We start from the raw sequence: 41,981 nt of genomic DNA on the forward strand, positions 1-41,981 counted from the left end.
CCCTCCAGAAGCGGGAATTCTAGGGATTGGTGCTGCCTTTGATACTCCTGTATATATTGATGAAGAATTGAAAATAAGACGCATTCTGCCGCTCAGTTTAACTTTTGATCACCGTGTTCTTGATGGAGCCCCTGCTTCAACCTTTTTAAGAACAGTTAAACAGTATTTAGAAGAGCCGTTGACCATGCTTTTATAGAAAGGAGGAAATCCTTTGCCATCGATAGCGATTATTGGAGGCGGCCCTGCTGGGTATGTAGCGGCGATTACAGCTGCCCGGCAGGGAAACAAAGTGACTGTTATTGATCAGGGGCCATTAGGGGGAACGTGCTTAAATGAGGCTGTATGCCAACTAAGTCTTTATTGCAAAGTGCTGACACCTATGAGCTCGTGAAAAACGCAACACAGTTTGGTGTCAGCCTGCCATCTGGAACCATCGGAATAGATTGGAACGTCATACAACAGCGTAAAAATGGAATTGTCGCCACACTCGTTCAAGGCATTCAGTATTTAATGAGGAAAAACAAGATTCAAGTGATAAGAGGGGATGCGTCCTTTTTAACGAGTCATCGATTAAGTGTAAAGACCGACCACTCGCAAGAAGAGCTTGAAGCCAATGAAATCATCATTGCTTCAGGATCAGAACCCATTTCCCTGCCATGTGCACCTTTTGATGGTAAGTGGATTATCCATAGCGGCCAGGCGATGTCGCTTCCGTCCATTCCTTCTTCTCTTCTGATTGTAGGCGGTGGAGTGATTGGCTGCGAGTTTGCAAGCGTCTATAACCGAATGGGAACGAAAGTAACCATCGTCGAGATGGCGGAACAACTGCTGCCGGGTGAGGATGAAGACATCGCTTCTGTGCTACATAAGGAATTGGAAAGTCACGGTGTTATCATCCATACGTCGACTTCTGTTAGAGATTTGGATGCGGAAAAGAAGAAGGCAGTATTGGAAAACAACGAGGGCACTTATGAAATGGAAGCAGATTATGCACTCGTGTCGATTGGCAGAAAACCAAGAATAGCTGATCTGGGTCTGGAGAATATCGGAGTCGATTTTTCCAGACAAGGAATTAACGTAAATGAACGAATGCAGACGAACATTTCTTCTATCTATGCCTGTGGCGATGTCATTGGAGGAATCCAGCTTGCCCACGTTGCTTTTCATGAGGGAAACGTCGCAGCGTTGAATGCGTCTGGCTATGACGTAAAAGTAAATTACCGGGCTGTTCCCCGCTGTATTTATACCTCTCCCGAGATCGCCAGCGTAGGCATGACGGAAACACAGGCAAGACAGCGATACGGTGATATTAAAATAGGTGAGTTCCCGTTTTCAGCAAACGGAAAAGCTTTAATTTCTAACGAACGGATGGGAAAAGTAAAAGTAATCGTAGAGCCTCAATATAATGAAATCCTCGGCTTTTCGATCGTAGGGCCCCATGCTACGGAATTAATCGGCCAGGGGACCGTCATGATGCACGCGGAGATGACAACAGATTTTATCGAAGGGATGATCGCAGCACATCCAACATTATCCGAGTCCATTCATGAAGCATTACTAAGTGCCGTGGGGCAAGCCGTACATGTTTAAAAATTGTGCACCGTGAAAATGGATAGGTTTTGATTTCTAAGGAGGGCGTATTGGATGAATACAAAAGAAAAAATAGCGCTTGTCACTGGAGCAGGACGCGGAATTGGGCGTGCCATTGCATTGCGTCTTGCCCGGGACGATTTCAATGTAGTGCCTTACACAGGCGGCCGCACAGGAATTGGCGCAGTATGGGATTACAGTTAATGCGTACTGCCCAGGAATCGTGGGAACTCAAATGTGGGAATTGATTGACGAAAAAATGGGAGAATATATGAACTTGGAAAAGGGGCAAGCTTTTAAAAAGTTTTCTGAAAGCATTACACTAGGACGCCCTGAAACACCAGAAGATGTTGCGAAATTTGTATCTTACCTTGCTTCAGAGGACGCTGATTATATGACAGGGCAATCCGTAATGATTGATGGTGGAGTTATTTTTTCGTAAATGTTAAAACAATGAAGGATAGACAACTAATTACTATAAGGAGGGGAGAAAAGATGAAAGCTGCATTGTGGCACAACCTAAGGGATGTCCGGGTAGAGGATATAGCTGAACCTTCAGTTGGAAAGAATGACGTTAAAATCAAAGTTTCCTATTGTGGAATTTGCGGTTCTGATCTCCATGAATATTTGGCCGGGCCTATCTTTGTTCCCGTTGAGGAACCGCACCCAATCTCCAAAGATAAAGCTCCCATCATCATGGGGCATGAGTTTGCCGGTGAAGTAGTAGGAGTAGGGGAATCTGTCACAAGCGTCAAAGTAGGGGAAAGAGTATGTGTAGAGCCTATTTTAAGCTGCGGTAAATGTGCATCCTGCCAGAAAGGGCATTACAATGTGTGTGAACAGTTAGGATTTGTCGGGCTATCTGGTGGTTATGGCGGATTTGCAGAATACAGTGTAGTGCCAGCGAGCATGGTCCATAAAATTCCGGACCATATGACCTGGGAACAAGCGGCTTTGGTGGAACCTACTGCTGTCGCGGTACATGCCGTTCGTCAGAGTGGTTTGAAAATTGGAGATTCAGTCGCTGTGTTTGGTACCGGTCCAATTGGGTTGTTGGTGATTCAAGCAGCTAAGGCGGCGGGAGCCAGCCAAATTATTGCGGTTGAAGTATCCCCGGAACGCAGGGAAATCGCCAAACAAGTTGGCGCTCATGTGATTGCCAACCCACTGGAAGTGGATGTTGTTCAAACTATTAAAGAGCATACAAATGGTCTGGGTGTGGATGTAGCTTTTGAGGTGGCAGGAATTGAATCTACCATAAATGCTGCAATCGAATCAACAAGATCAGAAGGTAATGTAGTTAATATTAGTATATGGGAAAGACCAGCGGAGATCCCGGTAAACAATTTCATTTTAACGGAACGAAGGATGACCAGTATCATTGCTTATCGAAATATTTTTCCCCAGGTTATTCAACTTATTGCCAATGGTCAAATTCAGGCGTCAGAATTAGTAACCAGAAAAATCGATATAGAACACATCGTTTCTGAGGGCTTCGAAGCATTAACTCAAAGCAAAAACCAAATTAAGATTCTGGTAAATCCATCCTCTTGAAAATTTCTATTCATCTGAAAACCAAGGGAATTTAGTAGAGCTTCGCGTAAAACTTACGCGAAGCCATTTTTTTGAATTTTATTAAAAGTATAAAAACTACAGGTTGAAAGCGGATACAGAAGTCTACTATAATAGTGAAATAAACCCCGAATTAAAAACCCATTTTAAGAAGCGTCCATCATCACTCCCACTGCCATATAACCAACAAGTAGTATTTCTCAAATCAATGTGGAAAGTGTTTCAGCCAAATGATTAGAGGGGGATCCTATGTCCGCAACTATTTGTTATTTAAATACCTGGAAGCGATTTGTAGACGAAGGAGTTCTTGATCCAGCCCGTTTGAACAAACGCATTATGGAATCATGGTATCGCTGCAAAAAAGAACAGGTGAATCCCTATTTAAACAAAGGCCAGCTTGTATTATCAGGCGACTTATTGAACATTCAAAGAGAAAAGAACGCACAGCTTATGGATGCAGCAACGTCCCATTTAGCCAGAATGAGCCCGGCAATTAGAGAAGCAGGAATGATGGCCCTCCTGGTCGATGCAGATGGATATGTATTGTCCTTGTCAGGAAATGACAAAATACTCGATGAAGCAGGCAAAATAAATTTTGTTGAGGGTGTACGTTGGACCGAGACTGAGGTCGGTACAAACGCGATTGGAACAGCTTTGCAGACGAGAGAAGCTGTTATGATTAACGGTACCGAGCATTATTCCATCGCTTCTCATAATTGGAGCTGTGCAGCTACGCCCATTTTTAATGAAGATGGACAAACACTTGGCGTCATTGATGTTTCGTGTCCGGTTGACCATTCACATCCTTTTATGCTTGGAATGGTTGCCTCTATTGCCTATGCGATCGAGCGGGAAATAGCCATCCGCTCCTCTAAAAGGGAATTGGCATTCACTCAGCAATCCATTGAATTAGCAGAAACCTACGGCAATCAGCTCTTTGTCGTTTGTAACCAAAAAGGCGTCGTTATTTCCGCAAGCAAATGGGTTCGTAATAAAGTTCCTCAATCGGTTGGTATGAGTCTCAATGAACTTTTACTAAACGGGTATCGAATTGAAACGGAAACCCTCCTGCACTTGAGAGAACATAATGCCACCATGGGAAAATGCTTGTTTTTAGCAGAAGAAGCTCTTTATAACCGAAATAGGATTTTTCCGGCTTTCTCTCCTAAACCGTTTTATTTCAGGGGAGAAATGGGGGTAAGTGAATCTTTTCAGGACACTTTAAAAAAAATAAAGCTGGTTGCACCTACAGATTCAAACGTATATATAACCGGTGAAACAGGAACAGGGAAAGAGTTGGTTGCCCAAGCCATTCATGAGAATAGCCCCCGTAAAAACGGACCGTTTATCGCTCTTAATTGTGGAGCATTACCGAAGGATTTAATGGAAAGCGAGCTGTTCGGTTATACCGAAGGGGCTTTTACAGGGGCAAAAAGGCAGGGATATAAAGGAAAGTTTGAACAAGCTAACCATGGAACAATTTTTCTTGATGAAATCGGTGAAATTCCGCCTTCTATGCAGGTGGCGCTTTTACGTGTGTTACAGGAACGAGTGGTTGTTCCAGTAGGGGGGACAAAAGAAATTCCTTTAGATGTACGTATCATTACCGCGACACACCGTAATCTTGCCGAGCTTGTAAATAAAGGAACCTTTCGCCAGGACTTATTTTATCGCCTCAATGTGTATCCAATATCTGTACCTTCTTTGCGTGAGAGAACGGAAGATTTTCCACACCTCGTCCGTCATTTTTGCCAAAAAAATAACTGGAACATTCCATTTACTGACGAATTATTTGAACGATTGAGAGATTACGCCTGGCCTGGCAACATAAGAGAGCTATTGAATATGTTGGAACGAATGCATATTTTGCTCTCAGACGAACTAGCAAACATGGGCCAGATATTAAATTCATTGTTTCCATTTGAGACCATTCAAGAATCAGGCCGCCAATCTTCAGGTCAACTTAAAGGGATAGAAGATACAGCATCTGAACTTAGAATACGGGAGAAAATTCAAAGGGCACTAATGCTGGAGGCCTTACAAAAAACAAAGGGAAACGTTACTGCAGCAGCCAAATTTCTAGATATTCCGAGGAGTACTTTTTACAAGCGGCTTCAAAAATTCGGGTTATAGTATTGATGGAGAAGCGACTTTTTACCAATATAGATGGACTGAAATGGAAAAGACGAGATAATTTAGTCAAAAAAAAATAATCCACCCTTGAGTTAGCAGCTCAGTGGATTATTCCTCGATATTGCTGATCCCCCTTGCAGGGAACCCTCTATTGCATGACCGTTGGTGTTAGCAGCATCACCGGTCTATTTTAATATATGCTGTTTCTTAATTTTATTATACCCGGTAATGCTGGAAAAGAAAGCGGTAAACGAAATGTACACAGATTCTAATCGAACGTAATAGGGGAAATCTGTTATGAAGTCCCAAGTACAAATGGAGTAGCGTCGCTAACAATAATTTATTGCTGGCTCTCAGTGTAAATTTGTTGTTATTTGGAAATGAATGTGCTATACTACATGTAAAACTTAATTATGTATTGATATTTATCATTCACACATTTTTCTGCCATTACAGGAGAAGGATTCAAATCCCTTGAAGAAGGCCAGCGAGTAAGCTTTGACATTACCCAAGGCAATCGTGGCGCTCAAGCTGCCAACGTTGTTAAGTTATAAACCAATAACAAAAAGCTTATACGATAGATGTATGAGTTCAAGGCCGCTGACAACATCATGTTTGTTAGCAGCCTTTTTTTATTACTAAAATGAATCAAATAAAGGGGGGATAATCATTTTGGAGTTCGATACAATGGTAGATCAGTTAGCAACAATAAAAGTTATCGGTGTCGGTGGTGGCGGAAATAGTGCTGTTAACCGAATGATTGAGCATGGGGTGCAAGGTGTTGAATTTATTGTTGTCAATACAGACGTCCAAGCCCTTCATCTATCAAAAACTGAAATTAAAATACAAATTGGTGAAAAGCTTACTAGAGGACTTGGAGCAGGAGCAAATCCGCAGGTAGGTAAAAAAGCAGCGGAAGAAAGTAAAGAACAAATTCAAGAAGTGTTAGAAGGGGCGGATATGGTATTTGTCACTGCTGGCATGGGCGGTGGAACAGGTACGGGGGCAGCTCCAGTTATCGCTCAAATTGCTCGTGAATTAGGGGCACTAACTGTTGGGGTAGTTACACGTCCGTTTACATTTGAAGGTAGAAGGCGTGCGACTCAGGCAGCTAACGGTATAGCATCATTGAAAGAAGCCGTTGACACTTTAATTGTAATTCCAAATGACCATCTATTAGAAATGGTTGATAAAAAGACACCAATACTTGAAGCATTCCGTGAAGCAGATAACATCTTACGTCAAGGTGTACAAAGTATTTCAGATTTAATTAATGTACCGGGTTTAATTAACTTAGACTTTGCTGATGTAAAGACAATCATGTCTGATAAAGGTTCTGCCCTAATGGGAATTGGTATTTCAGTTGGTGAAAATCGCGCAGCAAAAGCAGCGAAAATGGCTATTTCCAGTCCATTACTGGAAACATCAATTGATGGGGCTCAAAATATATTAATGAATATTACTGTTGGTAGTAATTTAAGTCTTTATGAAGTTCAAGAGGCAGTTGATATTGTTGCCGCCGCTTCTCATCAAGAATTGAATATGATTTTCGGTTCCGTTATTAATGAGAATCTTAAAGATGAAATTATTGTAACAGTTATTGCAACAGGCTTAAACGACCAAGATTTTATGCAACCAAAACAGATTAACCCATTATCATTATCTGTTACTAACCCGGAGAGTCAGCAACCTTACTCTCAACCCAAACATAAGCGTAAGGAACCACAAGCGGACTATACAAATATAAATCCCCAAACAGAAGATGCGTTGGACATTCCAACGTTCTTGCGTGACCGTAATCGACGTCGTTAAAAAGGGGAACTTAGCCTAGTATCATAAAATGAATCTTAAGTCTGTCCTTATATTTTACATTAAACAGTCCATATTTTAATGAAAATAAGGAGGCGTTTAGAATGGATACTCACATTGATTTTCATACATTTAAAAACAAAATTTTTATGTTTCAAAAGCCAGTGAAAGAAATTTTAATGACAAAAGAATATCTCGAAAGTGGATCATCGGAAGGTGTGAAGGTTATAGAGGGAAACAATTATATACTCACTGAGTTTTACAAAGGAAAAATATATTTTTCTGCTCCAATTATAATCGATGATACTGTTAAATATTATGAAGTGGTTTATCTATAATCATTTAAATTGCATAGTAAGGATAATCGATAAACAGACTCTGATTTTAGGGTCTGCTTTTACTTTAGCTGGATTAAATAAGAAAACCTACTCAGAAAAAGAGTAGGGCAGAAATATGTCAGAAGTTAATTGGTTTGTTCTTTGCCATTATCCATCTCTCCCTTATTAAACCATAGTGGATCTTTGTCATCGACATCACCATTATAGTTGATGAGGATCTCTTCTCCTGCTTTTATGTCTGTGTAAGCATAGAAGTCAAACGTGTGGTTCTTAAAGTTAATATCATAAGTGGCATTCGGCTTATATGAATGGTTAAACAGCATCCCATATCCTAAGACCACTGCGGTGTGGTTAGCACCATACTCAAACACGTAATCAGCAAGTACCGTTTGCTCTATAAAAATATGCTCCTCATTAGGATAAGGAATAACTGGTGCTTCATGTATAAGCTCACCTTTTGCTATATCAAGTGTCGCGAATACCCCTCTATTGAACTCTCCATTGCTCAGTGTAGAAATTTTTATCTCAATCATGTTAGTCACCTACGCGTTCTTTTTGATGAAGTCTCTTATCTTCTTAAGCTTGCCAGTTGAAAAGGATGAAAGCAAGTGTTTTAACTCATCAATGTCAATTTCTTCTTCAAATCGTCTTAAATCATCATTGTGGCCAATGAGAATTTTAACGTGTCATAGTATAAAAGAATCTCACCTTATCATTAGTAATCTTAATAGCTATAATAATTTATTTGTATTTTACTAATGCGGTGACTTCCGGTAAAGTTGAATTATAAACTTTTTTAAGGAAGTGTCTACTTTATAAAAATGGCACCATTGCGAAAAAAAATTTCTGCTCTTAATTAAGAACCAATCTATAAGATCTTTGAATAGTTTATATAATTAAAACTGACTTAATTTATGTGAATAATAGAAATGCGATAAAATCAATCATTTTTTCACTGAAAAGTGAATGGCAAGAATTGTTGAAACCAGTCATTACAAGTAAAATGACGTACAATAAGTTTATATTCCTTTGTGAGGTGGATATCGTTGCAATTTCAGGTAATGAACAGTCCGTTTAATCAGGAGCAGGCAGATCTCCTTAACCGCCTTCTGCCAACCTTGACAGAATCACAAAAAGTCTGGCTGAGCGGTTATCTGGCCGCGTCCCAGACTGCTTTCGTTCCGGCAACACCAGAAGCGCCGGCGGCAGAACTTCCTGCCGGGAGCACCGGGCAGACAATCTCAAAAGAAGTGACCATTCTTTACGGATCACAGACGGGCAACGCGCAGGGGCTTGCGGAGAAGGCGGGCAAGACGCTTGAGGGGCGCGGCTTTCAAGTAACCGTCTCGTCCATGAGCGATTTTAAGCCAAACAATTTGAAGAAAGTCCAAAACCTGCTTATTGTCGTGAGCACACATGGAGAAGGCGACCCGCCGGATAACGCGCTGTCGTTCCATGAGTTTCTTCATGGCAGACGGGCGCCGAAGCTCGACGATCTCCACTTTTCTGTTTTGTCGCTTGGAGACAGCTCCTATGAATTCTTTTGCCAGACGGGAAAAGAATTCGATCAGCGGCTGGAAGAGCTCGGCGGCACACGGCTTTGTCCGCGCGTTGACTGCGACCTTGACTATGATGAGCCGGCGTCCGAATGGCTTGAAGGAGTTTTTAGCGGCTTAAGTGGAGTGCAGGGCGGAGGTACCGCACCTGCTCCAGCAGCACCCCAAGTAGGTGAATCGGCGTATTCCAGAACATATCCGTTTAAAGCGGAAGTGCTTGAAAATTTAAATTTGAACGGCCGCGGCTCGAATAAAGAAACACGCCACCTTGAGCTATCACTTGCAGGGTCTGGCCTCACATTTGAACCAGGTGACAGCCTGGGTGTTTATCCGGAAAACGATCCGGCTCTTGTAGATATGCTTCTTGAGGAAATGAAATGGAATCCGGAAGAAATGGTAACGGTCAATAAACAGGGAGACATTCGTTCGCTTAAAGAAGCGCTCACCTCTCACTTTGAAATTACCGTTTTAACAAAACCGCTTCTTGAGCAGGCAGCGCAGCTTTCAGCGAATGAGAGCTTACGGGAGCTTTTATCACCGGGCAATGAAGAGAAATTAAAAGCGTATCTTGAAGGGCGCGATTTGCTTGATTTGGTCCGTGATTTTGTCCTGTGGGGTGTATCGGCGCAAGAGTTTATCTCCATTCTCCGGAAAATACCGGCCCGTCTTTATTCGATTGCGAGCAGCTTATCCGCGAATCCGGATGAGGTGCATTTGACAATCGGCGCCGTCCGATACGATGCCCATGGACGCGAACGAAGAGGCGTCTGCTCCATTTTAGCAGCGGAACGTCTGCAGCCAGGGGACACACTTCCGGTTTACATTCAGCATAACCAAAACTTTAAGCTGCCAAAGAACCCGGATACGCCGCTCATCATGGTTGGACCGGGAACAGGCATTGCGCCGTTCCGCTCCTTTATGCAGGAACGCGAAGAAACTGGAGCGCAAGGAAAATCATGGCTGTTCTTCGGCGACCAGCATTTCGTGACGGATTTCCTTTACCAGACCGAATGGCAGAAGTGGGTAAAAGACGGTGTGCTGACGAAAATGGATGTCGCGTTTTCGCGTGACACGGACGAAAAAGTGTATGTGCAGCACCGCATGTTTGAACACGGCAAAGAATTGTTCGAGTGGCTTCAAGAAGGAGCCGTCGTTTACATTTGCGGCGATGAGAAAAACATGGCACATGACGTCCATAACACGTTTATTGAAATTATTGCAAAAGAAGGCAGCATGAGCCGTGAGAAAGCGGAAGCTTACCTTGCCGACATGCAGCAGCAAAAACGTTACCAGCGTGATGTATACTGATTTTGGATTGAAAGGAGTTTTTCAACATGGTAAACCCAATTTTAAAAGCGCCGGACGGCCCGCCAAGCGATGTTGAGCGCATTAAAGAAGAGAGCAACTATTTGCGCGGCACACTGAAGGAAGTGATGCAGGATCGGATCAGCGCCGGAATTCCCGAAGATGACAATCGCCTCATGAAACATCACGGCAGCTACTTGCAGGATGACCGGGATCTCCGTAATGAGCGCCAAAAGCAAAAACTAGAACCTGCCTATCAGTTCATGCTGCGCGTCCGTTTGCCGGGGGGTGTGGCAACACCGGATCAGTGGCTTGTCATGGACGAGCTTGCGCAAAAGAACGGCAACGGCACTTTAAAACTGACAACACGCGAGACGTTTCAAATGCATGGTATTTTAAAATGGAATATGAAAGAAACAATTCAGGAAATCCATTCGTCCCTTTTAGATACCATTGCGGCGTGCGGCGATGTAAACCGAAACGTCATGTGCAACTCAAATCCCTACCAATCTGAGATCCATTCTGAAGTATATGAGTGGTCGAAACGATTAAGTGATGATTTATTGCCACGCACAAGAGCGTATCATGAAATTTGGCTGGATGAAGAAAAAGTGGCCGGCACGCCGGAAATCGAAGAAGTTGAACCAATGTATGGACCGCTTTATTTGCCGCGGAAGTTTAAGATTGGTATCGCCGTTCCGCCATCGAATGACATTGATGTCTTTTCACAGGACCTTGGATTCATTGCAATTGTTGAAGATGGCAAGCTGGTCGGTTTTAACGTGGCAATCGGCGGCGGTATGGGCATGACGCACGGCGACAAAGCGACGTATCCGCAGCTCGCCAAAGTAATCGGCTTCTGTACGCCGGACCAAATGTATGATGTGGCGGAAAAAACCATTACGATTCAGCGCGACTACGGAAACCGTTCCTCCCGCAAAAATGCCCGGTTCAAATACACAGTTGACCGACTCGGGCTGGAAACGGTTAAGGCTGAACTGGAAAACCGCCTCGGCTGGAGCCTGGATGAAGCGAAGCCATATCATTTCGACCATAACGGCGACCGCTACGGCTGGGTGAAAGGCGTTCAAGGAACATGGCATTTTACACTGTTTGTCCAGGGTGGCCGCATTGCGGATTTTGATGATTACAAGCTGATGACCGGCTTGCGCGAGATCGCCAAAATCCATACCGGTGATTTCCGTCTGACGGGAAATCAAAACGTGATCATTGCTAATGTATCTAGCCAGAAAAAGAAAAAGATTAGCGAACTGATTGAACAATACGGTTTGACGGATGGCAAGGATTATTCAGCACTCCGCCGCAGCTCGCTGGTGTGCGTCGCACTTCCGACTTGCGGATTGGCGATGGCGGAAGCAGAACGCTATTTACCGGTTCTCCTTGAGAAAATCGAGGCCATTGTTGATGAAAGCGGCCTGCAGAATGAAGAAATTACCATCCGCATGACCGGCTGCCCGAACGGCTGTGCCCGTCCGGCGCTTGGCGAGATTGCCTTTATCGGCAAAGCGGTTGGCAAATACAACATGTATCTTGGCGCAGCCTTTGACGGCAGCCGCCTAAGCAAAATGTACCGCGAAAACATCGGTGAAGAAGAAATTTTGCGCGAACTGCGTGTGCTTCTTTCCCGCTACGCGAAAGAAAGACAGGAAGGCGAGCACTTCGGTGACTTTGTCATCCGCGCCGGCGTCGTCAAAGCAGTGACAGACGGCACGAATTTTCATGATTGATCAAGATGGATTAGAGACAGGAACGCATTCCTGTCTCTTTTTTATTGTGTCCAGTTTAAACCTAACAACTTATCACATACAAATTATGATATACTTAAAAGGGAATATCTTACAAGTGCCCCGATACATATCAAACCTATCCAAAAACTAAATTAACAAAATTCCCTGGAGGCATTATGGAACAAAACAAGCCCAGAAATCACACGAGATAATACTTTGTTTGAAATGGGTCTTTTTTGGGGAAAGTTAAGGAGAGGACGGGTTTTTTATTTGATTCCAAATACAGTACCCAAAGTGTTAAACGACACGGAAATTGAAGGTTATCACCTGCCTTCGGATTTAATTGGAATTTCTGCTTTGAAATACGAAGTGCGTGACAAACAAAATTTTCCTGCTGCAGTAAATGTAGCCTGCAATCATATAATACAACAAGTCCAAGAACTGGGAAGTTATGAAGACCCGGCTGTACTTTTAGAAGAAGCCAAATTAAGGCAAAAAGAGAGGGATGGAGTTGCTCTTTTTACCCTTAAATTGACCAAAGAGCTTATTCATTCTGATAACGCAAACTATGATTTGATGAAAACAATAAATTATCTTTTTGGAGGTGCTTCTGAATGACTAGATTTATTAATCCAACAGTTATAAAGAAAGGTTCCTGACAAGGATTTATATAAACTTGGTGAACCTGTTGTTGGCGTAAAGGCAGTAGCATCCGTAAAAGGTAAAGAACAAGTCGGAGCCGTTGTGTATAAACGCAAAGCTAAATACGGCGATTTTTTTGAAAATCGGGCATAAGAGAATTATTAAGCATATTAAAAAACACTTCAATCTAGAGATTGAGGTGTTTTTTTATGAAGAAAGATACTCACTCCTGATTTAAAATTTGCCTGACCATTTTATTACGACTTAATTTACAAGCTGTTGTTGGATGATTGAGATCATCAGGATTTTCAACTTTATAGGTTTTAATTAACCCATAATCTAAGCAGTCTGTAAGAGCATCACTAATTTTTGTTTCAGGAAACCTTTCAATTAGTCGTTTTCTGAAGTGATTTTTTTTCTTTCTCTGTCTTTGTTACTTTTCTCATGATTTCTGGATAAAAACAAATTTTTCACTCCTTATGAAATACCGTAAACTTCCTATGTTTTTTTCTCAAAATGTTGATAATCTTTTATGTTTTTCCATTCTCCGCCCCAACTCCAATCCCGTTTTTTGAACGCGCTATAGCAAGCATCGCCTTTTATAATCATACCTTTACGAACGATTTGTCGATTCGCATAGGCTTTAGCGTTACCCGGGCGTACTTTGATTCCTCGTACCTCAGGGTTTTGTACTGGGTTAATGTCGATTGCTACACCATAGCTGTGGTTTGATAGCTGCTTTTTACCAGCGATCATCCTTGTATTAAAAGCGGATGTATTATTGTTTTTCATCGATAAATCATCAGATCCCTTGTACTCATCAATCAGCCTTATTTTTTCAATCGGAAATTTTTTTTGGTACAGTTCTTCAAAAATAGTCAGCACTTCTTTTGCCAGCTCCTTGTGAACGATAAGCTCTCCCATATGCTCTTTATTATCAAAGCCGATATAGCGTACTTTAACATACGATAAATCGCTCATTTTCACAGGCGTTCTTTTACGGAAAGAAACACCCGTTATTTTATGCTGTACGCTGGCAGGAATGCTACTGTAACCAATATCAACTGGTACGTGCATACTTCCTGCAGATATAGTTCCTCTAGATATAGTTTCCGTAGGTGTATTCTTTGTACATATGCATCCTACAAATGTAGCGACTATACAGGTTAAAACCAGACCTATTCGTAAGCATTTCATAGTATATCACCTCCTGTATTTGTAGGTTGAATATGGTAATTATTCGTTAATCAGGAGCGAACAGATTGTTTGGTTGATCTCATGTTTTTCTTAGGCTCCCTATAGTATTCCGTTCATTTTGGCTCTTATTACTCTTTTATCATCTCAAGTGAGAAGAACCCCTTCCTCAAACGCCCCCGGCGTTAGGTGGGGGATGAATCACGTTCAGACTGCAGTGGGCCTTTGCCTACTTGAAAGGCCGGTAAACAAACGAGGTGAATTAAAGAATCATACTCATCCCGTTCTCTTTGTTAACGAAGCGACTCTTATAGAGGAACTTTTGCAAAAGATGCAGCAAGAGAGAAACTCCATTGCCACTCTTATTGATGAGTTTGGGGGAACGGCAGGGCTTGTGACAATGGAAGATATCCTTGAGGAAATTGTAGGGGAGATTCATGATGAATTTGATATAAACGAATGACTGTCGATCGAAGAGTTAGGAAAGAATCATTTCACGGTAGGCAATAAAGTACTGCTTTCTGAACTGGAAGAGCTGACAGGAATTGAGGCTGATCCTGAGTTCGATACCCTAGGATTACAAATTAAGCGTATTGAAGTAAAAAGGATTACACCTGTGAATAATCAAACGTAGTATCTACTGATATGAGGATTAAAAAAGACCGGGCAAATACATGCCGGTCTTTTCGCTTATTTCCTTATTTGAATACTTTAACGCGATCTTCTAATGGTTGGAAGGCCTTCTCTCCAGCAGGAGCCGTTGGCTTGCCAAATGGCATTTGAGCAATAAGCTTCCACTCAGCAGGAACATTCCATTCTTTTTTGACTTCATCGTCAATAAGTGGGTTATAGTGCTGCAAGGACGCTCCGAATCCTTCTATTTCTAATGATGTCCAAACAACATATTGAAGCATGCCAGAAGACTGCTGTGACCATACCGGGAAGTTATCTTTATAGAGGGCAAAATCCCTTTGAAGATTCTCAACAACGCTGCTGTCCTCAAAGAACAAAATGGTTCCATAGCCGCTGCGGAAAGCATTCATTCTCTCCTCAGTTGGGGCAAATTGCTCTTCAGGAACAATTTTTCTTAATGTTTCCTTTGTGATATCCCATAGCTTGTCATGTTGTTCTCCTAATAAAACAACAACACGTGCGCTTTGGGAATTAAATGCTGAAGGTGTGTACTTCACAGCATGATTTACTATTTCCTGAATTCTTTCATCTGAAAGGACAGTTTCTTTATTAAGTCCGTAAATCGTGCGTCTACCTTCTACAGCTGTGCGAAAATCTTTTGCCATGACCATCTTCCTTTCCGCTTCTATGTATTCAGGACTCTTACCGTATTAATCCTTTAACTAAAGAATATTTAATTAAATAATCTTTAATTCGAGATAATTATAAAACGTATGATTTAAATTCGTCAACAGAAATATTTTTATTGACAGGATGATTTCTACACTTTATTATTATCCTTAATTCGAGATAATTTTATTGAAGGAATTGATGAGACATGAGTCCTGAAAACATCACGAATAACACTGATCTCTCTTTAAAATTGCTCATTGTATTGTCACGAGCGAATCGTGCTGTTTTTGAGCGTGTGACAGAAGATATGAAAAGCCATGGATTAAATCCAACGGAGTTGCTGTGCTTGAGTTACTGTATCATAAAGGTGATCAGCCCATTCAGCATATTGGTAAAAAAGTACTGCTGGCAAGTGGAAGCATTACGTATGTTGTTGATAAATTAGAAGGTAAGCAACTTTTGGAACGAAAAGCATGTCCGAATGATAGGCGAGTAACACACGCGGCAATTACACAAAAAGGAAAAGAACTCATGGCCGAAATTTTTCCGAAGCATGAACAAGCCATTCGAGAGATTTTCAAGGGATTAGATGAAAAAGAGAAGGAAACAATGATTGCTCTTTTAAAGAAATTAGGTTTGCATGCACAAGATATGAGGTAAATTTTTTTAAAATAATATCTCGAAACAAAGATATATGAATTAAAAATAAATGAAAAAGGAATAGGTGATAAAAATGATAAACGTTTACCCTGCTGAATCTCGATACAGTTCTGATCATGGATGGTTAAAAACATCCCATAGTTTTTCGTTTGCGGATTATTATGATCCAAATAACATGAACTTTGGCCCACTCCGGGTATTAAATGATGATTTTGTTGCCCCTGCCAGAGGTTTTGGTGCGCATCCTCACCGGGAAATGGAGATTGTATCGATTGTGTTGAAAGGGTATCTAAAGCATACCGATAGCTCAGGCGGTACAGCAACAACAACGTTTGGCGGGGTACAAAGAATGTCCGCCGGCACAGGAGTGGTTCATTCCGAGGTCAATCCGTCAACGGAGGAGGAGGTAAATTTCCTGCAACTCTGGTTCCTCCCCGAAGAACAAGGATTGACACCGTCGTATGAACAAACTAACTTTGATGCTGGAAAAATGAAAAATGCACTGTTACCTATCGTATCAAAACATTCCTCTTCTAATAAGGTTGCTCATATTCATCAAGATCTGACGATTTATTTATCTGATGTAGAAGAAGGCAAAGAAATCACATTCTCTCAAGAAGAAGGCCGTCGCGTTTTCTTGTTTATCCTTGAAGGAGAACTTCTTGTGAATGGTGATACAGCATTAAATAGACGTGATTCTGCCCGTATTACGGAAACATCTACATTAAAATTAACCGCAAAATCAAATGCCCGATTCATGCTCATTGATTTGCCATAAGCGTTGAGTTTTAAAGGATAAAATAAAGTCTAACAGGTCTGCCTAATATCTCGATTTCATATTATATTAAATCAAGATTTATGATTAAAAACTTTACCGTTGTGGAATGGAAAAAGGATTTGGAAATGTAAAGATATCTACATTTAAGGGGGTGGTTTATTCATCCATTTTTGATAGGTATCTAATGAAAATTGCTGGTGGTGAAAAAATTGGGTTTTCTAGACAGGATTTTTAAAAATTCATCCGAAAAGGAGACACAAATGATGTCAAATGTGAAATTAGCCGTTATTTATTACAGTTCAACAGGTACAAATTACAAGTTAGCTCAATGGGCTGCTGAAGGTGCAAAACAGGCAGGAGCCGAAGCTAAAGTGGTAAAAGTTCCAGAATTTGCGCCTCAAGCAGCGATTGATTCAAATCCTGCTTGGAAAGCTCATGTAGAGGAAACAAAAGCGGTTCCGGAAGTTTCATTAAGTGACTTGGAATGGGCAGATGCCATTATATTTAGCATTCCTACCCGTTTCGGAAATATGCCAGCGCAGATGAAGCAGTTCCTTGATACAACAGGCGGGCTCTGGTTCAACGGTAAACTCGCGAACAAAGTGGTTAGTGCGATGACTTCTGCTCAAAACCCACATGGCGGACAAGAGCAAACGATTCTTTCCCTCTATACAACGATGTACCATTGGGGGGCCATTGTTGCAACGCCTGGCTATACAGACCCTGTGCTCTACGCAGCTGGGGGAAATCCTTACGGAACCAGTGTTACCGTTGGTCAGGATGGAAATATGATCGAGGATGTACGCGAGGCTGTCATCCATCAAGCGAAACGTACGGTAACTGTCGCTGAGTGGGTAAAAAAAGGCAACCAATAAAATGCAAAGAGCTAAGAATAAACCTTAATTAAACAGAAGGAGCTGTTCCTGGAGGTCAATGACCTTGTGGATCAGCTCTTTCTGTTTTTAAAATAAATCTTCATCTTCCTTGTGAACATTTTGTTATTTGTATTTTACCTTATCCTCACCAGTCAATATTACAAGCATAGAATGTAGTAAGGTGGTGATGATAAATGACCTTTACACTTTCAGACTGGATGATCTATACAATGTGGGCCATATTTGGACTCATGATTATTAATCTTCTTATCACCCTTTTCCAATCATTTTGGAAAGGCTCTTTTGACCCAACTTTTGTATTAAATTATTTGAAGGATGTCCTGTACTACGTCCTGCCATTGCAAATTGTTGTATCCGTGATTCCAATTGATCCTACGGGGTGGATTCTTGTAATATTTTATTTCATTGGCGGTATTGCTGTAATTCTCAAGTATTTATTGGACATTAAAAGAAAATTTCAGCAAATAAATTTGTCGCCTTCCTTGATGGAGGGCCTTTTCATTGACTGTGCAATTTTTACCAGGGGCAATGAGGTGGCTAGTCTTTCACGTTGTCTGGTACTCGAGATGGACAAGTTTGTTTTTTTGGTGCCTGACACCATTTCTAGGCACTCTTAGAATCCTGCTCAAGGGCGTCAAGGAGTTCAAGGAGATGGGTGGCGAGGCGATCCGGGGTTTGATGCTTTGTGGGCCCCCTGGCACCGGCAAGTCCTGATCGCGAACGAAGCACAGGTGCCCTTTGCTTACGCCTCAGCCCCCAGCTTTCAAAACATGTTCTTATGAGGTAAAACCGTAATTGTGTATTGAATCTCACTTGAAAAAGTGGGATATTTTTTTAGGAAAAAATCACTTTAAAAGGCCGATTGATGCTTTTCGTTATGAATAGCTAATAAAAATCAACAGTGTCTGTGAGTATTCCTATCGTTATGATAGCTATGATAAAATAAATAAAAGGGGTGAAAAATATGAATTTAAAATATGAAATTATATCTGATGAAAAAATTGAATACTGTAGAGATTTATGCAATGAACTCATGGCCTTCCAAAAGTCGAAATCATACATAAAACCGGAATTGTTTGACAACATGAATTTTGACACTCGGATGATTCCTTCGATAAAAAGTGCAATATGCAATTATACTGTGGTAGTTAAAGATAAAGATAAAATAATAGGTTATGTATATTCAAATATCTCTCCCAAAGAAACATATTCAAATGAATTTGCCACTTTTTTTGACCTTTCTTCTGTTAGTAGAAATAATGTAGGTTGTTTATCCCAATTTTATATTAAAGAAGAGTACAGGCAATATGGGATTGGATCTATACTTTTCAATATGTCAATAGAGTGGTTGAAACAATTTGATGATGTCGAAGATTATTTTATCTTTGTCTCAAATGGCAATAATAACGCCTTGGAATTCTATAGACGTAAAGGATTTTCTGTTAGTCATGATATATTGGATGGTTTTATAACTGTTTTACGATCGAGCGCGAGAACGCCTCTTATTTGAATGGGGGGATGAATCGCGCCTGTTTTTTCTTTCCGGATGGTATATAATAGAAATATACGTTCGTATCGCTATTCTCCGAAAGGAGGTCTTCAAAAACAAACCGTTATTACTACTGGGAGAGCTATTATGGACCAAAAAAAAATAAAAGGAAGTATACAACAGTTAAGTACTTTAATTAATGAAATGCCTGATTTTATTTGTATCAAAGATGGAGAAGGACGATGGTTGGAAACGAATCAATTCTCCCTTCAACTTTTTCAGCTCGAACATGTTTCATACCAAGGGAAAACAGATACTGAATTAATCTCTTATTCACCATTCTTTAGGGAAGCTTTGTTATTTTGTGAAGAATCGGATAAAAAAGTATGGGAATCTGGAATTGTTTCTCGATGTGAAGAACAAATTCCACAGCTTAATGGGAGAATAAAGTTTTTTGATGTCATTAAGGTACCTCTTTTTTACCCTGATGGGCAACGGAAGGAACTTATCGTTATTGGGCGGGATATAACTGAACGTAAAATTGCCGAAAAAAATATTAAGTATTTGGCTTATCACGATGAACTTACAGGACTGCCGAACCGTCGGCATCTTTATGAAGTCTTGACGACTGAACTATTACAATCCGATACGATCGCAGTCTTATTTATCGATTTAGACCGGTTTAAGATTATCAATGACTCCTTAGGACATTTAATGGGGGATAGTTTATTGCAAAAGGTTTCGGAACGGTTAGTGGAATGCAATCAAAAAGGAATGGTTTTTCGTCATTCCGGAGACGAATTTATTCTAGTCATACCAGATACCAAGCGTGAAGAGTCCGAACAAATCGCACAAAAAATTATTGAACATTTAGATAAACCCTTTGATTTAGATGGACATGAAATCTATATTTCACCGAGTATCGGCATTTGTTTATCCACTGAGGTGGAGACGAATACATCCGCACAAGAGTTGATTAAATTTGCAGATTTGGCTATGTACCAGGCAAAGCAAGAAGGAAAAAACACCTTTCGATTTTATACAGAGACGATTCAATCAAAGGCATATACTACGTTAGAGATGGAAATGAATTTGCATAGAGCGTTAGAACGTGATGAATTGCTTCTTCATTATCAACCCCAAATCGACTTGCAATCAGGGGGGGTTTCCGGAATGGAGGCTCTCCTTCGCTGGGCTCATCCCGATTTAGGGTTCATCTCCCCAGCTGATTTTATCCCTTTAGCGGAGGAGACAGGACTGATTGTTTCCATTGGCAAGTGGGTGCTCTATACGGCTTGCAAACAGAATAAGGAGTGGCAAGAAAAGGGTCTCCCACCGTTCGTTGTTTCGGTCAATCTTTCTGCTCGTCAGTTTTATCAAACAGACTTAGTAGAAATGATAAGTGAGGTATTGAAGGAGACTGAGCTTGATCCTCAATATTTAGAATTAGAAATCACGGAAAGTATGACCATGGACGTGGGTCGCTCTATCAAGATTCTAACTGAGTTGAAAAATTTAGGGGTGAAAATCAGCATTGACGACTTTGGAACAGGGTATAGTTCGCTTGCTTACCTTAAAAAGTTTCCGGTCGATAAATTAAAGATTGATCAATCTTTTGTTCGGGATTGTTTAAAAGACTCTAGTGATGCGACAATTGTCCAAACGATTATCGCTATGGCTAAAAATCTAAACCTTCGTGTAGTTGCAGAAGGGGTGGAAACAAAGGAACATTTATCTTTTCTTCAGTACCATCTCTGCCATGAAGCACAGGGGTATTTCATCTCCAAACCTTTACCGCTTAATGAACTAGAAGAGAAGTTTCTCGATATGGAAAAAACACTTGAAAAGCACGGGATCCCCCAAACGATAAATGAACAGATGTGGATAGAAGAGGCTTTACGGATGGCTCGGCAAGATCTTCAGGATACCATACGTCTACAACAGGGCATGACCTTTAAGTTAAAGGAACAGAACGGCAAGCTCATTCATACTCTTGCAGATGGGGAATTACTTCGTCGCATGGGATTTTCTCCTGAACAAATAATCGGTAAAGATTTATTTGGTTTTCTTCCAATTGAAGAGGCGGAAAGAAAATTAGCCTACTATAAAAGAGCATGGGTAGGAGAAAGCGTAAATTATGAAGGAGAAGTAAATGGAATCTATTACCTAGCAGCTTTAAATCCTATCATTCGTGGCGGGCGTGTAGTAGAAATCATTGCCTCTTGTGTAGATATTACGGAACGAAAACAAATGGAGGAAGCGGTACAGGAAAGCGAACGTCAATTACGCGCGTTAATCAATGCTGTGCCTGATTGTGTTTTTTTAAAAGATGGAGAGGGTCGATGGCTAGAAGTAAATGCTCCCGCTCTTCGACTTTTTCAATTAGAGAACATTTCGTATAAAGGTAAACGGGAATCCGAGCTAGTTAATTACAGTAGAAGTGGAAAAGATACATTGCTTCAATGTAAGAAAACGGATGAGCAGGCATGGGAAGCAAGAGAAACCATTCGGGTAGAAGAAGTCTTTCCTCAACCGGATGGAACATCAATAATATTTGATACCATTAAGGTGCCTGTTTTTGATCAAGATGCTAAGCGTAAGGGACTTGTTGTCATTGGTCGAGATATTACCGAACGGAAGCGAGTAGAAAAAGCTCTAATGGAAGCAGAAGCCAAGTACCGAAGTCTGGTTGAAGAAGCATTGGTCGGCGTATATATTCTTCAGGATGGTTGCCTTTTATATGTAAACCCGCGTTGTGCTGAAATATTCGGCTATCTAGAGGAAGAAATGCTTGGGATAAGTGTGTTAGATATCATTGTACCGGGAGATCGACCTCTTCTAGCTAAAAATATAGAAGAGAGAGAAAGTGGGCGGGTTAAAAGTAACCATTACCAGTTCCAAGCCATAAAAAAAGATGGAAGTGTCATTGACTGTGAAGTACATGGAACAAGGACAATCTATAATGGAAAGCCTGCGATTATTGGCTCACTGCTTGATATTACAGAACGGAAAAAGAGCGAAGAACTCTTAAGAAAGACAGATAAACTTGCGGTTATTGGAGAACTTGCAGCTGGTGTTGCCCACGAAATTCGCAACCCATTGACAGCATTAAAGGGATTTACTCAATTATTGAAATCCCAGAACAAGGAGAACAGTAGTTATTATGAGATTATGCTGTCAGAATTGGAACGCATAAATTCCATCGTTAGTGAGTTCTTATTGCTCGCAAAGCCGCAGGTAGTGGATTTCAAAAAGAAAAGTGTAATTTCGATATTACAGGATATTACTGCATTATTACAAAGCGAAGCTAATAAGCACAATGTCCAACTTGTAACCGAGTTTACAACCCAAATTCCTTTGATAAATTGCGAAGAAAATCAATTAAAGCAGGTCTTTATCAATGTTCTTAAAAACGCCATCGAAGCTACACCTGGCGGAGGAAGTGTAGCAGTGAAAGTTAAGTTTAGGGAAGAAGATAACAAGGTTATCATCCATATTATTGATGAGGGCTGCGGAATTCCTGAGAAACGGTTAACAAGGCTGGGGGAGCCGTTCTATACGACAAAGGAAAAAGGTACAGGATTAGGATTAACCATTAGTTATAAAATCATCGAAAATCACGGAGGAACGATAGGTATAAAAAGCCAAGTTGATGAAGGTACAGAAGTGCATATCGTTTTACCAGCCTAATGAAACGAAGCATACTCTTTTGGTTAATTGTTTAGAACGACTGGTACATTTCAAATGAAAATGAGGTCCTAACCAAAAAAGTGAAAGTTCTGCCATATCTAAATGGCAAGGGCTTTTTGTTTGTTTACAATATACCTTAACTTTTTCGTGTCCAAGATATTGACTCAAATCCAGCAAGTTGTTGTCCCTGAAATCGGGACAACAACTTGCATTCCTTCCGAAAACGGGAAAGATAACTTGCTATTCAAGATGGAGTAAGATCAAATATTGGAACAAATGGGTGATTGTTTAGGTTCAGAACAATCATCATGTAATATTTTTATTGGGATAATAATCAAGATTTTAGTTTCAATTGAATAGTTGAATTAATATAAGCAAAGTGCAAAAAAAAACAGCCGGTTTTAATTATAGATTTTTCTCTAACAAAATCCTCACTTGTTCTGCCATGACATGAGGCGGATAAGGCATTCCATTCGACTAGCGTTTCCGACAAGTGTAATGTAGGGGATTCATACGTTTATCGCTCTCAGGCGCTTTATATCTTGTATAGGTGGAAGACCAAACATGCGGGAATATTCACGGCTGAATTGCGATGGACTTTCATATCCTACCTGAAATGCGACATCAGCGGCATCTGTTAACTCAGATAATAACAAGCGCCGGGCTTCTTGGAGTCTCAGTTGTTTTTGGAACTGAATCGGGCTCATTGCGGTTACCTCTTTAAAGTGCCTATGAAGCGAAGAAACACTCATATTCGCTATTTCCGCAAGCTCCTCAATCCGAAAAGACCTACCATAGTTATTCTTGATATATTCGATAACGTCTCTGATTTGATAGGTTGAGCTTCCTTCTATTGCAATTTGTTCCAACACAACCCCGTACTGACCTTGCAGAACCCTATAGAGAATTTCCTTCGTGAAGAGAGGAGTAAGTACAGGGATATCCTTCGGATTGTCTAGTAGACGAGCTAATCTGACTACCGTATCTAAGATAGATAACTCCATTCGGCTGACAAACATCGCTCGCTTAGGATTTTCTTTCGGGCTAACTTGAATTTCAGAATCACGTAAAACCTCTAAAATTTGACTTGGCGTAAATTCAAGTTTTAAAGCCAAATACGGAAAATCGGAAGAAACTTCCGTGACTTGGGCAGTAACCGGCAAGTCAACGGATGCAACAAGGTAATCCGCAGGACTGTACTTGAAGCGCTCCTGTGCGAGCCATACCTCCTTCGCACCTTGAACCATAATGCATAAGGAAGGCTTGTAAACTCCGTGACTTGGTCCGGTCACATGAGATTGACGAATGAAATATAAAGACGGAATGGCAGTCGCGTGAACACCATTCCGACCCGAATAACGTTCAATCAGTTTGGCAAGCTCACCCTGCTGTTTATATATTTCTTCAGACATAAAACCCTCCTTGTTCTTTCATTCTTGATAGTTACATTATAAGTCCATATTCGTCTGTTGAGTAAGTCATTGTAAGAGGATTAGGCAATCATTTGGGAGGAATGGGATAACGGTCGCTTTTTCATTTGTTGCATAATAAGAATGTTAAAGTTTGGTCCATAGATGTAGTATGGCTGCTATCGGTGGCGGATAAATAATGTAACAGTTTAAAGTGACAATAATAAAAAAGAAAGGAAGGCAAATAATGCAAAAGCGTAAATTAGGAAAAAGCGGACTCGAAGTTTCTGCTATCGGGCTTGGTTGCATGGGAATGAGTCATGGTTATTTCAAAAATAGAGGATTTAAAAAGGATAAAATGAGTGACTTGACACTTAATATTTAAAAAACAGGAGGGTTTCATGTGCAAAAAGTCATTTTGAACAATGGTGTTGAGATTCCTATACTTGGCTTTGGTGTTTATCAGATTCAAGATGCAAATGAATGTGAACAATCCGTTTATGACGCCCTTATGGCAGGCTATCGTCTGATTGATACCGCTGCTTCTTATCAAAATGAAGAAGCGGTCGGCAGAGCAATCAAACGGAGTGGCGTGGCAAGAGAGGAAATGTTTATTACGACAAAACTCTGGATTCAGGATGCCGGTTATGAGAGCACAAAGAAAGCATTTGCAAAATCACTGGAAAGATTGCAATTGGATTATTTGGATTTATATTTAATTCATCAGCCATTTGGCGATGTATATGGTTCTTGGCGTGCTATGGAGGAATTGTATCGTGAAGGAAAAATCAAGGCAATCGGAGTTAGTAACTTCCAGATGGATCGTCTGGTAGATTTGATGATTCATAATGAAGTAATTCCTGCCGTAAACCAGGTCGAAACGCATCCTTTCTGCCAGCAAATAGAAAGTGCTAAACTTATGAAAGAGAACAATGTTCAGATAGAGTCCTGGGGACCTTTTGCTGAAGGAAGAAATAACATGTTCCAGAATGAAGTTTTAGTATCAATAGCTGAAAAGTATAATAAATCCGTTGCCCAGGTGATTTTACGTTGGTTAACACAGAGAGAAGTCGTTGTGATTCCAAAGTCTGTTCATAAGGAAAGAATCATCGAAAACTTCAATATCTTTGACTTTGAATTAAGCCAAGAGGATATGGAGACGATGGCTACGTTAGATACGAAAAAGAGCTTGTTCTTTTCACATAACGATCCTGAAATCGTAAAATGGCTCGGTACCCGTAAACTTGATATTTAATACTTCTTCTTATACAACACAATGCAGGGCTTTACTTCTTAGGGGTAAAGCCTTTTCTTATTCAACTAAAGGGAATAATAAGTGAAATACGACCGGGGGATTTCGCCAGCCGTTTTTATTTGCTCAATTAACAGGCAAGATAGCTTCATAAAATGACGATAATCTGCACAAAAACAAGGAGCGCTTTGTCTAAGGTCTCTGCTCCTTGTTTTATTAAGCTACTTTTAAAAATATCGATTATAAATTTCTGTCTAACAATATTCCCGTTTGTTCTGCCATGATATGAGGTGGATAAGGCATTCCATTCTTGAACCACCATTCCGTTGATCCTACGATAGCTGCTCCAAAAAATTGAAGAATAACATCTTCACTTAATCCGTGATTTTTTCCTTCGGTTATCTCCACTTCACCCTTTAACTCTTCGATGACAAATTCAAGGAATCGACTACGAAAGTAAGGGGCACCCTTACTCGCTAACATTGTTGAAAAGAATAAATAATGACTCTCAAAGTATTCGAACCACAACAGATTTCCAGTTTTAAAATCCACGTCTCGTGCCGATTCGCACAATTCCCGTAGCTTGTTAATATGTTCTTCTATGAGCTTATCCAGTAAATCAAATTTATCCACGTAATGAAGATAGATGGTTCTTCTTCCAACATTTGCCCTATCGGAAATATCTTGTATTGTAATTTGATCGAATTTTTTTTCAGACATTAATTCAACAAAAGCTTTTTTTATCGCTTCTTGAGATTTGATTATTCTTCTATCCACCTTAGACATTCTAAAAGTCACCAAACTTCCTTAAAAATAATTACACAATTTTAATCAATTTGTGCACTAATACATGAATCCTCGTCTTTTGATCATTGCGGACATCCTGTTTCTGTTTATAATTATACATAAATGCGCAATAATACATCAATATGCATTTTGTCTGAAGATATCTGATTTAACCGCCTTCGGCATAATAGAAGAGGAAATTAATTTCAAGCAGGAGGTTTATTTATGGATCGTGTTGAGAAGAGCAAGGAAAAGTACAAACAGCTATTTGGCAATGGAATCTCCCCTGCATACGCTACCGATCCTGATTTTCAGGACATCCTGAGTCACTTCATTTTTGGGGAAGTTTTCTATCAAGGCAACCTTGATGATAAGCAGCGTGAGCTTATCACCCTGGTAGTGCTTGCCACCAACCAGACATTGCCCCAGCTCAAGGCACATGTTCACGCCGCACTGAACATTGGGCTGACGCCGGTAGAAATCAAAGAGGCAGTTTACCAGTGTGCTCCGTACATTGGATTCCCTAAAACACTGAATGCCATCGCAGAGGTAAATGAGGTTTTCAAATCCAAGAATATTACGTTACCGATCGAAAGCGAAAAGCAAGTTGAAGAAGATAATCGTTTTGAAAAGGGACTTGCAGTGCAGGTAGAGATTTTTGGGGATGTCATTGCAAAAATGCAGGAGGGTGCTCCGCCAAATCAAAAACATATACAGCAATATCTTTCCTCTTTTTGCTTCGGAGACTTCTACACCCGTGGCGGACTCGACTTAAAAACACGAGAATTGCTGACACTCTGTATCATCAGTGCGTTGGGCGGTGCTGAAGGGCAAGTGAATGCACATGTCCAGGGAAACTTAAATGTGGGCAATGAGAAGGAAACGATGATCACCGCTCTGACACATTCTATTCCTTATATGGGATTTCCAAGAACACTAAACGCATTAAGTTGTGTAAATCAAGTTATTCCTGAAAATTAAGAAAGGGTGTTATTTAGTATGTCTACTATTCAAGACAAAGTTGTTATTATTACAGGTGCTTCTAGCGGGATTGGGAAAGCTACTGCAAAAGAACTTGCATCAAAAGGGACAAAATTGGTTCTAGCTGCTCGTCGTGAAGACCGTTTAAAGAAACTACAAGAAGAAATTCGAAATAATGGCGGACAAGCTATTTATAAAGTGACAGATGTAACTTCCCATGAACAAATGGAAGAGCTTGCTGCGTATGCTCTTAAAGAGTTCGGAAAAATCGATGTGTTAGTCAACAACGCTGGTATCATGCCGCAAGCTTTTCTTTTTAAGAAAAAAATTGATGAATGGGATAAGATGATTGATGTAAATATCAAAGGTGTTTTGTATGCTATCGCTGCCGTCCTTCCTTCGATGAGGGAACGTAAATCCGGTCATATTATTAACCTTTCTTCTGTAGCCGGACATAACATTTATCCTGGTGGAACGGTATATTGCGGTACCAAACATGCAGTAAGAGCAATCTCTGAAGGTTTACGCCAAGAAGAAGCGATGAGTGGTACGAATATCCGTGTAACAAATATTTCTCCTGGGGCTGTTAATAGCGAATTATTAGAAACTACCACGGACCCAGAGTTAAAAGCAGGTTTAAATGAATTTTATAAAGTAGCGATTGATGCCGAAGCAATAGCTCGTACAATTTCATTTGCAATTGAACAACCATCTGATGTAGCCATTAATGAGATGATTGTTCGTCCAACAAGTCAAGTGGGTTAAAAAGAAAAACTCGATATTTCAGATATGAATAGCCCTGATGTGATGCTCCATTAGGGCTTTCTCTTAACTTTTGAAAACAGGAGGTATTTTATTGTGGAATATCGCACAGTAGGAAAAACAGGGGTTCAAGTCTCAAATTTATGTTTTGGTACGATGTCTTTTGGCGGAAATGCTGATGAAGAAACATCTAAAGCCATGTATAAACGTTGTCGGGAAGCGGGTATTAACTTTTTTGATACAGCCGATGTTTATAGTGGGGGACGTTCTGAAGAAATTTTAGGAGAATGTATCGCACATGAACGTGAAAATATCGTCCTAACAACAAAGGTGTTTTGGAACACGAGTGCTGATGTGAATGGAAAAGGATTGTCTCGAAAACATATGATGCAAGGCGTTGAAGCAAGTCTGCGACGTTTAAAAACAGACTATATTGATTTTTATTTCGTTCATGACTTTGATGAACGGACACCAATGGAGGAAACATTACGGGCACTAGACGATTTGCAACGGCAAGGAAAGATTCTCTATCCGGCAGTAAGCAATTGGGCAGCATGGCAAATTACCAAAGCATTAGGGATTTCTGCAAAAGAACAACTTGCCCGTTTTGAATTAATACAACCTATGTATAACCTGGTTAAACGCCAAGCTGAGGTCGAAATTTTACCTCTGGCTGCTTCCGAACAAATGGGGGTGATTTCCTATAGCCCTCTAGGAGCTGGGCTTCTTACAGGAAAATATGGGGTGGATAAGCGACCAGAGCAAGGACGGTTAGTGCAAGACAAAAGATACACGGATCGTTATTTAGATGAAATGAATTTTGTTGTAGCTGACCGATTTAATGCACATGCGGCGGAACGTGGCATAAGCCCTGCAACGCTTGCCGTTGCCTGGGTGATGTCCAATCCTGCCATAACAGCACCGATTATCGGGGCAAGAAATTTAACACAGCTTGAGGATTCCCTTGCAGCTGCTGATGTGGACATGACTCCAGAATGGCGTAATGAAATATCTTCCCTTTCTGTTACACCTCAACCTGCAACAGACCGGGGAGAAACGTTGCTACCGAATTGGACTTAATTTTCAACTGCATTTTTTAAATTTAACAATGGATAGATAGTAACCGCTCTTTTTATGAGCGGTTTTTCTTTTGATTAAAAATCAGCAACAAACGATAAAACGAAGGAGTAAAAAATTTTTGGATGGTAGAGACAAGAAAAGGGGGAGAACAGTGGGGATTTAATAAACCGCTTCTTCATTTGGATTTATACAGAAAGCGAAAAACAGGATATTCGATTTAAATCCAAATTTTCAAGGTAAACATTTACCTTTTTATATTCTGGAATTTCCTGATCACATGGATGGTCAAATAAAATACGTGCAATGGTCAGACACTGAACATTACACCGAATACATTAATAAACTCAATCAACAATGTCCTTTTCAGTAAAAACACGAAAAAGTTCCGTCCCTGAAATTTATGGGTCGTGTCCTTAGTAGTTATGTTCTAACGAGTGATGAACATAACTACTTTTTATTTTGGGCAATTATAGCTAAGGAAATACATATCAGTTTTAAATTCCTGACTCGGTTTGAAGTTATAGTCTGCTTCTTTTGTTTAATAATTACCCTAAATGATTACAAATATAATGGCATCAAAATTGCATTATTATTTGATGAATTAAACAAGAGTACCAAGGGGGGAATGAATTTAAAATATTATAGGGAGAAAATGAACGTTTGGATGATGGACGAATCCAAAAAGGAGTTAGAGTAGGAGCTGCAATACTTATGAAAGAAATATTTTTGATTCTTCTTTTACAACTAATCTATGTTCCTCTTTTGACACTACGAATTATTATGCTGGTGAAAAACAGGAGTGTTATTGCCTCCATAATCGGTTTTATGGAGTGTTTAATCTATGTATTTGGTTTGTCGCTCGTATTCAATGGAAAGCAAAATACTATAGGAATGATTATTTATGCCATTGGTTATTCGCTGGGAATTGCATTAGGCGGATATATTGAAAGAAAACTAGCGCTAGGTTATACGACATTTGTTATTACTTTACACCAGGAAAATGAAAAGTTAATTCTAGATCTAAGAAATCAAGGGTATGGTGTAACGATATTCGAAGGCGAAGGCAGATATGGAAAGCGATATAAATTGGACATTGTGACGGAACGAAAAAGAGAAAGGGAACTAATGGATTTCATTTTATGGTATGAGCCGGAAGCATTTATTGTTTCTTATGAGCTGAAAACATTCAAAGGTGGATATCTTCCAAAGAAGAGAGGGCATTCCCATCCTGATGTAGTATTGAAAAAATAAAGAGGGAAGTCCCATAGAATTTTGTTTGGAAAAGAATATGAACTGCAAAATTTTTATTTTTCGAAGTAGTTATTGATCTAGTTACTCATTGGTGCTTTTTTCTGCGAAATGATTAGCAAAATTGCAATACTAATTTGGAAGGTGAGGTTTAATTTTATAATAAAGTAGATTTATAAGCTGATTAGTAAATCGAAGATTTAGGGGGGCAACAATGAAAAAATTTAACATTGCTGTTATTCCAGGGGACGGAATCGGCAGAGAAGTAGTACCTGCAGCTTTGGACGTCTTGCATACTATTTCAGAAATTCATGGAGGGTTACAATTTGATTTTACAGAATTCCCGTGGAGTTGTGAGTATTATTTAGAACATGGAGTAATGATGCCATCTGATGGCATGGAAACATTAGGGGCGTTCGACGCGGTTTTCTTAGGGTCTGTGGGCAATCCAAAACTCGTTCCAGACCATGTTTCTCTATGGGGATTATTGATAAAAATTAGGCGTGAATTTGAACAAGTTATTAATATTCGTCCAGCAAAAAGATTTCCTGGTATTGCATCACCTTTAGCCAATCCAAAGGAATTCGATTTACTTGTGGTTCGTGAAAATAGTGAAGGTGAATATAGTGAAGTTGGAGGACGAATTTATAGAGGGGATGACGAGTTAGCTATACAAAATTCAATATTTTCTAGAAGAGGTACTGGAACGGCGATGAGGTTTGCGTTTAATCTTGCTGCGAAGAGAAAACAGCATGTTACTAGCGCCACAAAGTCAAATGGGGTATATCATGCTATGCCTTTTTGGGATCAGATATTTAATGAGGTTTCTAAAGAATACCCAGGTATCGAAACAGCATCTTGCCATATTGATGCACTCGCTGCATTTTTAGTGACCCGTCCTCAAACGCTTGACGTAATTGTTGCCAGTAATTTGTTTGGTGATATTTTAACTGATTTGGGAGCAGCAATTATGGGGAGTATAGGAATTGCACCTTCAGCAAACATCAATGTAAATGGGAAGTACCCTTCAATGTTTGAACCTGTTCATGGTTCAGCTCCAGATATAGTAGGAAAAGGGATAGCAAATCCAATTGGACAAATTTGGACAGCCCAAATGATGCTTGATCATTTTGGTGAAAATGAGCTTGGAAACCTATTGCTCCAAACCATTGAGAAAGTAACAGCGGAGGGCATCAAGACTTGTGATATCGGTGGTGGAGCAACTACACAGGAAGTAACCGGGGAAATATGCGCCAGACTTAAATTATTATAAAACAATACTCAATGAATCGTAGGTCTTATAACCCTTCTATAGCCCATAAGAAGCAATGATGCTGCTAAGTGAAACAACTAGATGAGATAATACCAAATAAAGAGCGCAAAAAGATCCTTATATTTAAAGGGTCTTTTTGCGCTTGTAGAAATCTCAGATATCTATATAAAAAAACAAATGTCCAATCTCATCCTTCATTTCCGTTGGTTTAATATTGAATATTATTAATTTTAGCTATAGAATAAATTTTATGAAATATATGAAAATGAGTTTAATTCAACTCGTGAGTTGAATTAAACTCATTTTATGTCTGGAATTAAAATTATAAGCAAGTTATCTACATTGAAAATTGAGATAATTAGAACTGGCACAGGTTTTGCAATAAACATAATTCATCACGACTAATAAACTCCGGTTCATTTTAGTTCACGGGCTGGCAGATTGTTAGGGTGCTCTAAACTATGCAGGACCTAAGAAGGGAGATTTTATTTATGCCAGTAAAAGAAAAAAACAACGAATTAAATCAAACTAAGACAATGCCTTATTATTTGTATTCTGATCCAAAAGTTCTGCCGGAGGAACAAGAAAAAATCTTTGCAAAGAGCTGGCAGTATGTTGGGCATGTTAGTCAGATTCAAAAAATAGGGGATTATTTTACCTGTGAAGTGGCTGGGGAACCACTTATAATCGTTCGAGGAAAAGACGATCAAATTCGGGCCTTTTATAACGTGTGCCCACATCGTGCAACTAAATTAGAAAAAAATAGTGAGGGAAACAAGAAAATTCTACAATGTGGTTATCATGGCTGGACCTTTAATTTAGATGGTTCTTTGAATAAAGCACCTAATTTTAAGGATACAGGTTCTTTCTGTGAAGGAGGTGCCTGCCTTCGTTCAATTCGTCTGGAAATTCAAACTTCGATGATTTTTGTGAATTTAGACGATCATGCTGTATCTTTATCCGCGAGTTATGGAGACTTCTTTGATTCCCTTAAAGATGTTGAATTCTTGGGAGAATTAAAAAAAGTATGGAGCAAAAGCCGTGTGATTAAAGGTAACTGGAAGGCTTTTATGGATAACTACTTGGAGTGTGATCATTGCCCCATTGCTCATCCGTCTTTCGTCGCTACACTGGACATGAGCCAATATAAAGTTATAGCCTGTGATAATTATTCCGTTCAAGGTACGATTGTAAAGCCAGATAAGACATTGGGAAGCATAGAATTGAATAAGGCAGAATTCCAAGGAGGACGTTTTTATTGGTTATGGCCAAACATGGCGATTACAATTTATCCTGGTACTGGAAACCTGACTGTCATCCGAATGATTCCGATCGATCATGAAACCACATTGGGTGTTTATGATGTTTTCTTTCGTGATGAAAATCTCACCAAAGAGGATGAGGAATTACTTCAGTTTATGGAGCAGGTACGAGATGAGGATATTGAACTAATTGAATTGGCGCAAATTGGGTTTAATTCTAAAGCATTCAAAAGGGGAGTATTGTCTCCAACGGAAAACGGAGTGTTTCAGTTCCACAAAATGGTATCTAAAGCTTTGGGAATTACGGAGTAAAAGGGAAACTGTTATAAAACCAAGATGGACATATTCTAGCAAAGTAGGAGGGAAGGGCTCCATGATTGTTTTTAGACAAGTAAGTAAGGTATATAACGGTACTGAAATCATTAAAAGTTTAGACTTAACCATTAGAGATGGGGAATTATTCGTTCTAATCGGCCCAAGCGGGTGTGGGAAAACAACCACCATGAAAATGATCAATCGCCTTATAGAGCCCACCTCGGGTGTTATTGAAATTAATGGAACTAATATTCTTGAACAAAATCCAGTGGAGTTACGTCGAAACATCGGATATGTTATACAACAAATTGCCTTATTTCCGCATATGACAATCGCAGAAAATGTAGCCCTGGTTCCTAAATTAAAAAAAAACAAATGCCAAAAGCTATGAAAATAAAGTAGACGAATTGCTAGAAATGGTTGGACTGGATCCAAAGGTTTATAAGCATCGGTATCCTTCTGAATTAAGCGGAGGTCAGCAACAAAGAGTGGGGGTTATACGTGCTTTAGCTGCCGATCCACCGATTATTTTGATGGATGAGCCTTTTAGTGCATTAGATCCAATTAGTCGGGAACAGCTGCAGGAAGAGTTTGTGAAACTCCAAAAAACGATTAAGAAAACGATTATTTTTGTTACCCATGATATGGACGAGGCGATTAAAATTGCGGATCGTATTTGTATTATGCAGGGGGAAGCATTATACAATTAGACACCCCGGAGAAAATTATACGGAATCCAGCAAATAATTTTGTAACCGATTTCATTGGAGTCAAACGACTGCAAAAACATTTAAGAGAATTAAATGCCAATCATGCTATTAAGGGTGAATCTCATAATCTATCACTTCTCAGGGCGGGGGGTTACGATGAATGAGTTTCTGCAGTTCATAGTCGATCGGTATCCGGATATATTGATGGTTCTTTGGCAGCACTGCTACATTTCTTTTGTTGCCGTTTTGGCTGGATTTATCGTGTCAGTACCATTAGGGATTTTCCTGACAAGGGCGGAGAAGATAAGCCATTATATAATCGGCTTGGTAAATATTATTCAAACCATCCCGAGTTTGGCTCTTTTAGGATTCATGATCCCGTTTTTAGGATTGGGAAGTATTCCGGCAATTGTGGCTCTCTTTCTTTATTCTATATTACCGATGCTTCAGAATACGTATACCGGCATTAAGGAAGTCAGTCCGGCCATAAAAGAAGCCGCGAGGGGAATGGGAATGACCGATTTTCAAATCCTTTTCAAAGTGGAAATTCCTCTTTCCATTTCCATCATTATGGGTGGGTTTCGTACCGCAACCATCTATACGATAAGCTGGGCAACGCTTGCCTCATTAATTGGTGGGGGCGGCTTGGGTTATCTGGTATTTACGGGCCTAACAGTTTCGAATAACAATATGCTTATTGTTGGTGCCTTATTAGCAGCTTTGTTAGCGGCCGCAGCAGATATAGCAACCAGAAAATTTCAAGCATTATGTACACCAAAAGGTTTAAGAAAATAAAAAGGGGGATTTTTATGAAGAAAATCGTCGGGGCTGTTACTACATTGTTGCTGGTATTGAGTATGCTTGTAGGTTGTTCTCAGAGTGAATCCACAAGTGCGTCGAGTACTACGATTAAAATTGGTTCACAATCCACTTCAGAACAATTGATTATAGCCAATATGTTGAAATTATTAATTGAGGAAAACACCAAGTTGAAACCTGAAATCGTATCTGGTTTAAGTTCTACTCCTGTGGTTTTTAAAGCCATGAATAATAATGATATTCAAATTTCAGCAGTTAGATACGTAGGAACAGATTTAACCAGCAGTTTGCAAATCAAAGAGCCTCCTAAAAACCCAGAAGAAGCATTAAAAACCGTACAAAAGGGAATGCAGGAAAAATATGACCAAACATGGTTTCCTTCCTATGGGTTTGAGAATACGTATGTGTTTACGGTTCGACAGGATGTCGCAGATAAATTAAAGCTAGAAAAGATATCGGATGTGAAACCTTACGCCAAAGATATGAAATTAGGAACTGATAATGGTTGGCTTGAACGAACTTTAGATGGTTATCCTTCCTTTTCAAAGAACTACGGCATTGAATTCGGACAGAAATCACCGATGGATATCGGACTTGTTTATAAGGCAGTTAGTAATAAGGATGTTGATATTGTTTTAGCTTATTCAACAGATGCGCGGCTAAAGGAATATAAGTTAAAAACACTAGAAGATGAAAAACATTTCTTCCCACCTTATCAAGCATCGCCCGTAGTACGAAATGATATGTTAAAGTCACATCCTGAACTCAAAGACGTCATCAACAAAGTCGCCGGGAAAATAGACACTGCTACTATGACTGCATTGAACTATCAAGCAGATGTGGAGAAAAAAGATCCTGAAGAAATCGCGAAGAGCTTCTTAAAGGAAAAAGGGCTTTTGAAAAAATAATTTCTCCAACTATGAAGGAGAGGGAAAAATGAATACATTGAACGAAGCATTCGGGATAATCATGAAGGATGGAGATAAAATTCTAAAACTCACCTTAGAACATATCTATATGAGTTTTAGTGGTGTTCTGTTAGCAATACTTTTAGGGGTTCCGATTGCTATTTTCATGACAAAGTATCGAAACTTAGCGGATTTAATCCAAAATATTATCGGTATGATCCAGACGATTCCTTCTATTGCTTTACTTTTAATCATCATGATTTTCTTCGGATTGGGGTATACCACAGCAATCGTGGCTCTCGTTTTTTATTCTTTATTGCCCATCATTCAGAATACGTACGCTGGACTGAGCAACGTAGACCGCAATCTGATTGAGGCAGGAACAGGCATGGGAATGACTTACACCCAGTTGTTATTTAAAGTGAAAATTCCACTAGCCTTTCCTGTTATGATGGCCGGATTCCGGATCGCAACCATCATTGCGATCGGTGTGACTACAATTGCTACTTTTGTAGGGGCTGGAGGTTTAGGTGAAATGATTTATCGGGGGATTGCGACAACAGATGATGCCAAAGTTCTAGCGGGTTCCATACCGGCCGCATTACTAGCAGTATGCGTGGATTTTATTCTAAAAATGATAGAAAAAAGGGCCGGTTTTAATCGTCACAAAAAAAGACTGAAAAGCAGTTAAAATGGAGGGGAAGCGTGAAAATTGTATGCATAGGAGATAGTCTAACGGAGGGGATAGGAGTAAGGAAAGAGGAGGCCTGGCCCTTTCTCCTTCAAAAAAAATTAACCGTTGTCATTGTGAACCGGGGCATTTCCGGGGATACCACTACAGGGATGTTAGGACGGTTTTATTATGATGTTATCCTTTGCAAGCCTACCCATGTAGTGATTATGGGAGGAGTAAACGATTTATGGTGGAATCTTCCGATCCATTTAATTCTCTCTAATATATATTCGATGTTTAAGCAAGCGATTTATCACGGTATCATTCCTGTAATCGGAATACCGACACCCATTTTTTTCAAGGTATCAATCAGGAAAGTGTCTGGGAACCCGTAGCTGGGTATACAAATTACCTCAATCAAAAACAACAATACATTCGGTCTTTAATGGATCTTGTAAAAGAGAATAACTTGTTGTCACTAAATTTTAATCAATTATTTTTAGACGATAGACAAAATGTAATTAAAGACTATTTCCAGGATGGGGACGGCGTACACCCGAATAAAAGAGGTCATCAAGCTATTGCTCAATTAGCTTTTGAACAAATCCTTTTGTTTTCGAGTAAATAGTAAAACTTGTATTCTAAATAAGGAGGTTCGGTAATGGCAAAAATCGATACGGTTCTATCGAAATTAAATTATATAAATGGAGAATGGATAGGAAATGAAAGGGAAAGGATGGATATTATCAATCCTTTCAATGGAGAGACTATTGGATCTGTACCCAAAATGGGGCCGCATGAAACGGATATGGCCATTGAAGCTGCGTATTCTGCTTTCTCCAGTTGGTCACAACTTCCAGCACAGGAGCGGTCCCGATATCTTAAAAAAGTAGCGGATATTATGATCGAAAACAAAGAGGAATTAGCCCGAATCATGACTTTAGAGATGGGAAAACCAATTCGAGAATCGAGGGGAGAAGTTGAATATGCTGCTTCCTTTCTAGAATGGAACGCGGAAGAAGCAAAACGAGTATATGGACGAACAGTACCTGGTAGAGATGCTTCACAAAGAATTACTATTTTGAAACAACCTGTAGGAGTAGTGGCGGCCATCACCCCCTGGAATTTTCCCGCAGCAATGATTACTAGAAAAATGGGACCCGCTCTAGCGGCAGGGTGCACATTTATTGTCAAACCTGCAGAGCAAACCCCTTTAACAGCAATTAAACTGATGGAATATTGTGAACAAGTAGGTATACCAAATGGTGTCGTTAACCTTGTAACTGGAAATCCGGCCGAAATTGGAAATACCTTTATGAAAAATCCTAAAGTTCGCAAAATCACATTTACAGGATCGAGCGCTGTAGGCAAACACTTGATTCGACAAAGTGCAGATCAGATTAAAAAAATATCCCTGGAACTTGGCGGGCACGCTCCCTTACTTGTTTTCGAGGACGCTGATATTGAGAAGGCAGTACGCGGAGCCATTTCATCCAAATTTCGAAATGCAGGGCAAACCTGTATTTGTGCTAACCGAATTTATGTCCATGAAAAGATTTATGCTCAATTTGTCAATGCCTTTGTACATGCTGTAGGTCAATTGAAAGTGGGAAATGGATTTGACGAAGACGTTCAAGTCGGTCCAATTATTAATAAGTATGGATACGATAAAATCAATCGTCATGTTCAAGATGCACTCAATAAAGGAGCAAAAGTAGCGGTCGGTGGAAAGGGTAACATCGTCAATGAACATGCTTGTTTCTATCAGCCCACCGTTCTAATGAATGTAACACCAGATATGCTTATCATGAACGAAGAAACATTTGGTCCTGTAGCTCCGATTCAAAAGTTTAAACAGGATGAAGAAGCGATTCAGTATGCCAACGATACCCCGTATGGTCTTACTGCATATTTTTATACAGAAAGTGTCACTCGCGGGACAAAAGTTATGGAGGCGTTAGAATATGGCATAGTGGGATGGAATGATGCTTTACCATCAACAGCCCAAGCACCGTTCGGAGGAATAAAAGAAAGCGGAATTGCCCGAGAAGGGGGAAGCGAAGGAATCGAACCTTATCTGGAAACTAAATATGTTTCAATGGAAGTCTAATAAAGGAGGGGATTTCCCCTCCTTTATTCAGTAAACTCCAGATTTGAATTTTGGCAATATTTCCGGATTAATTTAGATGCTTTTGTCTGGCTTATATTTAAATCGGTAGCCACTTTACGCGAGCTTTTAAATTTATTGTAAGAGTTCATTACGATGTCTTTCTGAAATTCTTCCAATGCTAAATCAAGTGCGGAGGAATAACGATGATGGGATTTTGGTTTAGTGTTTTGCAAAATAAGTTCTGGCAAATCAGATGATTGAATCATGCCATCATTTGTAACAACCAAACGTTCAATCATATTTTCCAATTGACGGACATTACCGGGCCAATGATAACCTGCGAGAATATCTAACGCTTCTTGAGTGATGATGGGACTAGTTTGGTATTTTTGATTAAATTTATTGAGAAAGTAATAAGTTAAGGGAATGACGTCTTCTTTTCGCTCCCGTAATGGCAGCATTTTCAAATCAATGACATGGAGCCGATAATACAGGTCTTCCCTGAACTGTTTTTTTTGTACCATCTGATATAGATCTTGATTTGTAGCAGCAATAATCCGGATATCCACCGTTTTTATTTCTCTGCCTCCTACTGGGAGGAATTGCCTCTCTTGAATTACCTGCAAAAGCTTTGCTTGGATTTTAAGAGAGATTTCTCCAATTTCATCCAAGAAAATAGTCCCGTGGTTAGCCGCTTCTAGCAACCCTTTTTTTCCACCACGATTTGCTCCCGTAAAGGCTCCCTCAGAGTACCCGAATAATTCAGATTCCAACAGCTCTTCTGGAATTGCAGCACAATTAATTGCCAGGAAGGGATTGTTTTTTCTCAGACTCATTTTGTGGAGGTAACTAGCTAATATGCTTTTCCCTGTTCCGGACTCACCTTCTATCAAGATAGTGGTATCAACTTGAGCTACTCTATCACAGAATTTAATTAATTTTTTCATCTTTTCATTGTTTGTAATGATACTTTCTTTTATGAGGTGAGTCTCTTTTGATTCACCCATTGCCTCTTCAATAGGTTTATAGAGGGTTTTAAAATTTTCTTCGCGAGAAGTTGTCACAATTAGTTCAATTTCATCTTCATTGTTTAAAATAGGGATTGCTGTTGTAATCAATTCGCCGCCAATGTAAGTAGTTTGTTTAATTGTAACAGGTTTTTTTTCCTTTAGGACGATGGGGATAATGGATGGGCCCCAGTACCCCTTTGAAACAAAATCTTCATTTGATTTTCCGATAAGCTGACTTGGTTTTAGACCATAATGTCTTTCAGAGAGTCTATTTACGTATATAATACGAGCATCCTTATCAAGAACAAAAATTTCATCCGATGAATGATCTAATATTTTCATTAGAGTTTCTGTAGTTATTTCTGTTTTGTTCACATCTATAGCGTTATCCATTCACCCACATCCCAGTATTTTTTGTACTGCACTTCTAATTATTAAAATTGAATTGAATACGACTATCATGAGTTAATTATAACTCAAATTAAATCTGAAAATAAAGAAAAATTTGTTTTTTTATTTGGAATAAAAGTGATTTAAATTCGTATGAGTATTGTAATTTTACAATTTGAAAAAGCAGTGGAGTTAGTATAGTTTCATGGACACGTCTTAGTTAAGTCCTTAGAATACTACTTGAGAGGATGTGTCCAACTTGAAACGGAAGAACCCAGGTAAAAAATATAATGACGACTTTAAGAAAACGATTGTGGATCTTTATCATGCTGGTAGCTCGGCGAAGGAATTAAGCAGCGAATACGGCGTGTCTGAAGTAACGATTTATAAATGGATAAAAGAGTTCACTCCTGTAGGTGAAGGGGAAGACTCGCTCACTCCAAAGGAAGTGGCTGCCATCCAAAAGGAAAACCTCCGGTTAAAGCAGGAACTTGAAATCTTAAAAAAGGCTATGGCCATACCACTCGGACCATCAATGAGAAATGGGTGACCGATATTACGTACATTCATACATTAAAGGATGGCTGGTGCTATTTAGCCTCCGTTTTAGACCTGCATTCCAAGAAAATTGTGGGGCATTCTTTTTCTCGTTCCATGACCACAGATTTGGTGATTAAGGCAGTAGAAAACGCCTATGAAACACAGAAGCCCGCTAAGGGCTTGGTTCTTCACTCCGATCTAGGTTCACAATACACCAGTAGTGAATTTATGAACTTCGTTCAATCGCTTGGGATGGTACAGTCTTTTAGCCAAAAGGGCTGCCCTTATGACAATGCCTGTATTGAGTCTTTTCATGCCATTTTAAAGAAAGAAGAAGTGAATCATGTCCAGTACGCAGACTACGCTTCCGCCAAACTAGCTCTGTTTCAATTTATTGAGAGCTGGTACAACCGAAAAAGGATCCACAGCAGCTTAGGGTACAAGACTCCACAGATGATAGAAAATCAAATCAAACAATCAGCTTAAAACTTAACTTTTTCGTGTCCAAGATATTGACCCAAATCCAATAGATAAAAACTATAAAGGAGATAAAATATATATATTTGAATTATAAATCCACTTTACATATGATGGTATTAGAAAATCAAGGGGATTTTAAATGAGTAGTGGGGGAGATTATATGGACACAAATACTGCCGGAAATCGGGCTAAATTATCAGGAAAGTTAACAAATGTATTAGATTCTCGATCCTTAGCAAACTCTCATAAAAGGCTTGCGGAGATACTCACTAAAGATATGACGGTTCTTGATATTGGTTGTGGTACAGGAGCAATTACACGTGGAATAGCTGAAGCAGTGGGTCCAAATGGGCGGGTTGTAGGAATTGATAGTAATCCAAGTCTAATCGAAAAAGCCCGTCAAACTCATGGCGAAACTCCGGGATTAACTTTTGAAATAGGCGACATCTATAATCTTACCTATGACAAAGAATTTGATATTGTTACCTCCGCTCGTGTTTTAATATGGCTGTCTGATCCGCTAAAGGCATTGAAAATGATGATATCTGCCGCTAAAATGGGTGGGCGTATTTTGGTTGTTGATTATAATCATGAGAAGATATCATGGGAACCTAAGCCTCCCTCAAGTATGCTTTCTTTCTATGCTGCTTATTTGAAATGGCGTTCCGATGCGGGTATTAATAATGCGATTGCTGATTACCTTCCTGAAATGTTTCGAAAAAGTGAAATTGAAGAAATTACTATAACCCCCCAACATGAGATAACTAAGCAAACAGATCCAGATTTTCAAACACGAATTGGAATATGGGCGGATACCGCTTCAAGCAGAGGGGTCCAGATGGAAAGAGATGGATATATTACTGAAAAAGAATATATGACAGCGGAAAACGAATATAGGGAATGGATGATTCAAGAAGCCCAATCTTTAACAATGTATATGTTAGCAGTTGAGGGTGTGAGATAGCTCAATAATGGACTCTATACAACAATGATGGTGCTGCCGCTGCAGCCTTTTGTTACGCTAACGGGAATCGATAGTTCAATAAAATGTAGGTTTTAATATGTTCTTTTGACTATATTTAAACTACAAAGCAGCTATTCTGATTTTTATTCAGGTTAGCTGTTTTTTTATGTTTGATAACTTGGTCTGTGTAAATAAGATGGTTGATTATTTTTGGACTGAGGAATTTTTTATCTCCGTTCATATTGAGTTCACAAAGAGGCTTTATATTATCTCTAAGGCGAATTAATACAATATTTTTTACAGA

The 41,981-nt window shown here is 39.8% G+C and carries 36 protein-coding genes and 6 pseudogenes (1 of these 42 only partly in view); 35 read left to right on the top strand and 7 right to left on the bottom strand.

Annotation, left to right across the window (positions count from 1 at the left end):
• The 9 genes and pseudogenes from MBEAL2_RS14270 to MBEAL2_RS14300 all read left to right on the top strand — a co-directional run.
• Positions 1-196 carry the end of a dihydrolipoamide acetyltransferase family protein gene (locus MBEAL2_RS14270; RefSeq protein WP_047152962.1) on the top strand. Its footprint begins 1,052 nt before the window's first position, so the window shows 196 of its 1,248 coding nt (coding positions 1,053-1,248); its start codon lies off the left edge, out of view; the stop codon is at positions 194-196.
• A gap of 15 nt (positions 197-211) precedes the next feature.
• A pseudogene (lpdA, locus tag MBEAL2_RS14275) lies at positions 212-1,590 on the top strand (dihydrolipoyl dehydrogenase).
• Between the two features lie 54 nt (positions 1,591-1,644).
• Positions 1,645-1,755: pseudogene (locus MBEAL2_RS31125) on the top strand (SDR family NAD(P)-dependent oxidoreductase); the annotation flags it as partial.
• A 13-nt stretch (positions 1,756-1,768) separates the two neighbouring features.
• Positions 1,769-2,032, top strand: a complete 264-nt coding sequence (locus MBEAL2_RS14280; RefSeq protein ID WP_082129943.1) for an SDR family oxidoreductase — start codon at positions 1,769-1,771, stop codon at positions 2,030-2,032.
• 53 nt (positions 2,033-2,085) lie between these two features.
• A complete protein-coding gene (locus MBEAL2_RS14285; protein WP_047152963.1) occupies positions 2,086-3,144 on the top strand; it encodes a 2,3-butanediol dehydrogenase in 1,059 nt (352 codons plus the stop codon).
• Positions 3,145-3,411: 267 nt separating this feature from the next.
• The gene (locus MBEAL2_RS14290) at positions 3,412-5,295 is read left to right on the top strand and encodes a sigma-54-dependent Fis family transcriptional regulator (RefSeq protein ID WP_047152964.1); all 1,884 of its coding nucleotides are present in this window, start codon (positions 3,412-3,414) and stop codon (positions 5,293-5,295) included.
• Positions 5,296-5,726: 431 nt separating this feature from the next.
• Positions 5,727-5,849, top strand: a pseudogene (locus MBEAL2_RS30255) (cold shock domain-containing protein); the annotation flags it as partial.
• Positions 5,850-5,964: 115 nt separating this feature from the next.
• Positions 5,965-7,107, top strand: a complete 1,143-nt coding sequence (ftsZ, locus tag MBEAL2_RS14295; protein ID WP_047152965.1) for a cell division protein FtsZ — start codon at positions 5,965-5,967, stop codon at positions 7,105-7,107.
• Positions 7,108-7,208: 101 nt separating this feature from the next.
• Positions 7,209-7,442 (top strand): hypothetical protein, encoded by a 234-nt coding sequence (locus MBEAL2_RS14300; protein ID WP_047152966.1) that lies wholly within the window; start codon positions 7,209-7,211, stop codon positions 7,440-7,442.
• Positions 7,443-7,567: 125 nt separating this feature from the next.
• Here the strand turns inward: MBEAL2_RS14300 and MBEAL2_RS14305 are convergent, their stop codons facing one another.
• Positions 7,568-7,975, bottom strand: coding sequence for an SET domain-containing protein (locus MBEAL2_RS14305; protein WP_047152967.1), 408 nt, complete (start codon positions 7,973-7,975; stop codon positions 7,568-7,570).
• 513 nt (positions 7,976-8,488) lie between these two features.
• On the opposite strand from MBEAL2_RS14305, the gene MBEAL2_RS14310 reads away from it, so the two are divergent.
• The 3 genes from MBEAL2_RS14310 to MBEAL2_RS14320 all read left to right on the top strand — a co-directional run bounded on the left by MBEAL2_RS14310 (position 8,489) and on the right by MBEAL2_RS14320 (position 12,669).
• Positions 8,489-10,306 (top strand): assimilatory sulfite reductase (NADPH) flavoprotein subunit, encoded by a 1,818-nt coding sequence (locus MBEAL2_RS14310; protein WP_047152968.1) that lies wholly within the window; start codon positions 8,489-8,491, stop codon positions 10,304-10,306.
• 26 nt (positions 10,307-10,332) lie between these two features.
• On the top strand, positions 10,333-12,051 hold the full coding sequence (gene cysI, locus MBEAL2_RS14315; RefSeq protein ID WP_047152969.1) for an assimilatory sulfite reductase (NADPH) hemoprotein subunit: 1,719 nt from the start codon (positions 10,333-10,335) through the stop codon (positions 12,049-12,051).
• Positions 12,052-12,249: 198 nt separating this feature from the next.
• Positions 12,250-12,669, top strand: a complete 420-nt coding sequence (locus tag MBEAL2_RS14320) for a TIR domain-containing protein (protein ID WP_269082481.1) — start codon at positions 12,250-12,252, stop codon at positions 12,667-12,669.
• Between the two features lie 522 nt (positions 12,670-13,191).
• On the opposite strand, the gene MBEAL2_RS14325 is transcribed toward MBEAL2_RS14320, so the two are convergent.
• Positions 13,192-13,890, bottom strand: coding sequence for a M15 family metallopeptidase (locus MBEAL2_RS14325; RefSeq protein WP_082129944.1), 699 nt, complete (start codon positions 13,888-13,890; stop codon positions 13,192-13,194).
• A gap of 193 nt (positions 13,891-14,083) precedes the next feature.
• Between MBEAL2_RS14325 and MBEAL2_RS14330 the strand changes: the two genes are divergently transcribed.
• Positions 14,084-14,350, top strand: coding sequence for a CBS domain-containing protein (locus tag MBEAL2_RS14330; RefSeq protein ID WP_047152971.1), 267 nt, complete (start codon positions 14,084-14,086; stop codon positions 14,348-14,350).
• A gap of 235 nt (positions 14,351-14,585) precedes the next feature.
• Here MBEAL2_RS14330 and MBEAL2_RS14335 read toward each other — a convergent pair whose 3' ends face one another.
• The gene (locus tag MBEAL2_RS14335) at positions 14,586-15,185 is read right to left on the bottom strand and encodes a nitroreductase family protein (protein ID WP_047152972.1); all 600 of its coding nucleotides are present in this window, start codon (positions 15,183-15,185) and stop codon (positions 14,586-14,588) included.
• Positions 15,186-15,397: 212 nt separating this feature from the next.
• Here MBEAL2_RS14335 and MBEAL2_RS14340 point away from each other — a divergent pair.
• The 6 genes and pseudogenes from MBEAL2_RS14340 (at position 15,398) to MBEAL2_RS29300 (ending at position 22,705) form a co-directional block, all read left to right on the top strand.
• Positions 15,398-15,852, top strand: a pseudogene (locus MBEAL2_RS14340) (MarR family winged helix-turn-helix transcriptional regulator).
• A gap of 73 nt (positions 15,853-15,925) precedes the next feature.
• Positions 15,926-16,630, top strand: a complete 705-nt coding sequence (locus MBEAL2_RS14345) for a pirin family protein (RefSeq protein WP_047152973.1) — start codon at positions 15,926-15,928, stop codon at positions 16,628-16,630.
• 263 nt (positions 16,631-16,893) lie between these two features.
• Positions 16,894-17,505 (top strand): NAD(P)H:quinone oxidoreductase, encoded by a 612-nt coding sequence (gene wrbA, locus MBEAL2_RS14350; RefSeq protein ID WP_047152974.1) that lies wholly within the window; start codon positions 16,894-16,896, stop codon positions 17,503-17,505.
• Positions 17,506-17,699: 194 nt separating this feature from the next.
• The gene (locus MBEAL2_RS31800) at positions 17,700-18,143 is read left to right on the top strand and encodes a hypothetical protein (protein WP_052947725.1); all 444 of its coding nucleotides are present in this window, start codon (positions 17,700-17,702) and stop codon (positions 18,141-18,143) included.
• Between the two features lie 347 nt (positions 18,144-18,490).
• Entirely contained in the window at positions 18,491-19,036 is a 546-nt protein-coding gene (locus MBEAL2_RS14360) for a GNAT family N-acetyltransferase (RefSeq protein ID WP_047152975.1), read from the top strand.
• Positions 19,037-19,162: 126 nt separating this feature from the next.
• Positions 19,163-22,705 carry an EAL domain-containing protein gene (locus MBEAL2_RS29300; protein WP_052947726.1) on the top strand — a complete coding sequence of 1,181 codons (3,543 nt, stop codon included), beginning with the start codon at positions 19,163-19,165 and terminating at the stop codon, positions 22,703-22,705.
• 509 nt (positions 22,706-23,214) lie between these two features.
• Here the strand turns inward: MBEAL2_RS29300 and MBEAL2_RS14375 are convergent.
• The gene (locus tag MBEAL2_RS14375; RefSeq protein WP_047152976.1) at positions 23,215-24,117 is read right to left on the bottom strand and encodes an AraC family transcriptional regulator; all 903 of its coding nucleotides are present in this window, start codon (positions 24,115-24,117) and stop codon (positions 23,215-23,217) included.
• A gap of 244 nt (positions 24,118-24,361) precedes the next feature.
• Here MBEAL2_RS14375 and MBEAL2_RS32280 point away from each other — a divergent pair, with 244 nt between their 5' ends.
• Complete coding sequence (locus tag MBEAL2_RS32280) at positions 24,362-24,499, top strand: hypothetical protein (RefSeq protein WP_173427719.1); 138 nt, start codon at positions 24,362-24,364, stop codon at positions 24,497-24,499.
• A gap of 18 nt (positions 24,500-24,517) precedes the next feature.
• Complete coding sequence (locus MBEAL2_RS14380; RefSeq protein ID WP_047152977.1) at positions 24,518-25,369, top strand: aldo/keto reductase; 852 nt, start codon at positions 24,518-24,520, stop codon at positions 25,367-25,369.
• A gap of 237 nt (positions 25,370-25,606) precedes the next feature.
• On the opposite strand, the gene MBEAL2_RS14385 is transcribed toward MBEAL2_RS14380, so the two are convergent.
• Entirely contained in the window at positions 25,607-26,152 is a 546-nt protein-coding gene (locus MBEAL2_RS14385; protein WP_047152978.1) for a TetR/AcrR family transcriptional regulator, read from the bottom strand.
• A gap of 225 nt (positions 26,153-26,377) precedes the next feature.
• On the opposite strand from MBEAL2_RS14385, the gene MBEAL2_RS14390 reads away from it, so the two are divergent.
• The 12 genes and pseudogenes from MBEAL2_RS14390 to MBEAL2_RS14450 all read left to right on the top strand — a co-directional run bounded on the left by MBEAL2_RS14390 (position 26,378) and on the right by MBEAL2_RS14450 (position 38,293).
• A complete protein-coding gene (locus MBEAL2_RS14390; protein WP_047152979.1) occupies positions 26,378-27,133 on the top strand; it encodes a carboxymuconolactone decarboxylase family protein in 756 nt (251 codons plus the stop codon).
• A gap of 18 nt (positions 27,134-27,151) precedes the next feature.
• A complete protein-coding gene (locus MBEAL2_RS14395) occupies positions 27,152-27,898 on the top strand; it encodes an SDR family oxidoreductase (protein WP_047152980.1) in 747 nt (248 codons plus the stop codon).
• Between the two features lie 93 nt (positions 27,899-27,991).
• Entirely contained in the window at positions 27,992-28,975 is a 984-nt protein-coding gene (locus MBEAL2_RS14400) for an aldo/keto reductase (RefSeq protein WP_047152981.1), read from the top strand.
• 711 nt (positions 28,976-29,686) lie between these two features.
• On the top strand, positions 29,687-30,226 hold the full coding sequence (locus tag MBEAL2_RS14410) for a DUF2179 domain-containing protein (RefSeq protein ID WP_047152983.1): 540 nt from the start codon (positions 29,687-29,689) through the stop codon (positions 30,224-30,226).
• A gap of 211 nt (positions 30,227-30,437) precedes the next feature.
• A complete protein-coding gene (locus MBEAL2_RS14415) occupies positions 30,438-31,496 on the top strand; it encodes a tartrate dehydrogenase (protein ID WP_047152984.1) in 1,059 nt (352 codons plus the stop codon).
• Positions 31,497-31,987: 491 nt separating this feature from the next.
• On the top strand, positions 31,988-33,070 hold the full coding sequence (locus MBEAL2_RS14420) for an aromatic ring-hydroxylating oxygenase subunit alpha (RefSeq protein ID WP_047152985.1): 1,083 nt from the start codon (positions 31,988-31,990) through the stop codon (positions 33,068-33,070).
• 61 nt (positions 33,071-33,131) lie between these two features.
• Positions 33,132-33,854, top strand: a pseudogene (locus MBEAL2_RS14425) (ABC transporter ATP-binding protein); the annotation flags it as partial.
• An 85-nt stretch (positions 33,855-33,939) separates the two neighbouring features.
• A complete protein-coding gene (locus MBEAL2_RS14430) occupies positions 33,940-34,578 on the top strand; it encodes an ABC transporter permease (protein ID WP_047152986.1) in 639 nt (212 codons plus the stop codon).
• A gap of 14 nt (positions 34,579-34,592) precedes the next feature.
• Positions 34,593-35,510, top strand: coding sequence for an osmoprotectant ABC transporter substrate-binding protein (locus tag MBEAL2_RS14435; protein ID WP_047152987.1), 918 nt, complete (start codon positions 34,593-34,595; stop codon positions 35,508-35,510).
• Positions 35,511-35,538: 28 nt separating this feature from the next.
• A complete protein-coding gene (locus MBEAL2_RS14440; RefSeq protein WP_047152988.1) occupies positions 35,539-36,201 on the top strand; it encodes an ABC transporter permease in 663 nt (220 codons plus the stop codon).
• A 14-nt stretch (positions 36,202-36,215) separates the two neighbouring features.
• Positions 36,216-36,578 carry a GDSL-type esterase/lipase family protein gene (locus tag MBEAL2_RS32900; RefSeq protein WP_052947727.1) on the top strand — a complete coding sequence of 121 codons (363 nt, stop codon included), beginning with the start codon at positions 36,216-36,218 and terminating at the stop codon, positions 36,576-36,578.
• A gap of 266 nt (positions 36,579-36,844) precedes the next feature.
• Positions 36,845-38,293 carry an NAD-dependent succinate-semialdehyde dehydrogenase gene (locus tag MBEAL2_RS14450; protein ID WP_047152989.1) on the top strand — a complete coding sequence of 483 codons (1,449 nt, stop codon included), beginning with the start codon at positions 36,845-36,847 and terminating at the stop codon, positions 38,291-38,293.
• Positions 38,294-38,316: 23 nt separating this feature from the next.
• Here the strand turns inward: MBEAL2_RS14450 and MBEAL2_RS14455 are convergent, their stop codons facing one another.
• Positions 38,317-39,696 (bottom strand): sigma-54 interaction domain-containing protein, encoded by a 1,380-nt coding sequence (locus tag MBEAL2_RS14455; RefSeq protein WP_047152990.1) that lies wholly within the window; start codon positions 39,694-39,696, stop codon positions 38,317-38,319.
• Between the two features lie 256 nt (positions 39,697-39,952).
• Here MBEAL2_RS14455 and MBEAL2_RS14465 point away from each other — a divergent pair.
• Together MBEAL2_RS14465 and MBEAL2_RS14470 are read left to right on the top strand one after the other, a co-directional pair.
• Positions 39,953-40,719, top strand: a pseudogene (locus tag MBEAL2_RS14465) (IS3 family transposase).
• 154 nt (positions 40,720-40,873) lie between these two features.
• Positions 40,874-41,677: a methyltransferase domain-containing protein gene (locus MBEAL2_RS14470; RefSeq protein WP_047152992.1), complete on the top strand. Its 804-nt coding sequence runs from the start codon at positions 40,874-40,876 to the stop codon at positions 41,675-41,677.
• Between the two features lie 115 nt (positions 41,678-41,792).
• On the opposite strand, the gene MBEAL2_RS32905 is transcribed toward MBEAL2_RS14470, so the two are convergent.
• The coding region (locus tag MBEAL2_RS32905; RefSeq protein ID WP_236692854.1) for a hypothetical protein at positions 41,793-41,981 on the bottom strand (189 nt) is incomplete at its 5' end.

It is taken from the genome of Aneurinibacillus tyrosinisolvens (assembly GCF_001015055.1).
Lineage (GTDB): Bacteria > Bacillota > Bacilli > Aneurinibacillales > Aneurinibacillaceae > Aneurinibacillus_A > Aneurinibacillus_A tyrosinisolvens.

Coding starts and splice junctions, on each gene's coding strand:
- MBEAL2_RS14285 (WP_047152963.1), top strand. CDS start 2,086: ATGAAAGCTGCATTGTGGCACAACCTAAGGGATGTCCGGGTAGAGGAT.
- MBEAL2_RS14290 (WP_047152964.1), top strand. CDS start 3,412: ATGTCCGCAACTATTTGTTATTTAAATACCTGGAAGCGATTTGTAGAC.
- MBEAL2_RS14300 (WP_047152966.1), top strand. CDS start 7,209: ATGGATACTCACATTGATTTTCATACATTTAAAAACAAAATTTTTATG.
- MBEAL2_RS14305 (WP_047152967.1), bottom strand. CDS start 7,975: ATGATTGAGATAAAAATTTCTACACTGAGCAATGGAGAGTTCAATAGA.
- cysI (WP_047152969.1), top strand. CDS start 10,333: ATGGTAAACCCAATTTTAAAAGCGCCGGACGGCCCGCCAAGCGATGTT.
- MBEAL2_RS14325 (WP_082129944.1), bottom strand. CDS start 13,890: ATGAAATGCTTACGAATAGGTCTGGTTTTAACCTGTATAGTCGCTACA.
- MBEAL2_RS14330 (WP_047152971.1), top strand. CDS start 14,084: ATGAATCACGTTCAGACTGCAGTGGGCCTTTGCCTACTTGAAAGGCCG.
- MBEAL2_RS14335 (WP_047152972.1), bottom strand. CDS start 15,185: ATGGCAAAAGATTTTCGCACAGCTGTAGAAGGTAGACGCACGATTTAC.
- MBEAL2_RS14345 (WP_047152973.1), top strand. CDS start 15,926: ATGATAAACGTTTACCCTGCTGAATCTCGATACAGTTCTGATCATGGA.
- wrbA (WP_047152974.1), top strand. CDS start 16,894: ATGTCAAATGTGAAATTAGCCGTTATTTATTACAGTTCAACAGGTACA.
- MBEAL2_RS31800 (WP_052947725.1), top strand. CDS start 17,700: ATGACCTTTACACTTTCAGACTGGATGATCTATACAATGTGGGCCATA.
- MBEAL2_RS14360 (WP_047152975.1), top strand. CDS start 18,491: ATGAATTTAAAATATGAAATTATATCTGATGAAAAAATTGAATACTGT.
- MBEAL2_RS29300 (WP_052947726.1), top strand. CDS start 19,163: ATGGACCAAAAAAAAATAAAAGGAAGTATACAACAGTTAAGTACTTTA.
- MBEAL2_RS14375 (WP_047152976.1), bottom strand. CDS start 24,117: ATGTCTGAAGAAATATATAAACAGCAGGGTGAGCTTGCCAAACTGATT.
- MBEAL2_RS32280 (WP_173427719.1), top strand. CDS start 24,362: ATGCAAAAGCGTAAATTAGGAAAAAGCGGACTCGAAGTTTCTGCTATC.
- MBEAL2_RS14385 (WP_047152978.1), bottom strand. CDS start 26,152: ATGTCTAAGGTGGATAGAAGAATAATCAAATCTCAAGAAGCGATAAAA.
- MBEAL2_RS14390 (WP_047152979.1), top strand. CDS start 26,378: ATGGATCGTGTTGAGAAGAGCAAGGAAAAGTACAAACAGCTATTTGGC.
- MBEAL2_RS14395 (WP_047152980.1), top strand. CDS start 27,152: ATGTCTACTATTCAAGACAAAGTTGTTATTATTACAGGTGCTTCTAGC.
- MBEAL2_RS14410 (WP_047152983.1), top strand. CDS start 29,687: ATGAAAGAAATATTTTTGATTCTTCTTTTACAACTAATCTATGTTCCT.
- MBEAL2_RS14415 (WP_047152984.1), top strand. CDS start 30,438: ATGAAAAAATTTAACATTGCTGTTATTCCAGGGGACGGAATCGGCAGA.
- MBEAL2_RS14420 (WP_047152985.1), top strand. CDS start 31,988: ATGCCAGTAAAAGAAAAAAACAACGAATTAAATCAAACTAAGACAATG.
- MBEAL2_RS14430 (WP_047152986.1), top strand. CDS start 33,940: ATGAATGAGTTTCTGCAGTTCATAGTCGATCGGTATCCGGATATATTG.
- MBEAL2_RS14435 (WP_047152987.1), top strand. CDS start 34,593: ATGAAGAAAATCGTCGGGGCTGTTACTACATTGTTGCTGGTATTGAGT.
- MBEAL2_RS14440 (WP_047152988.1), top strand. CDS start 35,539: ATGAATACATTGAACGAAGCATTCGGGATAATCATGAAGGATGGAGAT.
- MBEAL2_RS14450 (WP_047152989.1), top strand. CDS start 36,845: ATGGCAAAAATCGATACGGTTCTATCGAAATTAAATTATATAAATGGA.
- MBEAL2_RS14455 (WP_047152990.1), bottom strand. CDS start 39,696: ATGGATAACGCTATAGATGTGAACAAAACAGAAATAACTACAGAAACT.
- MBEAL2_RS14470 (WP_047152992.1), top strand. CDS start 40,874: ATGGACACAAATACTGCCGGAAATCGGGCTAAATTATCAGGAAAGTTA.